This is a genomic window from Legionella gratiana, assembly GCF_001467695.1.
Classification (GTDB): Bacteria; Pseudomonadota; Gammaproteobacteria; order Legionellales; family Legionellaceae; genus Legionella; species Legionella gratiana.
Window position 1 is genome coordinate 1 of record NZ_LNYE01000007.1, and the last position, 49841, is coordinate 49841.

The following is a 49841-nucleotide window of genomic DNA, read 5'->3' on the forward strand; positions in this document are numbered from 1 at the left end:
AAATAAAACAGGATCCAATTATTTTTTTTGCAGAAGGAGACGGTATTGAGAGCATCGTCACCCTCTGCGTAAGCAGGGGGTCTCATACGCGTATGACTGCAAGGTGAAGTTTAGAGCAAAGCTTTGTTACTTTTAGACCTTCCGCTTTTGCGGAAGGTGACGGTATTGAGAAGTCCCTCCCCCGCTGCGCAAGCAGCTGTCTCTTGATGAGATAGGATCAAGAGACAGGACGTTTGAGAGAGCATCATCTTTTGCAACAACAGCAAATCTATTACAAGATAAGGTTTCTAGCAAGATTTGTTGCTTTTTTGCGCGGGAATATCCCTCCATAGAAACAATATGCATCTTATAAACCCGATAAATTGTTCAAAAAAACAATTTGACTCGAGCTCATTACGCAAATAATGAGACATTACTTTAAACAATAACATCAATCTGCTTGGGTGGTCGGCCATTGTATGAGGCAACCCGAGCCCCCCATTCCAAGAGGTTTTTATTACAATCATCTTTATCCAAAATAACTTCAATGAAACATAAGGTATTTGATTGCTTTGCTTCGTCGAGTGCATCAAGAAGGGCTTGATGAGTAGAGGCTTTAAATGTTCGAGCATTTTCTTGATCACCATTAAAAACCTTCACCAAATCCGCATAATTCCAATTATTAATCACATTATAAGGACCATCATGAATTTGTACTTCAATAGTATAAGAAGCATTATTCATTAAAAAGATGATTGGTTTAAAACCATAACGAATTATCGTAGAAAGTTCTTGAGCACTCATTTGAAATGAACCGTCTCCAATCAACGCAATAACGCGCTTTTTAAGATGAAGAGCCGCTTGCATTCCTAGAAGTGCTCCCACAGACCAACCAATGGAGCCGTATTGCATTTGAATTTCAAACGGACAATTTTCAGGTAAATTAAGACGCATGCCATTAAACCATGAGTCACCCGTTTCTGCGAGGATACCATAATCACTGCTTAAAAGTTTTTGAATTTGGCCAAACAAAAATCGGGTTGTTAGTGGTGAATTTAGATCACTCGGTTCATGATATAAAGGCGCTGAGCCCTCGATTCGTTTGTATGCTTTGAGCGAAGCATCATTAAATTTCAACTTATCTTGCAAACCTCGTAAAAACTCATTCATGTACACATCGGTATATACTTTTCCGGCGACAGAAACACTGCCATCGGCAATGACAATCAATTTCTTAGGCTGTATATTACATACATGCCCTACTGTTGTGTAATCATTAAAATTAGGTCCTACAAAGAAATACAAATCACTCGACTCTACAATTTCACCACAGCCTGGGGAACTAACAGGTCCCCAATAAATACCAATGTAATTAGGATGTTGCTCCGAGACAAACCCCTTAGCATCAGGCATTGCAGCTAGGGCATAGCCGCAGGATTGGCTTAATGCCTCAATCATTGCCGTAGCTTCGCAAGGACGTGATTTACTTCCTGCAATCAATACTGGCTTAACCGCAGCGTTAAGTTTTTCTGAGGCATCCTCAATCGCAGCAGCAAGAGATGATGTATCACTCAACCGTTTGACATTAAGAGCACGTTGGGTTGGCGGAGAAACACTAAGCCCTGCAATATTACAAGCAATTTCAATATATACTGGTTTTTTCTTTTCAAGTGCGATTGCTATAGCAGTATCTATTTGCATAGGCGCGTCACTGGGTCTATGGATAAATACTGTATGCGCGGTTATTTTTGCAAATATCTCTCGGACATAGCTGTAATTTTCAGTCGCAAGCGTATGATGTAAAATCTCAGCGTCCTGAACGGAGTTAGTATTAGGTCCACCTGAAATAACAATGATTGGCAAATTCTCCGCGTAAGCCCCTGCCACAGCATTTACGGCGCTTAACCCTCCGACACTAAAGGTAACCACTAAAGCAGAGACGCCTTTTATACGCGCATAACCATCTGCTGCATAACCTGCATTGAGCTCATTACAGCAATTGATCATTTTCAGTGAACTGTTCTTTAATAGTTCATCCAATAAACCTAAATTATAATCACCAGGAATAGCAAAATAATCATCTACGCCTAATTCTTGAAGACGTTGAGCAAGATAAGTACCAACAGTAGTCATGAGAAATCCTTTTTAGAAAGATTGAAAATTTATTATGGCAGTGGGTAATGCTTTCTTCAAGAAGTTCTTCTGACTCCAAGTCATTGCACCAAAGAAAAATAAACAAAGAAAAGATGCAATTAAAATGGAGGCGCAACAGATTTTTTCCCCTAATTAATAAGGGGTCGATACCATGGAGCATCTAATAAAGCATAAAAATATTGGGTTGTTGACCCCTAGAACCAGGGTGATAAAGTACACAAATAGATTCTCCCAACAAACATTAAAATTTGACCTTTTAGTTTATTTTTTGATATATTGAACCCTTTTTACAGAGAGCAGGGATCCTTTCTATGTTTCAATTTTTTTCTGGAGCCATTAAAGCAGGCCTTAATACAGCACAATCACTCCTCTTAGGCCCTTCCAAAACACGAGATGAGATGTATGCTGCTCAAAAAAGTCGTTATCATGCAGTCGCTGACTTCATTACAAATCTTCACTATAAACCCCATCAAAATTTAGCAAGAAAACAGTATTGGTGTAGTCAAACCTACTTTTTGGGGCAATTAATAAAAAACAATTCAGAAAAAATTCAAGAAATAACTCAACTTCCTGTTTCCGTTGCATCTGAGTCAGCTCTACTTGAAACAATCAATCACTTGATCTCCGCCCTAGATGCTCCCAACAATGTGAACAAATTTTTGAAGCTTCTGGAATATGACCTTAAAACCGTCGAAACAACCCCACTTCAACCAAGCATTCAACGAAACACATCCAATTTGCCTTTGCAATCTGGAATACAATTAGTTCATGGAGATGTCATTCAGTTAATCAAACAATTGAATGATCAAGGGGTCATTGTGATCACTGATAATGCTCCAAATTCGCATCGAGATGGAGCTGCAAAATATTCGAGTGGTTCTGTAGAGGAATTATTTTCTCGATATACCGATTCTGCTTTAAAAATGGCATTGCACTTTTGCGATGTCCATCAGCGTAATATCGAAAGCAATCAATATGCTTTTTCTGAGCAGCCCTATCCCATTGATGTTGTGGAATACCAAAAGCGGTATTTAAAAATGGTACTCACTATTTGTGCCAAATTGGTTGAAAAAAAAGAAACCTATCTTGAGTCAGAAGCGTTCTTCAATGATTTATTTAAATCATATCCCAATCCGCAAAATGGATTACCCATCTACTTTGATATGCAAAATAATGTCTATGAAGTACCCGTTGGTGGGGGCTCTATTTCGTCACATTGGTTTGCCGATACCAGCGAAATAACCACTGTAGAAAAAACAGTAGAACAGCTGCAAAAAAATGAAAAAACGCCAATGACCATTGTAAGCTATGCAGCTCCTGATTTACGGAAAGTGGAAACATCTCCTTTAGATACTCGCTCAACATCCAATAAAATCTTACAACATCCTGAAGCAGAAGGCACCCTGGGGCTCTTATTGACTACAGGTATCGCTGCTCAATGCCAAGCAGCAATTAATAGAGCAACGTACTTTAAGGAGCATGGAATCAACCAAGCTGTAGCTGCCGTTTTTGTTATGCCAGGTTGTGGTGCTTTTAATAATCCAGAAAAGCAAAGCGCAGCTCAATTTATCAGTGCTATCAAATATTATTATCCGGAATTAGAAAAACTGGGGATCCACTGCTACATTGCCGAATACAATCAAAAACTTTATAAAGTACTTGCAGAGGCAAATGATTCTTTTAATTCCGAATTAGGTCAACTTAATGAAACCATTATCAGAATGACTGATCCTGAGCTTCGTGCCAAAGCCATTACCGTTAAAGAAAAAATTCTTGAGCTTTATGCAAAAGGGGAACAATCCGAACTGTTGATCAAACATATCACCCAAACCACTCAATTATTAACGATGCCCCCAAGCCCCAAGCGTCACGCGCTTACTCTTGAATACCAAAAAAATGCCAATCTGCTTTCCAAAAATAATAATTCTGTTTTGCAATCTTTGGGTTTTGCAATGATGGTTTTGGGCTTAGCAGTTATGGTAGTAGGAGTTTCTTTTGCATTAACCGGAGTAGGTCTATTAACATCTGGAGCTATAACCGCTGGAGGTTTTGGGTTATTGGCAACTGGAATAGGTTTATTCTCTAACGAAAAAAAGAAAAATATTGCTACTCTATCTGAGAATTTAAGACTTTCTTGTATATAGTACATAATACGATCCACCTTTGCATTTTATATCGAGTTAGGCATGAACAGAAAACGCATTATCATTGGCATCACTGGTGCTTCTGGAATCATTTATGGGATACGATTGCTTGAGTTGTTGGCCAACACAGACTATGAAACTCATCTCATTGTTTCAAAAGCCGCGCAACAAACTCGTGCTTGTGAATCGAATCTTTCTGCAGCCGATCTTGCTCAACTTGCTGACAAACATTATCCAATTCATGATATCTCTGCGTGTATTTCCAGTGGATCGTACCTCACTGCAGGAATGATTATCGCACCTTGTTCCATGCGAACACTGGCAGAGATTGCTTGTGGCACGACATCCAACTTATTAACTCGTGCTGCAGATGTTATTTTAAAAGATCGAAGACGACTCGTATTGATGGTTCGCGAAACACCACTTCACCTTGGTCATATTGAAAATATGAAACGGGCAACAGAAATTGGTGCCATCATTGCACCACCTGTACCGGCATTTTACAATCATCCACAAACAATCGATGATATTGTCACTCATAGCATAGGGCGTGTTCTCGATTTATTTGATATTGAAATCGATAGCCTTAAACGCTGGTCTGGCACATAAGAAGAAATGATGGAATTACCCTTTCATATAAACCTCATGAATAAAGCACCTCTTATTAACGTGAGTTCGACATAAAAAGGCATTTCTCATTTCTATGCCTTTTATGTCGTTAACCTCTACTCAAAGGATTTCTAATTATAGAAAATAAGTCTTGGTTTTTATGTTCATGGAGCCGTGTAGTCAGTAAACATTTTTGTTGCCAAGGCTGTGTCAATAATTGCTGTCGATGCCAATGATGAATTCGCGGGTCAGATTCGCTCCTAAGCTCTTCTAAAAGTTGATCTAAAATTTGTCTTACTTTCTGCCAAAGGAAGGGCTTTGAAAGACGATAATCTATCACTAAACAATGAATCCCATAAGCTAAATTACTGAGCAAATTACTATCAATGAATTTATTGGTCAGCTCGGTAAGCTCAGGACGAATGATTGTTGAATCAGGATGAAGAGTTGGTTTACTAACCTTATCATAAAGTGAATGGCTGCAAATTTTTGTACCCCTTAAATCACGGATCACCAGCCCTGAAGGACGATTGGCTTGAAAAATCACCAAGGTATTTTGCTGATGAGCTTCTAAGACAATTCCATAACATAATGATAAATGCAGTTGACTTGCCAAAACACAGCGACAATAATCCATAAAATAATCTACGGGATTGCCATGACTAAGTGCTATAAGTTCACTCAATAACGATTTTTTGCTTAATGGTGAACGTTTAAAGAGTGCCGCCAGAGGAATAAGCTTTTGATTTAATCTTATCCATTGCAAAGGATTTTCACGGACAATAAGCGCCAAATGCTTCTTGTCATCGTCCTGAATTGAAGGATGGGAGGTATTAATACCCGCTAAATCACGTGCTAAAAATAATTGTCCTTTATAGTATTGATTTTGTGCAAGTAATTCATTGATCCATTGTGATAGTATGGAGGAATTACTTACTGAAGCAGGAGAAACAGTACATAAAGATGAAGTAGTATGCACACCAACTGCTAATTTAAGATGAGGGCCATGTTTTGTTAGCGGCATCATGGTACGAAATGACATAGAGGGTTTTGTGGGCTGATATACAGAATTAACCACAAACTGATGTGTATCAAGCAACGGTTTAGCAAGCATTTTTAATTTATTAGTCCATTGCCAAGGATGTATCGGAAATGGATAATAATCTTCTGGATTTAATTGTTTTAATCGAAGTGCATCACTCCATAAGCCATACTCTTTGGGAAAATGACTACTAAATATCCAATGAAAAGCAGTCTTTGTCGCAGAAGTAAATGCACGTGAACGGTGAACTGCTGCCCAACAAATATTCACTTCAGAATTAAATTCGGGAGAGTATTGCATAACCTCCTTCCGATTAAAACCTATTTTGGCACGAAAATTAGGATGAGAGGGATGTCCTAGGCAACCCCATTGCTCTAAAAAATGAAGTATCTGCTGTTGATTGAATTGCTCGATTAACCAAGACCATAAATTTGAATGTCTTTTCGCATGCTGCTTGATCATTGTGTCCCATTGATATTGGTAAGCAAGAGCTAGAGCTTGATTCGCAATACTTTCATTTAATTCTTCATGTAATGAATGCCAATATTTCGCATAATTTTTTGGATTTTTAGAATGAATCTGTAGAAAATCAAGATAAGTAGTTATAGATTGAGTTGTTATTTTTTTATCAATTAACCCTTCTAAAAGAGCCACTCGTTGTAACCGATTAAAACACTGTTGATAAGCGATGAGAAGGAAACGTCCCATTTGCTTGGACGACAAAGAAAAACCTATCTCCAATAATAATGAATGTAATTGGTAGTTTAACTCATTAAAGTTGGGATTAGCTAAAATCATAGATACACCATCCTTCCGTTTGTTTTCAGTTTATGTATTATTCATCATGATGACTGACTCATTGCATCATTCAGAACAATACAAATGAGAATCATTATCATTTAATATAATCGATAATGATTCTCATTTGCAATAAAAGGAGCGCTATTTTTATGAATGATTGATACGAACCGGGATGTGAATAGGCGTTCAACGGATACAGAGACCGAATTGAAATTTCATCGATTTATCGAGCATGCGGCATAAACACGATGCTTTACGCCACATTAAGGCGAAGGGATGGCCTCAGAGTTTCATGAAGCGTTCTTTTCAAAACGTTTCATTTTTGACCAATCTGGATAAGTAAGTTCCCAAACACGATAGAGTTTATTCTTTTTATATTCAGCAACTAAAATTACTTCGATTTCTCGTTCTGATTCATTAGGTTTTTTAGTTGAAATAAACAATCGTCCAGCAACTTTATTCCCTTGTTCTACGAACGTTTCCTCATCATATCGAATTTTGTATTGAATGGGTGTTTTATAGATTGCTTGATGTAACTGCAAAAACTCCTGATACTTCATCGTATTTCCATTGGAATATAATTCGAAGTCTTTGTCGTAATAGAAAGGAATTACCTTGGCATTTTTTTCTACAGTCACCTTAGCAAACATTTCTTTTAATAAAGGAATGTAATGCGATGATTGCTCCGCAAAAGTAATCTGGGGTAACAATTGAAATACAAAAAGACAAAGACCACTCAAAAATCGAACCAAAATGTTTTTTTTCATGTTCCAACTCCTATTATTCCTTGGGCTTTCGATTATCCTAGAAAAATGACCTAATCGCAAAATGAGCCATTTCTTGGGCTAAGATACGATGCATCATAGTAGTTATCTTATATAGCTAGAACCAGTTTCTTAACGGTAGATTAACAAACGCTTAACAATTCCTTAACAATTACTTAACAATTCCTTAACATTTGTCTGTCATAATGCCCGCGATTTCAAACTCAAAGTAACCATATAGGAGAATTCATCACTTATAGAACATGTACTCCGTATTCATAGGGCGATCACAAATCACCCGGATAATCGATTCATAAAATTAGTATTCCATTCGTTAATAATATAATTATTGAGGAGTCACGAGTCATGGCATTATCAGAAATCATTATCAATGATATAGTTCAATCTCAAACCAAAAAAGTCATTAGCGAATCAAATTACCACCTTCTTCGACAATACCTTCTAGAAAGAAAACCCTTATTAAGAGTACTTAATCCAATTAGTACCTTACTTTTCGAGCACTGTAATTCTGACAAACAAGCAATGATCAATTACTTAACTCAGCTAGCCTGTGAGTCCCAAAAAAATTATGATTCTCAAGAAGCCCTAAGCGATGAACAAGAGCGAGAAAATGAGAGCTCTCTGAGAAACGATTACGAGAGGGAATTATATGATTTAGAAAGTAGACTTCAGCAACTTGAAACAAAATGTGCACAACAAGAACAAAGCTATAACCAAATAAACAGACACTATAATGAGATTAAAATAAGCATTTCTCAGATTAACAGCAACTTAGATAGAATCCGTAATGAACGTCAAATACGATTCCCCGAAAGTAACATCCATACCCACACTACAACGATGACACACTCTCCTCGTATTTATCCTGAACTTTATCAACAAGATCAACACACATGGAATAGACTGTTACAGGAAGAAAATAGACTTGTGGAAGAGCGCCAAAGACTTACATATCTCCTTAATTCTAAAGAAACCGAACGAACCAAAGAAGAACAAAATTTAACTCTGTATCTTCAAGAGAAAAAGGAAGCAGAAAGACGTTATCAAGAAATAAAACATCAAATGGAGATTGTCTTCCCTGAAAACGAACATCAGCGTCAAATCAGAAATGAAGAGCGCTTTGCTAGAAACAGGGCACGAAATACCTATGATCACCATCTTCAGCAATTATCGTCTAAAAACCTTGAAGCACTGAAACAACAAATCGAAATCCAATCCCGAGAATTAGAAAATCAACGTACTCAATTAATGAGTGAAGCAACAGAAATGAGTTATAAGACTTATTTAACTCAACTGGAATTAGCACTCCAACACACTGAAAACAGCCCGCAAATAATGTTCAATGAAAAAACCGCTTTAAAGATGATTGTTGCTATGATGAAAAATCTCGTAGAAATGGCGGAAAAAGAAAAAGTATTGATGAACTCACTCAATGGGGAGCAAAATAATCTGCGCTCACTGCAAAAAAGTTTGCTAGAGTGTACCCGAAAATTACAAAATCATCTGACCTCTAAACCTCATCTGGTAAAACAGAACAAAGAACTTACTGAAGAAAATGTACGTTTACAGTTAAAAAGTGATTCCGCAGCAAGTTACAAAAAAAGTGCACTCTATGTCTCTCTTTTTGGCATTACCAGCAGTCTATTAAGTACAGGCATCATGGGTACGCTCATTATTAGTCCTGTATTTTTTACTATTCCAGGAGCTCTAGCGATGCTTTCGCTGGTTGCGTTAGTAGTTGCTCTAGGATTTCAGTATCAAAAATACGTAAGTAAAATTCAAATGGAGCACAACAGCCAAGTCATTGAGAAAAATGAGGTCATGCTCATGAGGGATTGGAAAAAAGCCAATGAATTATGTGTAACCACAATGTCTGAATTAAACACTAAAATAGAACAATCAGAAAAAGAAATAGTAGAGTTGGATCAAAAATTGAAAGAGCAGCAACATGTAATGAATCTTGTGTTAAATAAAGCACAGGGGGTCTCAACCGCTTACAATGGAAACAGTAACTTCTTTGGTAACACAAATACAGGAAATGTAGTTTATTTACCTTCTGCTCCTCTTCAAGATGAACCATTATATCCCTCAATTGAAGGAGAAACAGTAAATTACCATTACTAATTAAGGTGAGTTCGACATAAAAGGATAGAAATGCCCTTTATGTCGAACTGTTTTTTTTAGAACTCTCGTTATTTAATATAATCGTTGATCCAATCTTTAATTCGCTGCAAACGATCCATTTCGAAATCATACCTATCTAGTGAATGACATTGTTGAGGATAGATAACTAATTCGGTAGGTATATTTTGTGATTTTAAAGCCTGATATAACTGCTCAGATCCTATACAAGGCACATTAAAATCCATCCTAGCACACATGAATAAAGTGGGGGTTTTTATCCGATCTGCCTTCATAAAGGGATAACTGAGTTTCATATAAGTTTGAGGATTTGACCAAGGCTTTCCTAACTCTAATTCGTATTGAAGGGTATATTGATCCACACCATAGTTTCCCCAAATATTACCAGTACCAGCACCACTAATCGCTGCCTTAAAACGAGTTGTACTCGCAATAACATAATCAGTAAGCATGCCACCATAACTCCAGCCCGCTACTACTAATTTATTAGGATCAATGATGCCTTGGTTGATTCCATAATCCACTGCAGCCAAAACGTCTTTGACATCCAAATTTCCCCAATCTGCATAAATGGCTTTAGCAAAATTGAATCCTCTTCCAGAGCTTCCTCGTGGATTTGGAGCTATAATTACATATCCCTGAGCCGCCAACCATTGCCATTCAAAATTAAATTCATGACTGAATTGATCAACGGGTCCACCATGTAAATTTAAAATGCCAAGATAGCGATTTCCAGGCTTATAATTTGCAGGCTTTATCAATAAACCTTCTATGCGAGTACCGTCAAAACTATCAAATTCAATGTCCTCAACAGGTGAAAAACGTACTTCCTTTAAAAGCTTTTGGTTATGGTGTGTTAAGGGCCTTAAGCCATTTTTTTCAAGTGCAAATAATTCACTTGGATGTTGATCATCAGATGAAACTAGAACTATCCGTTGATGGGCTACTGAAAAATACTCATCCACTCGAGCACCTTGGGTTAACATTCTTACCGTACCTGTATTTACATCAATTGCGCTAAGATGAATATTCCTACTTGTTTCAACTAATGCATAAATTGTTTTACCGTCCTCGGACCATTGTGGGCCTGAAAGCCAACGATCTAAGGGTCCCACAACTCGCTCTTGACCATTAGTAACATCAACGACGGCTAATTGAGTCGGCGCATAGTCATAATACATTGCTTGAGAACTACTACTGCGAATGTATGCAATTTGCGAATTATCTAAACTCCAGGAAGGGCTAGACTCCCACTCCAAGTCCAGATCTGTACCAGGAAAATGAGTGAGTTGCATGGCTTTACTTCCAGGGGTTGGATTTATTAGATAGATATCTGAATTGAAATTTTTATCGAGCTCTTTTCCTCTTTTAGTAACAAACGCAATATACTTGCCGTTAGGAGCCCAGGCTGGGGCCCATTCATCATAAGGCCCCGAGGTTAACCGTTCTGCTTTTTTCGTTTGAATCGATATGCGATAAAGGTGGCTTCTATCTGAGCCCAAATAACCTTCCTCATCTTTTTTAAATACATATCGGGTAATAACCATAGGCTCATTTTCGGATTGATTTTCATCTTTTGTTTTATTTGCAATAAACACAATATTTTTAGAATCAGGAGCCCAAATAAAGTCACTGATTTCATATTGGGTATTGGTTAACCGAATAACTTTTCCACTTTGTTTGGAAAATAATTTCAGGATTGGGATTTTTGAATCACCACTTTCTGATAAAAAGGCAATCCATTGACCATCAGGACTCCATTTAGGAGCGTAATTGCTGCTTTTCTTACTGTGTGTGAGCTGTTTCGATACAATGCCGTCATAGGACACTAACCAAATGTTGTTAATCCCCTCACTCTTATTCCTGCCCTCTTCTACACTATAAACTACCCATTCTCCGTTTTTCGATAGGTCTGGCTCACGAACTGTTTTAATGCGCATAATATCACTTAAAATAGGCAGTCTTTGAGCAAAAACGTCACCTTCATAAAAAACCAAGGAAATTAATAATAGAATAACCTGAGTATAGAAATTGTATTTCTTCATATCGATTAGGTTATTTTAATTGTTGAAGGCAGTTAATGGTTATTGTAGCTGCCTTCTTGGAAAATACAAATCAAGGCTGTTAGTTCACTATCCTATTAATAGACCTACCCACTATAAGAAATTTCTTACATAAATTTGAGAAATAGAGTGATGACAATTTAGCTCAATTTGTTACGATTACTTTAACGAGGAATGACAGTGGATGTCTTAAAAGGAATTAATAGCATCATGGATGATGCTCTGCCACATGGATGTGGTTACTCTCCTCGTAGATGGATTTGTTTTTCCAAAGCCCTAACCCTATGAATTAATTTATTGATATTTAATTAAAAATTAAATAAGCTTAATGTCCTGATCTTTTATAACAGTCGCCATCGCTATGTTCACTTTAAGAAAAATAACTTTTTTTCTTTTATGCTTCATTTTAAATTCTTTTTCTTATGGCCAATCCCTAGAAAATGAGAAGCAAATCCTAGTTAGTTATGTTCCTATGGGAACATTCTCCAAAGAAGTAGCACAGAAGGCATTAAACAAAACTCCGCCACTTGATGCACTTACAGCAAATTATGAGGTGTCGCTTTATAAAATCAACTATAAAACTCCGGCACCAGATGGTCACATAACCATTGCCTCTGGCTTAGTTGCTGTACCTTCAACGACAGATAAGGCCGGAATTGTCAGCTATCAACATGGAACTCGTTTTAATCGCGAAGAGGTTCCCTCTAGAATGAACGAAGGAGATTATATCTATCCCGCTTTGTTTGCCAGTCATGGGGGTTATCTGACCGTCATGCCTGATTATCTTGGCTTAGGAGATAATGAATTAGAATTACACCCTTATGTGCACTATGAAACACTAGCAAGTAGTAGTGTGGATATGCTTTGGGCGGCGAAAGAGTTTGCAAAAAAAATAAACTTTCAACTCAATGATCAGCTTTATATTACCGGATATTCAGAAGGAGGATTTTCTTCTTTAGTCATGTTTGAACTACTCACCACACAATACTCAAAACATCCAATTACTGCTGTTGCATTAGGTTCCGCTCCTTACGACTGGGAAGAAACCATGAAATTTATTATGCTCAATCCCGGACCAAGAGCAACAGCATATTTAGCTTATTTTTTCTATTCGCTACAAACTTACAAAAATTATTGGACTGATTTAAATCAAATATTTGTTAGTCCTTATAATGCCATCATTCCTGAATTATTTGATGGACTCCATTCCAATAATGAAATACTTAATGCCCTACCTCAAAATCCAGCATTAATTTTTCAATCAGAATTTTTTTATGCCATCTTAAATCATACCGAAAGCAATTCTGAAAAGCTTAAGCACTATTTCAATCATTATGATTTTATTCCAACAGCACCTTTATTACTTATTGGCACAAAAGGAGATAAAGATGTGCCTTATTATGGAGCCGAAATAGCTTATAACCAATTTGTACAAAATAATAGCGAAGTCTTTATTAAATCGGTCAGTGACCATTTCGATCATAAAGAAGCAGCACCTTATGTCTTATCAGAAATAATCCATTTTTTTAAACAATACCCGAATCAAGAGACAGTATAAAACTGGATAAATAAAAAATACGGTTACAACTTAAAATGCACTATAAAATTGCTGCTCGTATTTAGAATACAGAAAAGAACTCTTTAACTTAATTGAACTTCACATTATTATTTCAACAATAATCTACTCTACAATAATAGGGTCACAACTAATATGAGCTCATTTCACTTAAATCGATTTTAAATAAAATCAGTTCGATATAAAAATCACTTTCATTTTTTATATCAAACTCACATTAATTCTAGGAATTTTAAATGAAAAAAATATTCTTCTCTTTAATTCTACTCATCCCCTTAAGCTTATTAACAGGATGCTGGACGGTGCAAAAAGGACAAAAATCTGGAATTATTGTTAAAGTAGCGAAAGAAGGTAAATTTTGGGGAACCTATGAAGGAGAAATGATCTTGGGTGGTTTAGAAAATGCCACCGGCGCAAGTGGTCGTGCTTTTCACTTTACACTTGGTCAATTCAACTCCGATCTGGTAAAACAAGCCGATTTTGCCATGGAAAATAATAAACACGTCATTATTAGTTATCATTGTGACGCTTATACCCTCCCTTGGAGTGGTGAGACCAAATGTTTTGTCAGTAAAATTGATATATTATCCGAAAAATAGATATCTATAATTGGATTAAAGTACGATCGTTTATTTTACAAATAATCTTTAATCCGTTCATAAATAGACACTTGTATCCCAATCTGGAAAAATTCCTCGAATGAATGCATTGGGATACCCATAACTTGAGAAAAAGTATGGTAAATTGAATTACTGTTGACTGTAGAGGACAAAGGAACTTTAAATCCACCACGAGGATAATCAAGATCCAAATTATTTATCACTTCTACCGCTGCTTTTATCCTTAGCCAGTGTTGTATGCAATCTTCATTTTTGTATACAGTGTAACAAGCATGTATAGGGAGTGCAAAAGACCCTAATTGCAGTCCATGTTGAGTGGCAAAATTGACATCATAAGTAATGCAATGGGCTTTTAAACTATGATCCCGACTATATCCAATAGGTACTATCCTCCCGGTCTTTCTCGAAGTAGCAAGTCCATGTAATTGTGCAACTACTGCATTACTTTTAACGTCTCTTAAAATCCAATAATTATGTACAAAACGATTAAAAAGCAAAACAGGTAACTGAAACATAGCAGCTTGGATACAATATTCTGGCATATAAGCTTCCTATCAACCTGATTAACTCATATTTTTTAAGTTTTATCATTTTTAGTATAGATTGAAATTGCTGTAACATTTATTTTACGGTGCAGGAAACGGAACCATTATCCAATTGCAGTTGATTGCCGCCAAAGTCCGTCATAAATTGCCCAATATAAGTTTGGTCATGTTGGTTGGCTTGCGCTGAAATAAAAATTCGCGGACGATCACTCTGGTCTTGGTCCATAGCAACTAAGAGTAAATTACCCGCTCTCATACTAAATCGTGTCACATTCACTGGATAGGCAAAATCAATTTTAGGAAAATCATCCATTTTGCTGGGTACGGTAAAAGATAGAGTATCGCCGATTCCTTTCATATGACATACAACAGATTTTTGCGATGCTTGTGCTGCTGCACAGCCAGTTAGAACCAGTATCAATGAACAAATAGAGCATTTCATAAAACAGTTCCTTATTCTATTTTTGTTAAAGAATAACTGAGTCTGAAAAAATCCACCACTAAATTTAAATCCTATCAAGAGCATAGAGACACAGTTTTAGTTATACTATTCAAATAAGGATTATTTATGAGGGATGAAAAAATGATTAAAGGTGCTGAGCTCCTAATTGCGGCCTTAGAAAATGAAGGTGTAGAACATATTTTTGGGATTCCTGGTGAGGAAAATCTTGACGTTGTCGAAGCACTTCGCAACTCCTCCATCAAACTGGTGTTAACACGACACGAACAAGCAGCAGCATTTATGGCAGCAACTTATGGGAGATTAACGGGGAAACCAGGCGTTTGTATCACCACACTTGGCCCTGGCGCACTTAATCTTACAACTGGCGCCGCCTATGCTCTGCTTGGTGGAATGCCAATGATTATGATTACAGGACAAAAAGGAGTTTTATCATCACATCAGGCGCGATTTCAGATGGTGAATACTGTAGCTACAATGCAACCACTCACCAAAATGTCGCGTCAAATTATTTCACCTTCCATGATTCCTACCCTAGTGCGAGAAGCGTTTCACCTCGCGCAAGAAGAAACCCCGGGGCCAGTCCATTTAGAACTCCCTGAAGATATTGCCGCTGAGAAAAGTAAAAAGATCGACCTTATTCCTCCCCATCCTATTGAGTATCCGATTGCAAGCGATCAAGCGCTGAATCGTGCTGCGGAAATGATTATTCTGGCTAAGCGTCCTTTAGTCATGCTTGGTGCCGTAGCCTCTAGACCAAGAGCAACCAATGCTCTTGCTGAATTTATTTTGCGCACCAAGATTCCGTATTTTACTACGCAAATGGGTAAAGGGACTGTTTCTGGAGCAACAGAATTTTACATGGGCACCACAGCACTATCAGCACGCGATTATGTTCATGAAGCAATAGAAAAAGCAGATCTCATTATCACGATTGGCCACAGTACTGTAGAAAAACCGCCTTTTATCATGGAAAAGTCACACCTTAAAGTAATCCATGTAGGATACCAATCGGCTACTGTGGAGCAAGTTTATTTTCCACAAGCAGAGGTTATTGGTGACATGGGCCCTTCATTAAAATTGCTCGCAGATAAAATAGAAGGCAAAATCCCTCATGCAAATGCACTTCTCCCTTTACGGGAAGGTATTTTGAGTAAAATTGCTGCTCGCTCTACCGAAGATCGATTTACCCCCCAACGACTGGTGCATGATGTCCGGCAAGTCATGCCTCATGATGGAATTCTCGCACTGGACAATGGCATGTATAAAATCTGGTTTGCACGAAACTATCGAACTCAAATGGCCAACACACTTTTACTCGATAACGCGCTTGCTACAATGGGAGCAGGTCTTCCTTCTGCAATTATGGCCTCCCTATTATATCCTAATCGTCGCGTAATGGCGGTGTGTGGTGATGGTGGTTTTATGATGAATAGCCAAGAATTAGAAACTGCAGTGCGACTTAAATTAAATCTGGTGGTGCTCATTATAGAAGATAATGCTTTTGGAATGATACGTTGGAAACAAGCTATTGATCACTTTCCAGACTTTGGTATGACTTTCAGTAACCCTGACTTAATCAAATACGCTGAAGCTTATGGAGCACGTGGTACTCGAGTTGAATCCATTGATAGTTTTCAGTCCATTCTCGAAAATGCATTCACTACTGGTGGAGTCCATCTTATTGTTTTTCCAATTGATTATTCAGAAAATAAACGTGTTCTTGTGGATGAGCTACAACAACGATTACCGCCGGTGAACAGAGGATAATGATGAATAAAACACTGCGAATAGTACATGCTTTTGACCGCTCATTAATTACCGAAATTCCTACTGATGATGCTCAAGCACTTGAAGCGAAACTTACTGCTGCGATGGGTGCGCTGAAAAATCGAGATGGCTGGCTTAAACCTCATGAACGTATCGCAATACTAAGAAATACGGCTCAATTACTCATAGATCAACAAGAACGATTCGCCAAACTTATCGCTCAAGAAGGTGGAAAACCATTTACTGATGCAGCAATTGAAGTGTCTCGTGCTATTGATGGAATACATAATGCTGCGGACGAATTACGTCACTTTGCCGGTAAAGAAATTCCTATGGGACTTACTCCTGCAAGTGATCATCGCTGGGCATTCACGATTAAAGAACCCATAGGCGTTATAGCTGCAATTTCGGCTTTTAATCATCCATTAAATCTCATTGTTCATCAGGTAGTTCCAGCAATTGCAGTAGGATGTCCTGTGATTATTAAACCTGCCGTGCCAACCCCCTTATCCTGTTTGGAGTTTGTGACGCTATTACGACAAGCTGGCCTTGCAGAACAGTGGTGTCAAACGTTTATTACCGACGACAATAGCTTGTCAGAGCAATTAGCAACAGACCAACGTATCGCATTCTTAAGTTTTATTGGCTCCGCTAAAGTAGGTTGGTACTTGCGTAGTAAACTTGCTCCGGGAACTCGCTGTGCTTTGGAGCATGGTGGGGCAGCACCAGTAATTGTTGATTGCAGTGCTCATTTGTCGAAAACGATTCAATCTCTAGTCAAAGGTGGATATTACCATGCTGGCCAAGTTTGTGTTTCAGTACAAAGAATTTTTGTTCACAAAGAAATTATCACTTCATTCATGGATGGATTTGTGAAGCAGATCAAGTTACTCCGTGTTGGCGATCCCCAATTCAAGGAAACCGAAGTTGGGCCTCTTATTCATCCGCGTGAAACAGATCGCGTCCTTTCCTGGATCGATGAAGCAGTAGCAAAAGGAGCAAAATTATTTGGTGGAAACCGTCTTTCCGAAACCACTTTAATGCCAGCAGTATTATTTAATCCACCTGCAGATACTAAAGTATCACAATTAGAAATTTTTGGCCCAGTAACGTGTGTTTATGAGTATGACCATATCGATCAAGCCATCCGTATTGCAAATTCGCTGCCCTTTGCTTTCCAAGCCAGTGTTTTTTCTGAGAACCTAGCACCAGCGCTTAGAGCAGCAGAATGTCTAAGTGCTTCTGCAGTACTCATTAATGATCATACTGCTTTCCGTACGGATTGGATGCCATTTTCAGGATTAAACCAATCAGGATATGGCATTGGAGGAATACCTTCAACAATGAAAGAGATGTCGCACGAAAAAATGATTATTTTAAAACGAAGTTGATCTTCAGGATAAGCGAATGGATAACATGAAATTCGAAAGCAATAAATTTCTTCTTGTTTTACAAGAAAATACTATGAGCTCTGTCGGAAAAAAATTTGAAAATAAATGAGATTTTATCTAATGTTTTCTTAACAATTGATCAGTATACTTGCGCTAAAAATAAAAAGTACTAGGAGATCAGGTATGTCAGCAACTAAATCATTAACTCAATTTTATGGTTCTTTCTTTTTGAAATGTGGAGAAATTGCCATATACCCCTATTTATTGACCATGGGCGCTTTCATTGATTCTAATCCACCGAAACAAGAAGATCTTATTTTAGGAATTGGTGTTTGCCTCTTTTTGTCCACAGTTGTTCCGATTTTACCAGCAGTTACTTCAATAACTTTTGCCATTGCTTCATTTGGCATATGCCTTGGACTCGCTTCAATGTTTATCGCTTATCCTACCGCTCTATTATTTGATGCATTGGATTCTACTCCTTCCACTCATCGCATGACATTTTAAGGATAATCCATTCAACAATTATGTTATGCGCTTCATTCGAAATGAACATCACTCACCGCAAAGCGGGGTGATGAGATACTTAGAAAAAGCAATTGGGTCCTACTGCTTTTTCTAGGTTTAAGGCAATGCAAAATGCCAATCCATTGCTTTAGATAAACCTTCTAACATAATTTCACCTCGTATGCTATTTCCTTTAGCATTAACTCTTGGACTTAATACCACAATGCCAGCTTTTCCAGGAACAACAGCAATCGTATACCCAGAAACACCGCTTTTAGCCGGCATCCCAGTCTTAACCATATGAGTACCAGTTTCATCATATAATCCGCAAGTTGCCATAATTGCTAACGCAACTTTACACGTTTCAGCTGAGATAATTCGCTCACCACTGTTAGAATCTATTCCTCGGTTTGCGAGTAACGTGGGCAAGAAAAGCATCTGCTCTAGCTTTGCCTCATAGGAACATAATGCAAAATACAAATCTAAGGTTTCCTGTATATCAGCTCCAAGATTATTGCGACTCTTCAATATATAGGCAAGTGCACGATTACGATCACCAGTTCGTTTTTCAGAAGCAAAAACCAAAGGATTAATACTGAGACGTTGATTAAATAATTTTTGTACCCAATGTTCTAACCATCGAAATTGTTGCTCACCTTTGCCAGGAATATGAGAACATAAAGTGATAGCACCCGCATTCAACATAGGATTTGACGGTTTAGGGCCAAATTGTTCTAAGCGTGTAATTGAGGCAAAATCATCACCTGAAGGTTCGACTTTAACCCAATCAAACAATTGTTGGTCACCAAATTCCTCAAGGAGTCCTATCAATGGAATCATCTTGGCGGTGCTTTGCAAGGTTACCGGGTGAAGAGTACTGTTACTGTGAGAAATAGGTTTCTCGCCAATGAGTTGTACGGCAATTGCTGTCAATTCATGATTCACATTAGCAAGTTCCGGAATATAATCCGCAGTTTTACCTTCTTGATTTAATTCAGCAACATGAACAAGATCTTCTAATAAACTGATTGTAAGTAATTTTAGTGCCATATAACTCTTAAAGCGAAAAATAATCCATTATGCTAAATTTAGCATAATGGAACAAAATGAATTTACAAAATGAATAAATATTTTATTTTGATACTATGCGCTTATCAATAGTCTCTAATAAAGTCATCCTAATTCTCTAAAAAACACTGAGCAAAAATAATTATTCTAAACTTTTAGTTTTTAGTGTAAAAAAGAAAAGATTTTTTTATTTTTTGAAAATTAGGACCGCTATGAAGCAATAAATTAAGGTGGGACAATGAAATTAATAATAAAAATTAGTGCGTTATTCTTAATAACCCGAGTTAACTGAATTGCGTGATTTCAATGCTCCAATTCCTACTTGGGCAGCATCAATGCCCGAAAAAAGAAAAGCTTTTTTACGTTATGGCAGTCCTAATGTATTTTTTGAATACAGTCCCCATTTTACGTTAATGGCGAAACATTTTCGTAATCCAAGCCAAGCAAAACAATTTCAAAATGAGATGTCTCAGCTCATTCAATCTTATAACTTTCCGAAAATTTTAACGCAATCATCTGTAATTGCCATGGGCTATGTTGATTCTTTTGGCCAAATTACTCAAGAAATTGAACGGATTAAGTTACCTAAATAAAGTAGTTAATCGCAATAGCTCCTGTTACGAATTTAGCTGCATGTGGACCTGTGACAGAAAACCAAACTCCGCCAATAATGCCTAAATTTGAAGTAAAGTTATATTCAAGAGCTGGAGCAAATGAAACCTGCTCATTCGAATTTCCTCCAACACCAGCCGCAGTAGTACCACCAGGAGTAAATCCAGGGTTGCCATCAAAGTGACTTTCCGGACTATGAGCATACAGAACTTCAAAAACAGGGACCCAATTTTGCGTTAATGTATATTCAAAAGCCAAATCAGCAGAATAAGCATTTTTAAGCCTTACTTTACCTTGGGTTTTAGTACCCCCTCCGAAAACATTCGGCCCATGTACAATAACATCACTGAACTTGACACCAACCAGACTCAATCGTGTACGAAAATAATGTTCATTTTTAAGCTGTACCAATTTTTGAAAATTGAATCCAAACAGTGTTTGAAAAGCACCTAGACCAGTCTGATCAGTACCCAGTTTCTTAGGATCTAAATTTTCATAACGACCCGTAGGAAAAACCTCTTGTATCACAAAACGCAAATCAGGCAGCCATGAATGCTCTTGTTGTCGCAAAACTTGCATCCCTAAAGCCAAACTATAATCACCAATACCATTCCCATGCTCTCCGTCAGCCCAACTATAATCATAAGGGATCGATGTTTGTAAATCTAAAAAACTAGCAATCCCTACACTGACAATTGGAACACCTTCAATGTTTCTATATCCACGTGGATAGCCAGTGAAAAAACCATAAGGCTCAATATTAACGTGCCCTGCAGGTATTGTTTTTCCTGCTGGTGCGAGCAAAGGTCCAGTAAACCATGGACCTGCAAATGCAATATTCACAAAAGATAATAAAAATATGAGTCTTATAAAGTACATAGTGAATAGTTCTCAATAAAAGTTAGCATTTATAGGGTCTGTTGATAATTAAACAATCTTGGCAAATTAGCAACAGTCCCCCTGTTAATTAAAGAAATTTATTTTCATAAGTTCTGCACAAGTTTTACTAGACGTAAATCATTTTTGCAGTGCTGTCAATATCTATTAATTATCCGTTTATCGACCCGGATTTAATAGACTCTATTTTACTCATTAAGAGATGTTTTATTTTGTACTTCATGTAAATAAGTTACTACATTCTCAAACTCTTTTCGATTGAACGAAAAACCAAAATAAGTTGAAACTTTAATTGCCAAATCATAAAACAGTTCACACATTTTGAATAATGCAGTCCACATATTTTTATAATCCGCATCAACGTAGGTCTGTAAAAATGCTTGCCATATTTTGGGCTCAAGATAGTGTTCAATATATTTGCCATAAGCTCCTATCGTTCTATTAAAACCCGTTTGGGTTCCTATATACCAAATTAATATCCGGATGAGCTGATCTTTTACTCCCTGTTCTGAAACGTATTTTGCGTACGTGAGCTGTTTTCTCCAAAGACCCTTAGCTACATAAGTGCTTACCCATAAAAACTCATTACAACAATCGAAAAAATCCTTTGCTGTAGGTGGTTTCGGTAAATAATCCTTATCTGAGGGTTGATCAAAAGGTTCAATAACCTGATCTTTATCAAGTAATAAAATACTTTGACTATCTCTTGGCATAGTTTTTAATTGATTAATACTTAATAAAGTAAGATCAATTCTATTCCAATCTTTAAATTGCATTAAATAGACATATTTGTCTTTAGATTTAGGCCAGTTTTCATCCATTTCATCAGGCATTTGCATGATGAGTAATTCACCAAATTGACTCACCCAGTTTTTATCATCAACAAATGATCCAACATCAGTGACTAAATACACGATATCATAATCCTGAAAAATATCTTTTTTGGCAGATGGACTTGCTCTTGAGCCGTTCATAATCACGGCTCTAATTCTTTTATCATTCTCTGCTACTTTGATAATGAGGTTAAGCATTGTTTTCTCATCACGTCTATTTTCATAGTTCTTGATCATATGATGCTTATTAAGAGGAAGTGCCTTTATTATTCTAACCCATTCTAAAAAGCTAATCTGCTTATCCTGCAGATATTTTTGTTATGCTAAGCGAAGCCTACGGAGCGCTACTATTCCATTCGCAATGACTCTTTTTCTTATCTTGAACTATTCGTTCAAATTTATGAAATTAAGCTTATCAGGCCATATTGTATTCTGAACTTAAATACATGATTATTTATAAAATCGTTCTCATTTGAATTATCAATGACTAAAGTCTATAGGAACAACAATGACTGCAATTAAATTATTTAAAAAAATTACTGTACTTATCTATCTTTTGGGAGCTGTATTATTTTTTAGTTCGTGTGCAAAGACTATAAATCCTAACGCACAAAATGTAGGTGTTGGTGAAGAGTATGGTACAAGCGATTCTGATTGGCGCTAGTTTTTAAATTTATGACATTACATCGTTGGGATCTAAATTGAGAAAAAAAGAGTTCAATACAAATGAGAAATATCTTAAAGCGACTTGTCGTGCTCTTGAAAAAATCGCGCAACCACTAAAAGGAAGATTTTTGGGGCTTAAACTTTAGAGTGTGTTGTCACACACTCTAATTTAATTAAATTCTTTTTCCAGTGCTTACATATAATTATTCGAGGTGGTATCTTATCCTTAACCTTAGAATACCCAATTTGAAATAGGACTTTGTCATGAGTATGATGACACGAGATAGGCTTATTGGTATCTGGCGGCTTAAAGAACCTAAGTAATAGAATTAGCGAAGCAAGATGATGGTATTTTTCTAGGATTACACACATGAATTAAGGAAAAAATATGGCATGGGTTTATTTATTTCTCGCGGGCCTTTTTGAAGTAGTATGGGCAGTAAAACTCAAAGATACACAAGGATTTACAAAGCTTTATCCTTCACTCATAACAATTTTTGCCATGGTATTAAGTTTTATATTACTCGCTCAATCTTTAAAAACATTACCTATTGGAACTGCTTATGCGATTTGGACAGGTATTGGCGCAGTTGGCGCAGTTATTTATGGCATTTACTTTCTTGGTGAACCCACCTCGCTTATACGAATTGGCTGCATTGCCTTAATTATTATTGCCATAATTGGTCTAAAACTATCTCATCAAACCTAATAAATGAACAACCTTTTAATAAACAATTTTACCCTTGACAATAGGCCATTTGATTGAGAATAATTGGGAACAATCAAGAAGATATAATATTTTAGCATCTTAAAAAATAATAGGGACGTTTAGAAGGTAATCAATTTAATCTATGAAAATTTTAATTACTGGTGGTGCAGGGTTTATTGGTTCAGCAATGGTGCGCTATCTTATTGAGCACACAACAGATACAGTAATCAATGTAGATAAGCTTACTTATGCTGGAAATTTAGAGTCACTTAATCACATTATCAACAATCCACGTCATATTTTTCAACAGGTAGACATCCGCTCTCACGATCAAATCAATCATATTTTTTCTACATTTCAGCCTGATGCAATCATGCATTTAGCCGCAGAAAGCCATGTGGATCGATCTATAGATGGGCCCGCTGAATTTATTCAAACAAATATAGTCGGGACTTATAACTTACTTGAAGCGGCTCGAGCTTATTGGCAATCATTACCGACAGAACGACGCCAATCATTTCGCTTTCATCACATTTCTACTGATGAAGTTTTTGGGGATCTAGAAGACACCACTAAATTCTTTACAGAGACAACCCCTTATGCCCCAAGCTCTCCTTATTCAGCAAGCAAAGCATGCTCCGATCATTTAGTTAGAGCATGGCATAGAACTTATGGATTACCCACAATAACCACAAATTGCTCTAATAATTATGGCCCCTACCAATATCCTGAAAAGCTGATTCCAGTTATCATTCTCAATGCTCTTGCTGGAAAAAATTTACCAGTGTATGGTAATGGAACGCAAATTCGAGATTGGTTGTATGTCAATGATCATGCTCATGCTCTTTATTTAGTTTTAAAAAATGGCATTGTCGGTTCTACCTATAATATTGGCGGCCATAATGAGAAACAAAATATCGAAGTAGTTTATACAGTTTGTTCATTATTAGAAGAATTAGTCCCCCAAAAACCAGCCAATATTTCATTTTATAAAGACTTAATCACACATATTAGAGACAGACCAGGCCATGATCTTCGTTATGCAATTGATGCAACAAAAATTCAGCGAGAGTTGGGATGGAAACCCAAAGAAACTTTTGAATCTGGAATGCGAAAAACAGTAGAATGGTATCTCAACCATCAAAATTGGTGCCAAATTATTACAAACAAACTGCAACAAAAGCAATTACACGTTATTGAAAAGGAATTATCAGCATGAAAGGAATTGTGCTCGCAGGAGGATCAGGAACACGGTTGTATCCAATAACTCAAGGCATCTCAAAACAACTAATTCCTATTTATGATAAACCCATGGTTTATTATCCCTTATCCGTTTTAATGTTAGCGGGTATTCAAGAAATTCTTGTGATTACCACTCCAGAAGATTGTCCAGCATATCAACGACTCTTAGGAAATGGGGAACAATTTGGCATACAATTACACTATGCATTACAGCCTAGTCCAGATGGTTTAGCTCAAGCTTTTATTATCGGTGAAGAATTTATAGGTCACGACAATGTATGTTTAGTACTCGGCGATAATATATTTTATGGCCATGGATTTACCAAACAATTACGAGAAGCTGCTACACGTCAAACAGGGGCTACGGTTTTTGGTTATCCAGTAAAAGATCCTGAGCGTTTTGGAGTCGTAGCGTTTGACGATCAAATGAAAGCTATATCCATTGAAGAAAAACCCTCTCAACCAAAATCACATTATGCAGTAACTGGACTTTATTTTTATGATAATCAAGTTATAGACATTGCCAAACAAGTACGTCCCTCCTATCGAGGAGAATTGGAAATATCCTGTATTAACCAGTTTTATCTTGAATGCGGCAATCTTCATGTAGAATTGCTTGGACGTGGATTTGCTTGGCTTGACACAGGAACTCACGAAAGTCTGCTAGAAGCGAGTTCTTTTGTACAAACTATTGAACATCGTCAAGGATTAAAAATTGCATGCTTAGAAGAAATTGCCTATAAAAACAATTGGATAAGCAAAGAAGCACTTAAAGAAATTGGCAAGAAACTCAGTAAAAATAGTTATGGAACTTATTTGCTGCAGTTAGTTGATCCAATTTGACAAAAACTTCAACCTAGAAAAAGCAATTGTGCCAGAAAAGAGCGAGTTAAGGACGCTGTATTTTTTAATTTTTTTTGTGGAAGCAGTAATCACCGCTATGGTGAACAAAAAAATACAGTATATTCAGTGCTTTTGGCTCGCACAGTAGGACTCAACTGCTTAGTTTAAAGTAATACCGTTAAATCCAGAAGGCATTTCATAAATTCGGATTAGATTTTATATTTAGAAATTTATTTAAGTTTATGATTTAAACATATTTAGGAATTAGAAAAATGCTAATAGCCGGATTTAAAAATACCGTAGCTGCTCAAAGCAATAGTTTTTCGCAGGGAATCTTAAATAAGAAAGTAGATTTTTTCTCGTTTTTTGCATTGTTGATACTTGTTATTGTTTTACTTATACCTAGGCTAGGTGGATTAGATATTCTCTCGGGAAAATATCTTTGGGCTGAAGATGGAACCATTTTTATTAATGAAGCCCAATTTATTGGCTTTGCTTCTTTATGGAAACCATACGCGGGATATTTACATGTATATCCACGTTTAGTTGCCATAATAGCAAATTATTTTTCTTTGGACATACGTCCAATCATCTATTTTATAGGGTGGATGCTATCCTATTTATTCCTGTTTTGGATTCTTAATAAGAAGGCAAAAATTTTTGAGACTAGTTTTTTATCATTAGTGTTTTTATTTATTTTAGTAAGCTTTCAACGCTATAACAGTCAAAATCTATTTAATATATCATATTCACAATGGATGTTAGGTGCGGCTCTTTCTTTATTAGTACTCACTAAGGATCCTTCCTTTAAAAGTTCTGCTTTAAATATCATATTGTTATTTCTTTTAGGATTAACTGGTCCATTCTCATTAATATTAATTCCTATCCTGATATTGAAAAGCTTTATAATAAAAGATTTTCGAAAAAACATTTGGATGTATTTAGTTGTGATAGGGAGTGGAATAGTTCAATTATGCATATTACTTCATTCAGAACGTTTAGGCTCTAAAACAATTGATCCTCATATATGGGATTGGTTAACTTCTTTCATCCAAATAGTTTTATTTGGTGCAAATACTGTATTAACAAAAATTTGCGCTTTGTTTTTCTATGTCATCTTAATGATAACAATGTTTAGTAAAACTAATCTCACTCTAAAACAATCTGAAATAAAAATTCAAGTAGCCTTGAATATGATGGGTGCAGTTTTATTTATTTTCGCGGCTCAATGGGCTTGCAAAGAAAATCCGATGGCTGTAGCCCTTGATGATGCAACAAGATACGTATGGATCCCTCAGACATTGATTTTTTTCAGCGCCATAATAATCTCAAATAATAATTTACTAACTCAGATTGCTTTATTTACTGTAGCATTTATAATTTGTTTTCAACAATTTCATCCTGTAACTTTCCAAAATTTACAATTTAAATCTTTTGCTAATTTCGCAAATTACACAAATATTACTATTCCTATAAGTCCGCAATGGGCAGAGTTTCCAGGTTGGCATATTAATGGAGTGCCTCGAAACAATGTTCCTGCGGAACAGGTAAATATAAAGTTCAGCACTATTTCTGTGGCTGGTGCTAAAACAAATTTATTGAAAAACAAGTTTGAAATCATTTCAATCTCAAATGATCCAATGTTGACATTTAATAATAAAATTATCTGTAAAAAAGCGTCCGATGTGGGACTAGAATTTAATATTTGGAGATCCCATGAAGGTTGGATGCAAGTTTTTTGGGATAACAATGGGATGTTTTCCGAACAAAAGTCATTAAGAAGGTGGTACCCTTCAGGATTAGTCAAAGCGCAATTTGCCCTACCTTACGCGCATGGTGGCGTTAATATTCGATTTGATCCTCTTGAAATGCCAGGAGAAATTAAGGTTAATAACATTAAAGTATATTGTCTTTCTTAAATTAAACTATTTTATTAAAACAAGAAGAACAGAAAGAGAAAATAATAGATCTGCATATAACTTACCGAATTCTTTAAAAATTCTATCTAAAATGCAAAGTAAAAAGAATATATTTGGGATTATACATTAATAATGTTACTATTTCTTTGTAACTAATTGTTTTTGTTAATATATAATAAAATGGATTTTTCATGAGTCAAATAATAAAAAAAATCATAATCCCTGGGGGAGCGGGACTTGTAGGTCAAAATTTGATCGTTCGTCTTAAAACAAAAAATTACAAAGAGATTGTTGTTTTAGATAAACATCAGACCAATTTGGCTATTTTAAAAAAGTTACATCCTGATATTACTGCTGAATATGCTGATGTATCAGTGCCTGGAGAATGGCAGAAACATTTTTCTGGTGCAGATGTAGTTGTGATGTTACAAGCTCAAATTGGTGGAAATGATTACCAAGAGTTTGTGCATAACAACGTAAGCTCCACAACGCTCATTCTTGAAACAATCAAAGACAATAAAATCCCTTATCTAGTTCACATAAGCTCTTCAGTTGTAGAATCGGTAGCCAATGATTTTTATACGAACACTAAAAAAGAGCAAGAAGATTTAGTACTAGCCAGTGGCATACCGTGTGTTATTTTACGCCCCACGCTGATGTTTGGTTGGTTTGATCGTAAACATTTAGGTTGGCTCTCTCGGTTTATGAAAAAAGTTCCTATTTTCCCAGTTCCTGGGCATGGACGATATATGCGTCAACCACTTTATGTGGGCGATTTTTGCAATATTATCATTAGTTGTATTGAAAAACAGTTTGTTGGCGGTGTTTATAATATTTCAGGCCATGAGCGCATAGATTACATCGATATTATACGTGAGATAAAGCGTTCAATCGGCGCCAAAACAATTATTACAAAAATTCCATACAGTTTATTTTATTTTCTCTTATGGGTATGGGGACGCTTAGATAAAAATCCTCCGTTTACCACCCAACAACTTTCTGCATTAAGTGCTAAAGATGAATTTGAAGTCATTGACTGGCCTCATATTTTTGGTGTGCCTTATACCTCCTTTGCTAAGGCGATTGATGAAACTTTTAATGAGCCTACTTATAAGAAAATAATTTTGGAGTTTTAAAAATGAGTCAAAGGATTGCTGTATTGGGAGCAGGCCCGATGGGTTTAGCAGTAGCATATCATTTGGTACGTGAGGGTTATCAACCTATTATTTTTGAAGCTGATGATCGTGTAGGAGGAATGAGTGCTTCTTTCGATTTTTCGGGTTTATCTATAGAGCGTTATTATCATTTTCATTGTACTTCTGACCATGCGTTTTTAACAACATTAGATGAATTGGGATTAACCGATAAACTGCGTTGGGTTGAAACTAAAATGGGCTATTGGTATCAAAATAGATTACAACCTTGGGGTAACCCGCTAGCCCTTCTCAAATTTCGTGGATTAAACCCAGTAGCTAAATTTCGTTATGGTTTTCACGCTTTTCTATCTACAAAGCGAGCTTCTTGGAGATCACTCGATAATGTAGAGGCAACTAAATGGATTAAACGATGGATTGGTAAAAAAGCATATGATGTTTTATGGCATCAGCTTTTTGAATATAAATTTTATGATTATGCAAATAACTTATCGGCTGCCTGGATATGGAGTAGGATAAAAAGAATTGGCATGTCTAGATATAATTTATTTCGAGAGAAATTAGGATATTTGGAGGGAGGCTCTGAAACTTTATTGCAAGCAATGAAATCAGAAATCGAAGTCAATGGCGGAGAAGTTAGGCTTAAATGCCCAGTCAACAAAGTGATAATTAAAGATGGTAGAGTACAAGGTGTAGAAGTAGCTGGAAAGATTGAATATTTTGATAAGGTGATTAGCACCATCCCCTTGCCTTTTGTTCCCAAAATTATGCCTGATCTTCCTAAACATATTATGGAACGTTATCAATCGATTAAGAATATTGCTGTTGCATGTGTTATTGTAAAACTTCAAAAACCTTTAACTGAAAACTTCTGGCTTAATATTAATGATCCTGAAATGGATATTCCTGGTTTGGTTGAGTATTCAAACTTAAGAGATTTAGGACAACACATTTTATATGTGCCTTTTTATATGCCAGGAGAACATCCCAAATTTGCTGAGTCCGATCAAGTGTTTATTGATAAGGTACGCAATTATTTAAAGAGGATTAACTCAGAGTTAGATGATGAACATATTATTGATATTAAAGTAAATAGATATCGTTATGCACAACCAATCTGTTCTCCTGGATTTTTAAATCAATTGCCTCCTGTAGGATTACCCATTAAAGGATTATGGGTAGCTGATACTTCATATTATTATCCTGAAGATAGAGGGATATCCGAAAGCATCGATTTTGGTAAAAAAATGGCACAAGAAGCAATCGCATGAAGAAACAATTTTTCTCTAGACAGTTTATTCTTTTTTTATTTACAGGAGGTATTGCTGCGGCTATTAATTTTAGTTCGCGCATCGTTTATAGTTTTTGGTTTAATTTTTCTTTATCCATATTCCTTGCCTACATTACAGGTATGATTAGCGCATTTATCCTTGCCAAAATAATAGTATTTAGAAGGGGAACTCAGAGTACACATCGTTCTGTTATGTGGTTTACTTTAGTTAATTTTATTGGAATAGTGCAAACTTGGATAATTAGTCTAGGTTTAGTTCATTACCTTTTGCCTTTGTTTGGAATAGAACGATTTATACAAGAAATTGCACATGCAATTGGATTGGTTGTTCCTGTATTTACTAGTTACATTGGTCATAAACGCTTATCTTTTCGCGAAGCATATTAAGAAACTCTATTAATTTATTAACTATTTTAAATTTCTAGAGTCTGTTTACAATTCGCTAGCTTGAAGTCAAATACTTTGCTTTTGTGCGCTTCGTAGCGCACAAAAGCAAAGTATTTTGGCCAAGAAACTAGAAGTATCAATAGACCCAGGATACTTCGAGCTAGGCAGCACAAATTAAAATAATCAATATTTAAAGAAAATATTAGCCGTAGTTCTATTGAATTGGTTTTTTGCCTTTATTTGTGATATTTTTAATTACTTAATGTTTTATAGGACAAGGCAGTTTCATGAATGTTTTAGAGACCCATATACATGAAGTTAAAATTATAGAACCTCATATTTTTGGTGATGGGCGTGGTTTTTTCTATGAAACATTTCAGATTCAACGATATGAGGAGTTGCTTGGCATACAAGATACTTTTGTTCAGGATAATTTATCGCGTTCACGAAAGGGGGTTTTACGAGGGTTACACTACCAAAGTCAACGGCCTCAGGGAAAACTGGTTTCCGTTTTCGCAGGTGAAGTCTTTGATGTGGCTGTTGACATTAGGTTAGGCTCCCCTACTTATGGTTCTTGGGTTGGTGTTATTCTTTCGGGAGAAAATAGGCGTCAAATTTGGATCCCGAAAGGTTTTGCTCATGGTTTTTATGTTTTAAGCGCCACTGCTGATTTTTTTTATAAATGCACTGATTATTATCACCCGGAAAGTGAACTATCGATTAATTATCGAGATCCCGAATTAGCCATAGATTGGCCTCTGACTGATGATGTTCAACTCTCTGCAAAAGATATTAAAGCGAGTCCTTTGAGCGGAATTGATTCTCAATTGTTACCGAGATATCGATGAAAATATTAGTTATAGGCGCTAATGGCCAAGTTGGCTCTGAAATTATCCGGCGATTTATACAAACAAAACATACGGCAATTGCTTTAACGAGAAAAGAACTGGATTGTGTTAATATTAATGAAGTAGGCCCAACTCTCTTTTCGATTCAACCCCAGCTGATAATCAATGCATCTGCATATACGTCTGTAGATAAAGCTGAAGATGAAGCCACATTGGCCCATATTATCAATGCAGAGTTTGTGCGACAGTTAGCATTATATTGCGATCGAAACAAAATACCCTTAATTCATTTGTCTACAGATTATGTATTTGATGGTACTAAGGATGGTCCATATAATGAAATAGATGTTACACATCCTCAAAATGCTTATGCTCAGTCCAAGTTATCAGGTGAACAGGCAATTATTTCACAACTTAAAGAACATATCATTTTACGTGTGAGTTGGGTCTTTGGGATTAGTGGGAATAATTTCGTAAAAACAATTTTAAAGTTGGCTACATGTAAAGAGGAACTGAAAGTCGTTACTGATCAATGGGGTAGACCAACGGCAGCTCGAGATATTGCAAGAGTTCTATTAGAGATCGTAACAAAAATAGATACTCCATCTTTTAACGATTGGGGAGTATATCATTATGCTGGATCGGGTGTAACCAACTGGTTTGAGTTCTCACAGCATTTTATCGATCTTGCTAAGAAAATGGGTATGAATTTACCACTTATTCGTTTAAGCCCTATAAAATCAGAAAATTATTTAACGAAAGCTTCAAGACCAAAGAATTCTGTTTTGGACACAACAAAAATCGAACATACATTAGGTATTCCGTGTCACAGTTGGAAAGATTATCTACCGGAAGTAGTGGACGATTTCATGGAAAAATGCAATCCTTTAAAATGTGATTAAAACTGCGGTCAACTCTAAATAGTCTTCATTGGAACACTAATGGAGTGCAGCTTTTTAAGGTAAAAGGTCACTGGCGATAGCCCTATACCAATCGCTTTTCTTCCTTCCAGCTCTTGGTAACATTCACGTAGCAAATCCAGGTCGACAACGTAACCAATATTGTTGAACACAGTGTCTTTCCTGTACTTTGCTCCTGTGTCCTATGCATTCGAGTTTTGTTTTCTTCTGTGGCCCGTATGCTGTATGTACGGGCATAAGTGGCCCTCGTTTGCTATTACTCTCTGCCTGCCCTTTGCTCCACAATCGTTACTCGCTTCATCACTACTACGGCTGACTCCGCCATCCCTAAAACCTTCTTTTCATCTCGCGACTTCTATACTGCTTTCCTTGCAGGGATCTATGGACTTCCCAAGTTCCTAGTCTTATCTCTATTGCCTCGCTGACGTTTACAACCCCGGTGAGAGAAGAATGCTGTGTTCCCGATTCAGTTACTACACTCTTCTGTTGTTTGCTGAGCTACAAACCTCATCTGCTCTCACGATCACGTGTTTTCGGAGCTAATTTCGTTCACCCTATGCGGTTCAGGTTTCGGCTCGACAATTTCTCTGTCTACGCTTCGTCAATTTCGTTACCTCCATTGACGCAAGACTCGATACGCAGTGGGATCGGTTCCCCTTCTGCGACAGGACTTTCACCTGCAAGATAAGCCAATCTTTGCTTGGCGCACTAATAGGTCACATTTAGCTTGTATAATCCTAAATTCGGCAGTTGAATTTACTACGAGTGCCGAATTTAGGATAATGTTTGAACTTGTTACTAATAGTTTAATTTCAAATAAATCCTTCTACTGAAATCGATGACCAATTACTAAGAAAAATATTTCTATTCTTTTTTATCTATCATTTTAAGAAGGATTTCTTTTAAAAAAACCAGCAATTTTAAATTGGGGGCAAATTTTAATATTTCTTTTCTCAGTATATGCTAATCCTAGAGTGTACTTACCTCTAATTGCTGATACATCTGCAATTGAAGTATAGCCTGAAGCATCTAATTTTGAATCTTTGAAACTTACTCCTATGTCTGGTCTTTGCATGGATTTTGTTTGAATAAAAATATTCTTCCCTTTGTTGTCGGTTAAGACTAAAAGTACTGATTCAGGTAACTCAGCTTTTGTCCTAGTTGATTTAACTAACCATCCTTGTACTTTAAGTAAATTATTATCAACAACAAATGATGTCGTAGAAGGAGCTCCATTTATCATATCAATATAACCAGCACAATACTTAGCAAATGAAACTCTTTCTTCACTAACTTCATTTAAAATCGTGTCAGTTTTAAATAGGTGAGAAATACTAGTGTTTCTTGTTCGGTCCAATTTTTTTTGTTGCGCAGATTGAGCCGAAGTAGCAGTACGAGGGTCTTTCAATCGATATATTGAAAAATCACTATCTACCATATATATATTACTCTCATAACCCCACTGTTTTAAGTTAAGACCTGGTTTTGTCTTAATCTCAGTGACAAGTGAATAATCTTTTGCCGTTTCAGGATGATACATTGAAAAGCTTATGAACTCCTTTGGTCGCAGAACAATAAAAGAAGGCTTTAAAAGCTGAATCAGATCACCGAAACCTTTATTAGGGCTTAAAGCAAGTGCATCCACAGAAACTTTAGAAGCTAGACCTGGATGATCATATATTGTTTTATTAAATGCTCCAAAACCCATGTACCCTAATGGTTCAAGTACAGCAGTATCACTTGGTCCCATCATTGAGCCCAAAAGCTCTCCAGTTTTCAAACGAACTCCACGCTCTATTTGATTTTGAACCCGTTTCTCTACTGGAAACGAGAAGGGAATATGAGATGCATATACTATAGCTATAAAACTCCCAAGGACAATTGCTCCAACTTGATAATAACGTGTTTGCTGAAAAGTTATTCCCGACAATCCATATCCAGCAAGCAAAAATAATAAAGCAACGAATGGAGGTAAATACCACATGAAGTAAGTGGGTAATGTTGCAGAAGATCGATAAGCTATAAAAGTTAAAAGTACTATTGCTACTCCTAATAATTTCCACTCTCGGATAAGACAAGCTTTCAAGATCCCTAAAATGGCTAGGATTATCACAGTCATAACGACGAACATAATTATGGAAGAAGAAAGAGGCTCCTGTGTGGTAAAAAACCATTCTTTAAATGGAGCAATACTCTTCCATGAGTTTAAAAAATAATCAATTACTGTCGGTAATGAATTCTTAAATGGACCAATATTTCCAGATAAACTCTTTGCAACAATCGTATTTGGGACTATAGAACCATAATAAAAATAGGCAAAAAACATCCATGGTAGTACGACACAAGAAAATGATATTAAGCTAAAATAAGCTTTTTTTGATGAAGAACAGATAATACCCACTCCCAATATTGGAAGCCAAAAAACAAATTCAGGACGAGTTAGCATACCTATTCCGGCCAAAAAACCAAGTATTACCCATTCCTCCTTAAAAAAGTAGAAAACAGTTGCTATAAAAATCATCGTAGCAACTTGAGTTTCCATCCCAGCCATCCCGAAAAATATTTGTAGTTGATCGGTTGCGAGATATCCAAGGACAAGTATCTGTCCGGCTCGATTAAAATTTAGGAGTTGGCCAATGCGATATGCATAGTAAATAGATCCGACAGCTGCTGCCAATGATGTTATTCGCAACAAAAATAATCCTTGATGAAAAGTTTCACCGATAAGAGCAATGAATACACCGACTGGCGATGTAAAACTTTGGATATAAGGCTCACTAATATGATGAGTTAAACCATATCCAAGCCATCCATTACGTGCAGATGTTAATGTTATGAGTGCATCTTCCCAGATACGTTCGGTATAAAACCAAAAAATTAATCGTACGAAAACTGCAATAATGATAAAAGTTACTGCAATAGGATGGTTTGTCATTAGATTTCGTAGTTGTAATCGTATACTCATATTAAATTCCTTTAAGTTTGATTTTGTCCAACAAAAACGTTCAAAATATCTTATATATTCCTATGTCGCATTTTTAATGATTCCAGGAATTTTAAATTGAGGACAAATTTTGATAGTATTTCCATCCTTGTATGCCAAACCAAGACTATAATTTCCACTTATATCTGCTACATCAGCAGTGGCTATATATCCTGTATTGTCTAATATTGGATTTTTGAAATGCTTACCCACATCAGGCCTAATCGCTGGCCGAGTTTTTATGAAAATATTTTTTCCCTTGCTATTAGTTAAAACTAAAAAAACGGAATCAGGTATTTCAACTTTTGGCTCCACAGACTTAGCTAACCAACCTCGAACATTAATCGACTGATTAGCAATAAATGATGTAGTAGCTGCTGCTCCATTAATTTCATCAATATAACCCACGCACTGTTTTGCAGCCGAAACTTTTTCAGTACTTATATTTATAGCCTTATCAGGCTTACCGAAAGTAGCGGGAATTTTAAACTGAGGACAAATTTTAATACTGTTTCCTTCTTTATATGCCAAACCAAGATTATAATTTCCACTTATATCTCCTACATCAGCAGTAGCTATATATCCTGAATTGTCTAATATTGGATTTTTGAAATGCTTACCTACATCAGGCCTAATTGCTGGCCGCGTTTTTATGAAAATATTTTTTCCCTTGCTATCAGTTAAAACTAAAAAAACGGAATCAGGTATTTCAACTTTTGGTTCTACAGACTTAGCTAGCCAACCTCGAACATTAATCAACTGATTAGCAATAAATGGTGTAGTAGCTGCTGCTCCATTAATTTCATCAATATAACCCACGCATTGTTTTGCAACAGCAACTTTTTCAGGGCTTAATATATCTTCAGTTTTATCAGAATTACTAAAGGTACCAGCAATCTTAAATTCTGGGCAAATTTTAATACTATCTCCTTCAGTATACGCTAAACCAAGAGTATAGTTACCACTAAGTGATGAAACATCTGTAAGAGCGGTATAACCAGAAGCATCTAATTTTAGATCTTTGAAGCTTGCGGCTACATCAGGCCTTTGCATAGAGTTTGTTTTAATAAAAAAATTCTTTCCTTTGCTATCCGTTAAGACTAAAAGAACTGATTCATGTAACTCAGCTTTCGATTCAGTTGATTTCACCAACCAACCTTGTACCTTAAGTAAATTATTATCAACAATAAATGAAGAAGTAGCAGGAGCATCGTTGATCAGATCAATATAACCAGAACAACTTTTAGCAAATGAAACATCATGATCATTCGAACTTTGTTCAATGTGGCCGAAATTATGAATTTTTGCTATATCTACTTTAGTAAAATTAGGCATTTCTTTAAAAACAACCTTAAATATATTTTTCCATTGCAATCCTCCTCCAAGTGGCACGATGGAAAATGACTCTACTTTTTTATTTCTTAAAAAATCGACTCCACCATATAATAAACTAAATTCTGCAGTGTACTCTACTAATGGGGAAATTAAGAACTCTGATTTAGCCATTTCAGGAATTATTCGATACGACTTTGTTGTTCCATTCTTAAGATGCAATACAATTTGCAACTGACTTGGCTTATATAATACGTTCATTAACTTTCCAAATATACTTTGCTCCATATAGATTTCAGCAAGAACCGGAGCAGAAATATCAGGAACAAAGACTGTCTCACCTAATGAGTAAACAGACTCATGTATGTTTTTCGCTTTAGGGATTTCAACTTGTGAAGATCTTCTATGTAAATATAAATAATCATTTTTTAAAGTACTTGGTTGATAATAACTTAAGAATATGGGCCAACTAGGACCATTCTCTAGCGAAGGGATTCTGCTATCTATAGTTTCTAATTTGAAAATAAGATGATCAGGTGATTTTTTACTCAGTAAATGCATTTTGTCTATTTGTGCTAGAGAAGGAGTATAAGCAGAATAGCTTTGAAGAACCGGTCTAGGATTCCAATTATTCTTAGATGCAATTAGATAAGCTTGACTATATGAATAAATATCAGTTGTCCCTTTAAATTTTGGAAATTTTACTTTTTCTTGTATCTGCACAAGTGCTTTATCAAACTCTTTATTACGCCATTGATTGTCAGCAAAACTTTTTATAATTCCATTCCAAGTCGATAGATAAAAAGATTTTATGTCATAAATAAAAAACTGCATTCCTATATAATGGATGTTAATACCGATACACGCTAAGGAAGCAAAGAACAAAACTACGGATGCTTTCTTTAAGTTGACTACAAAAAAGACAGATACCGCAGCAATCAAAAGGGCTGAGGCTGCTATCATCGCATGACCATCATGTCGAACAAAACCACCCTTAAAAGCTAAAAATAGATAGATAAAAAATGATAATCCAATAAATAATTTTAATTTATTAGAGCCCCCATTTTTTTCAATCAATAGTAAACTTAACAAAATAAATGCAGCTAGAAGATAGAAAACTATCTCAGATAAATTTCCATTAATTCCCATTGCTTCTCCATACCCGGAAATAATCGCTGAACTGGATATGAAATAGTGGTATAAATTTAAAATCGGTTGGCCAGATATAGCCCAGAAAAAAAGAATGGATACAAGAAATGAACTTACTATAGTAATAGCTTGAATCCACTTTCTATCTGATATAAACAAGAGAAAAGATAAAGCTAGTATACCTAAACAAACAACTAAGAAGCTTCCTTTTATTAAAGGTAACAATCCAAACGGGAAAAATAATAATGCTAAAATAATAGGAGACAATTTATAGACATGATTTGGCTTTATTTCTGTATTTAGCGAATTAAAACAATATATCGCGACAAGTAATGGATATGTATAAAACAATGAATCCCTCACCAATAAAGTGGTCATCAAAGCTATCCAAACAAAAATCAAAAAATACCAAGGTTTATTTTTTAGTAGAAAAGCAAGAAGTCCTCCATATGTGATACTCAAATACAATGCCACAATCATCATCGAGGAAGCGACTGCAGGATGGTATAATTTTGTATACAAAAATACAAATGGCCCATAAGTAAAAATCATATCTCGGCCAAAAAGTAACCCCTGTGATATTGCTTGGTTTAGTCCAAAAGCCCAGGACGGATCAAGTCCTTCTTTTGGCATTTCAGGTGAAAAAGGAACAAAAATACAAATTACTGTAATGAATATGAGTATCTCTAAACTCCAGTGAAGTATTTTATTAATTACTTGTTGATCTTCACTCCATGAAAACAATTTTTTGAGCATAATAAAATCCTATTGTTAAAAACAATTTTAAATCCACACCAAGTATAGGCCTCAACAGATAATTCTTTTAAATAACTATAGAATTATGCTCCTATTTTAGGCGCTTAAATATTTAACCGATTAAAAACAAAACTTGGCAGATGCCTAATTACGATCATAATTAATGCCCATTTAGTTGGGGCATATATCACCGATTTACCTTTTTCTAGACCTTTAGTAATAGTTTTTGCCACATCTTCAGGTTCTGCTAAAGCACCTACTTGTTGCTTCAAAGATGCGGTCATAGGTGTATTTGTTGGTCCAGGTTTAATCAAAATAACTTTAACGTTGGTTTGAGCGAGTCGATGTTGAAGACCTTCTGCATATCGTGTAATCAGTCCTTTAGCTGCACCATACACATAATTGGATTTACGGCCTCTATCTCCCGCTACAGAACCAATAATTGCCAAAGTGCCTTGATTTGCTTTTTGCATGTGTCCTACAAAAGCTTCAGCAAATAATACAGGTGAAAGGGCGTTTATCGCTAATGCATCGTGGCAATCGATAATATCTTGCTGACAAACTGATTGATCAGGTAAAGAGCCATGAGCGATTAATACTAAATGCAAAGGTCCTTCTGCAACAATTGAATCTACAACCTGCCTGATCGCAATCGGATCAAGAAAATGTGTTTCTATGATTTGAATCACAGTTTGTGGGTTGCGTGTCTTTAAGTCTGCAGCTATAGGCTCTGTTTTTGCCTTATCACGACTTACTAATGTTAAAATAACAGGTTCCTTGTCAATCCAAAAGCGTGCACAGTGCATAGCAATGGTTGAAGTAGCACCAATAATTACAATTCTCTTTTTATCATCTACCACCAACTAATCCCCTATTAATCGACGCGACATCGCTGAGCTTATTCCTGGATCACGATATGGCAACAGTTCATGAAAGCGAGGATAACCACTCACAAATAAATCTTTTGGCATGCGTGCATCCTTAGCAAGATAATTTCGTCCTCCTGCCGCTCGAACAATTGCATCTAAGCGTTCGAAAAGCTTGTGTGTATGTAATCCTTTATTGGGAAAATCCAATGCTAAGGTCACACCAGGCATGGGGAAACTTAATATACCCACTGATTTTTTATGACCAAAAGTTTTTAATACAGTTAGAAAAGATCCTTGTTTGGATAAAGAAATTTCATCTAACATCGCTTGTATCGCATCAATGCTGTTTTCGGGAGGAATGACTGTTTGATACTGAAAAAATCCTTTAGGTCCATACATTTTATTCCAATGAGTCACATGATCTAAAGGATAAAAAAAGGGTTCATAATAAACTTTTTGAAACTCTTTAGAACTTTTCTTTACATTAAAATAAAGCCAATTAAATGCTCGTAACGATAAAGGATTTACCAACGATACTGGTGGAACAATAGGCATCGTCCATTTTTTCCCTCGATGAACTATATTTTTATCTTGTTCATAAGAATTTGCACGCATAAAAAGGCCACGTACTCTACCCTTAGCCACACAATCTATCCAAGAAACGGTATACGACCAGTTTGCCTCTGATTCACTAGCAAGTTGAAAAAATTCATCAAGACTCTCATAAGGTAATGTTTCAGTAACTAACCACGGCCCAACAATGGGAGCAAGCTGAATTTCTACCTCAAGAATTACTCCGGTTAAACCTATTCCTCCTACTGTGGCTGCGAACCATTCTGGCAGGAGATTCGGTCCACACTCAATAACACTCCCATCCGTACGAGCCAATTTAATTCGTTGAACATGGTTTCCAAAAGATCCAGAAATATGATGATTCTTACCATGGACATCGTTTGCAATTGCTCCTCCAACCGTAACCATTTGGGTACCAGGGGTCACAGGTACAATCCAACCTCGTGGAATAAACAAACGTTGGATGTCGCGTAATAATACTCCAGCTTCACATGTAAGAAGACCCGTTACTTCATCAAATAAGATAAAACGATCAAGCCCTGTTGTTTTCCATAAAAGACCTTTGGGGTTTAAACAAACATCTCCATAACTACGTCCCATGCCATAGGCAACCCCTTTGCAATCACTTTGTAATTGTCCAGGAGTTTGATATTTGCAATACAACGATCGAACTTCATGTTCCCAACTACCTAATCGTCCCCAAGAAGTAACGGCTACCATAATCCTACAGCACCTAAAACTAATATAAAAGAAAAGGCTAAACCAGCCAACAAGCTAACTTTATCTTTTACCGCAAACACTAATGGATCATCATGCATTTTTCCTCTATGAGCTTGCAACCACATCCAATTAATCCAAAACAATAAAATAGGTACTTCTACCCAAAGTAGCTCTGGAATTTTATAGAGTTTCATAATGGCATCACTATGAATATAAAGAGTTAACACCAAGACAGCGGCAAAACCAGAGGTAATTCCTTGCATCTGAATTAATTCACCATCTGAAGTATAATAACCACGTCCATGAGCACTTTTTGAACCATGTTGTAATTGGACTTTTAATTCAGAATAACGTTTCACTAATGCAAGTGATAAAAATAAAAAAATAGAAAAAGTAAGTAACCAAAATGACATGGGTGTATCGATCGCTGAATTACCCGCGATAATTCGCAAAGTATAAAGAATCGATAACACAAGACAATCTACTAAAACAATACGTTTAAGTTTCCAAGAGTACAAACAAGTTAAGATAAAATAAGAGGCCAGCCAAAATATGAAAGTGCCTTCTACATGTCTTGCCAATAAAAGGCTGCAAAATAGCAATAATGGTGCAAGAACAACACCTATCCAAGCTGGAATTTGACCCGACGCAAAAGGTCGCTTGCATTTTCGTGGATGTAAGCGATCACTTTCCAAGTCCATTAAATCATTAATAATATAAACTGAAGAGGCACATAAACTAAATGCAAAAAAAGCAAGAATGAGCATAAACCAATGATCAAAAGAATTAATTTGATGTGCTGCCAAAAGAGGAATAAATAAAAGGACGTTCTTTAACCATTGATGAACTCGTAATACACGACACCATGTTCCAAAATTTGACTTTAATGAAGGAAACACACGCTCAATTTCGCAACTTTCCTCTGCTTTTTCAGCTACTTTTGCAGAAGCATTGACTACAACTGCTTTTCGAGCACATTGCCATACAGGAATATCCACTTTAGAATTACCAGCATAATCAAAACCTGCATGCCCATAACGCGCTACAAGAGCCTGTGCTTTTTTCTCCCCTGCCAAATTGATGGAACCGTCGCTTGCGATTACTTCATCAAAAATCCCCAGATGCTCTGACACAGCATCTGCAATAGAACGATCGGAGGCAGTGCACAAAATAAGCTTGCGTCCCTCTGTTTTTTGTTGCTTTAACCACTGTAATAAATCGTTGTTATAAGGCAAAGAACTGAGATGTAACTGTGTATGTTTCGCTAAATACTCTTTGAGGGCTGCTTTTCCTCTTGATAACCAATAAGGGATACGCAATAGAGCAAAAGGGTTAGTGCGCAAAAGCCTTAAAGCTGATTCATGAAGAATATCTGTATGAATTAGTGTCCCATCAAGATCAACAATTAATGGAAGTAAGCTCAAGATGAATTCCTTATCATAATTATCCAATAGCAATTAATCCTAATGTATTTCTTATTGATTTCCAAGAGTTATTTAGATTGGTATGCTATGTGACACCCCTGCACTTCAATTATTTTCCAACTCTCTTGTGTTGATACCCATTGGCTTAAATAGTCGACTGTTGGTATTTGCACTGAAGGACATACCACTACTGCACCCAGTTGTGAATTCTTAGTATATTTTTCTGGATGTAAAGCAATCTTATTGTAATATTTAAAAAACTCAGGCACAGTAAAAGATTTTCTCTCCGATAAATAAGCAAGCGTTGAGCTCCAATCGTTACCAAAGGCAATAAAATACTTGTTTTCTGGTATTTCCTTTTTTAATACACTTGCTACAGCATAATCACGTGAATTTTCAGTATTAAAATCGGCTTTAATTGTGCCCAGATAATCTTGAGAGAAATAGTAATAATTTGAAATAAGCATACACGTTACGATCAAAAGTGATAAGGCAATATTTTTACAATATTCAGTTAACACGTAATTTGTAGACAACGCTATCGCATAGATGAGGAATATTATATTTGCGGTTTGGTAATAATAATGAACAATGTGGAGATTTGTAAACAAAAATAGCGGCATCAGCCCTAATAATAAACATACCAGAATAGTAAATTTCGTCACTTTATCGATTTTAGAGCCTAATGCAATAAGGACTATTCCAATACCAAATATCCCTGATAGATTCTGTTGAAAAATTCTTTTCCAAAGAACATCGATGTAAAAAGTAGATGAAAATCTCTGATGCAAGTCACCCCAGTTCCAAGAGTGCAGTGACTTTGAAGTTAGTTGACCACCAAAAAGATTCAATTCTTTAATATGATCAGTATATACTGTCCATAATGTGCCTATACTGATAGGCAAACCAAAACAGAGAATTAGGGTAAAGAACATTTTTTTATTACAAAGTAATTTTAATGAATGGTGATTCTTGTTTACCTCTAACAAAAAATAACAAATGAATAATAATATAAGAATAGGCAATGTTGTTGTCGCTTTCTGCAATATACCTAAACTCATAAACAATGCAAAAAGAATCTGATCTTTATAAGATTTATCGGATTGAATCAGAACAACAAAATATTTTATTCCCACAAGAGAAAAAAATAATGCTGCTGTTTCGATCATAAAAGTGCGTCCCCAATAGAGATATATTGGACTGGAGAGAAAAAAAGCAATAAATAAATAAAATGCTGCTTTGGGGAAATGCAGGCTTTTAGTTATTGAGCGAACCGGAAATAAACAAAGAACCAAGAAAAGATAACTTATAAGCCGAGCAATAGTATTTATATTTCCACCCGTAAACTTTGTTATAATGGCAACAATGTATTGATAAATCGGAAATTCAAAAGGAATACTCCAGGGCGGTCCTCCAACTGGGGTTTCATAAGCAAGATGAAACCCGTTTTTCATGAGCCAATATGCAGTCAGAGCAGTTTGAGTTTGCCTGAACGCATAGAAATCAAGAGGAACTTGATTAGCATAGTTTATTGCAATATAAGATGCATATGAAAAACAAGCAATTGCAAAAAAATAAAAAAAGTTCTGCGTTGTTATCTGTTTCTTTAACAGCTGTACTAACATTATAACCCTCCTGAATTGAATTCCAACCCAATTTCTGGCTCATCTCTTTCAATTTCTGTATATTTTTTAGAGAATTCCTGTTGCTGTGTATTATCCTTTTTGCCACTTAGTTATGAGCAAAATTCGATTGCATTAATCCAATCCATCATGCGTGTAAGTCCTTCTGTAAAAGAAACTTTCGGAGCCCATTTTAATTCTTTTATTGCTCGTTCTATTGAGAGAATGCTAGTTGATATATCAAATACCCTACCTTCTGTATATCTTCGTTTTACTTCAAATTGAGTAACTCGTTCAATTTCATCCAGTACTTCATTCAAGCTAATACCTTGCCCTGATCCTATATTAAAAATATGCTCAGCACCTACATAGGTAATGGATTGAAGCATTGCACTGATTACATCTGATATATGTATATAGTCTCTCACAACGGTACCATTTCCCCAAATTTCTATTGGCTCGTTACTCAAAGCTTTTCCCAAAAAAACAGCTACGGCACCTTGCATTGAGTTAATGCGCTGTCGTTCCCCAAATGGATTGGATAATCTCAATATCGTATAATCAAGCCCATAAAGCTGATTATATAGTGCCAGATACTTTTCAATCGCAAGCTTAGTAATCCCATAAGAGCAGATTGGATTTGTCGGGTGATTTTCATCAATCGGAAGATATAATGGAGTACCATAAATAGTTCCACCTGATGAAAGAAAAATAATTTTTTTTATTCCTGATTTCACCGCATGATTTAATAATTTAACCGACCCTACTAGATTTGTTTCTAAATCAAAAATAGGATCTAAATTAGAGGTTTTGGGCAAGACAGTAGAAATCAGATGAAAGCAAATATCACAACCCTGCATTGCATTAGCAATATCTAATTCTTTAACAAAATCACCTCTAATATACTGAACATGTTTAGAGTGGATATTGGTTGAATGAGTAGAGGTTGTGCGTGCCAATACTCTGACTGAACAGCCTTGCTCCACAAGCGAATCCACTAAATGAGAGCCGATAAAGCCATTAGCACCTAATACTAAAATATTAAGATCAGATATCTTCATGAATTAAGATCAACTTATAAATTTAACGCGTTAGTCCAGGTATGTGAGTTAATGCCTGCGTAAAGCCTTGATTGGATACAATAATCGGAATAAGTCTTTCCATAGCATGCAAGATCGATCCATCATACGGCAATGGCTCTTCAGGATACATATCCCACGAATATTTTAATTCAAACAAAGGTTTAATAGCTTCAGGTCTTGCCCAAAACATAGTTCCTACAGGAAAATTAAAGTGATGCTCAGGTATACTTGAAAGTTTCATTTTCTCCGCGAGTTCATCAGCAAAAACTTTATTTTTTCCCCAATCTAATAAATACGGATCATCAGCAAAAACTAAACCAATTTTTATATCCTTTTTAAATTCATTTATAATTTGATCAGCCATTAGATGCTTACCACCTAATAAATTTTCTATAAGAAAAAGATACCAATCGCGAGCAAATTGAGCATTTTTAATGTCTAAGCTTTTTTTAGTATGAAAATGACCTATCACTTCGTATTTTTGTAATTCATCAGCAAACGCACTTATCAATGGCCCTATATCTCTACCTCTATTGGGAACAGCTTTGATTTTAGTATTTATTTGCTCATAGTCTGATAAAATTTCCGATACTTGTTTGAATAAGACCTCATTAGTACTAACATAGACATCGAAATCTGATTCATTAATTTGAATACGATCCATGAGGTCTTTTAAAAGGTCAGAATAAAAAACATGGATATGAATAGCACATCGTAATTTTTTCTCATTACCAAAAAAACTATCACTCGGAATAATTATTTGCTCTTGCCAGGGACCTTTTGGTTTTCCCGATCGGATATAATCAGCAAATGGTTCTACAGTATCATCCTTATTTTTATTATAAATATGGTAAATTGTTTGATTAAATCCAGGTGCTGGTTTCCTAAGCAAGTTAACTTTACTGTGCCAAGACCTAACATACTTTCGGATAGCATCTTGCCGGCTAACATCCGATTGTAAATAGAAATCTACTTTAAAATCATCTGAATTTTCTAAAGTAATACAATCAAGCTCTTCTTGCCTAACAAGTTTCATTTGATTCTTTGAAAGAAATAATAAGTTAGAAACATAATTGTTCATATCAAAATAGTTTTGAGCTAATTTTTTAATTTTTGATGAAATTAAAGAATAGTATTCGGGCGACTGATAAAATCGAATAATTTTCTGCATTGATTCAATAATACTTAAATGAGATATAATGCATTCGGTAGTATCCGAATCCTGCTGTAAAATTTCAGCTATTCCAGTTCCTTGATCAAAGCAAATCAGTGGTTTTCCAAGCACCATTACATCAATAGCCACATTCGGCAGAGGGTCTAAACGTGAAGATAAATAAAATAAATCTGCCTGTTGATACAATTCATCTAAGTTAGAAACTTCATCAATCAATTCAAAGTAACCTGTTAAATTAGAACGTTCAATTTGTGCTTCAAGATAACAAGAATAAGAAATATCATGCTCCGGATCATATCCTGAACCAACCCACAACATTTTAATATTATATTCTGGATAAGATCGTTTCAGTTCTGCCGCAGTTGCAATAAATAGATCAACTCCCTTTCGATAATGTACTGAACCTACACCTAAAACTAAAAAAGGTTTAGACTGCAATTGATTGTCATAGGTTTTATGACTTTTAATATTTATTTCATGATTCTTTCTCATTATCCCAGCTTCCACAGGTATATTTGATTTACCTTGAGAAAGTACTTGGGTCGAATGAATCGCCTTTTCAGTATAATTACTAATCGCATTATCTTGAACAATTTTAGCAGGGAAAACTATTTTACCAGCCCATAGAAAAGCATCCATAAACTTACAATGAGGACGTGTATATGTTGCAAATTCATGAATTAAGAGAATACTTGGGATAAAACGTCTCGCTAAAGGCTCCAACACATAAAAGGACTCAATTGAATTAACAATTGAGAATTTAACATTATATTGCTCAACCGCTTGATGCACCAAATTATCTATAAAAAACCTATTAGAATGAATTGACCTATCGATGCTTATTATCGCATTACAGGTTTGCTCAAAAAATAAAGTTATACCACCAGAATTTAACAGTAGAATAACTACATTGAATTGCTTTTTTAATTCTTCCGCAATATTAAGTGCAAGTATTGGTGCTCCTGTTCTAGAGGCATCATGGCTTACTAAAAGTACAGTTTCATTTGCATCATTAAAAGGAGTTACATCTTTATATAGATTAAAAGGACTTCCTCTTCTTCCTTCCGATTTTCCATAATTTATAAAATGAAAATAAGGATCTATATCCGCATTTGCGATATCAGGATAAAGTGTTAAATAATAATCCTTATCAAACTCGTATGGGGAAATTAAATTCTCGTTAAGTGTAACTTGAGGACTAGTGGGTAAATCTACCTCTTTAGATTTAACACTTGTAGAGAGTGTACTTTTATTCCAAAAGCATCTAGGAGGGAATGCTAAAGAATAATGACTACCTGTTAGACTTAAATTAGGATTATAAAATGGATCGTTTTGCAGTAAATCACTCCAATATTTTACCATATAAATAACTTCTTTCTTTTCTTGGGCTTTTTCTTCTTCAGTTTGGGCACTACCTCTAGTTAATGATTCATGATGATATAATTCTGCATAAGGAGTCCAAAGAATTCGATAACCTTTACTATAGGCACGTAAACAAAGATCGACATCGTTGAAAGCCACTTTCAACGTATTTTCTTCAAATCCATCTAATTCTTCAAATACCGAACGTCGCATAGCCATACATGCAGCCGTAACTGCTAAAAAATTTTGTGACAATGAATCTTTTCCCATATAACCATGTATTTTTCTAGGCCATCTGGAAAATATATGTCCAGCTACTAAACCATAACCACCAATAACACCAGCATGTTGGATAGTATCATCAGGATAATAAAGTTTGGCACCAACCACCCCAATTTCAGTCCTCATAACTTGGCTAACCATCTCCGTTAGCCAACAAGAAGAAATAACTTCCGTATCATTATTAAGAAATAATACTATTTCTCCCTGTGCTTGTGTTACAGCAAAATTATTGATTTTTGAGTAATTAAAGGGTTTATAGTAAGGAATAATTTTAATTTTTTGATTCTGTTTTAATTGTTCAAAATAATCATATGTTTTTTGTTGCTGACTTTGATTATCAACAATTATTAATTCAAAATTGGAATATTCAGTTTTTTTAAGAATGCTTTCAATGCAACATTTAAGCACATCTACTTTATCTTTTGTTGGAATAATAATACTTACTAAAGGTTCAACCTTAGGTAAAGGATAAATAACACGATGAAAATTAGGTAAAAAAGGATTTTGTCCTACTTGTGCGCCAATTATATTTTGACGTTCTAAATGGGCTTGAATTGCGTTTCGTGCTGTATCTTCACATGTATATGCTTTTGAATTTGACACAGACTCGGAAAGAATACGCCAGTGATATAAAACATGTGGAATATGACGAATTTGATCTGGTGTAATCACTTCAATAACTCGAAGCGCCAAATCATAATCTTGACTCCCTTCATAGCCTTTACGAAACCCACCCACGTTGTTAACTACTGAACGCTTATAAACACCCAAATGACTGATAAAGTTATGGCTGTAAAATAAGTCTGGATTCCAATCTGACTTAAAGTAAGGTTCGTAACGTGTTCCGTAGCTATCGATTTTATCTTCATCGCTATAAATTAATACAGCATTAGGATAATAATTCAATTCTTCAGCGATTTTATATAATGCATGCTCCGTTAATTCATCATCATGATCTAATAAAGCGATGAATTCACCTGTCGCCAATTGCAATGCACTATTACTTGACTCCGAAATATGGCCATTCGTTTCACGATAAATGACTTTAATTCGTGAATCTCTTTTAACATAATCACTTAAAACTTGTTTTACATGAGCAGCAGTAGAAGCATCATCAGCAATACAAAGTTCCCAATAAGGATAGAGTTGTTTTAGAACAGAATCAATTGCTAGCTTTAACCATTTTTCAGATGAGTTATAAACTGGCATAACTATAGAAATAGTAGGGGTATATTCCAGATTAGCTATTTTATCTTTAATATTTTGCCTATCACTCTCAGTAATAGTGTCATATAAACTAACCCAATCTTTATAATTTCTTTTGGTATTCGTAAATTTCTTACGTGTTTTTTCAAGATGTACTAAAGGATTGATACCTTCTTTTTCTACCTCAGGATACTCTGATAAATAATCGGCGGTTGAAAAATTAGGACCAGGATCACGTCTTTCAACAGCACCATATTGTACGAAATGAAATACTGGATCTAAACCGGAGGCTTTTACATCAGGATAACGATTTAAATACCAATTAGCATCAAAATAAACACTATTCTTACAAATTCTAATCGTTTTTTTATTTGATACCTTACTTCTTCGCCAAATTTCCATTAATCGAAACATTTTTTCCCTAAGTTTTAAGTAAATCTAAATTAATACTTTTAAAAATTCAGAGCTTTTCGTCTGGTTAATCGTGTAATACTTTAGTGCATTAAATTGAAGAATACAACTATGATTTTTTAATACATTTTTCCTTAGATTGAGACTATTCTAGTGCATTGATATCAAATTTTAACAGATCGATGTTTGCGGCTATCTATAATTGAAAGGACCAAAAGGCTAATATTAGTTTGAAACTAAGAATATATTTAAAACAAAGCTGTCATAGTTGCTAATGTGCATATAACTTGAGTTTAGATACATAAATTTAATTCATTCGACACTCTAGTTATTTATTCAGAAAACCTTTTGAGTTTCATAATGCACTAAAGGATTCATACCCATTTGTTCTACTTCTGGATTTTCTTCCAAATAACATAAGGTTGAAAAATTAGGACCTGGATCTCGTTTTTCAGCTGCACCATATTTTAAATAATGCATTACCGGATCTAGTCCTGAGACTTTTACATCAGGATAAGAATCCAGGTACCATTTCTTATCAAAAAAAACACTTTTTTTACAAATTTTCATAGGGTTTTTTAATGTTTTCTTCCTAATAAATAGAGTAAATTGATTTTTCCTTTTAAAAGATTTAATAACTTGTTCTAAAAACAATATCTTTTTGTCTTTATATTCATCAATATTTTCTAAATTCTCAACATACTTTTCTTTATCTTTAATCATATACTCCAAATTTCTTATATGATTGTTTTTCTCTTCAAACATCTGCTCTAGATTTTCGATATGTTCTTCTTTATCTTTAACCATACACTCCAAATTTCTTATATGATTATCGTTCTCTTCAAACATCTGTTCTAGATTTTCGATATGCTCTTCTTTATCTTTAACCATATGCTCTAAATTTATTATATGGTTGTCT

General features: G+C 35.6%; 37 protein-coding genes. 19 read left to right on the forward strand and 18 right to left on the reverse strand.

The features are described from left to right. Positions 1–417 precede the first annotated feature (417 nt). Positions 418–2112: a thiamine pyrophosphate-binding protein gene (locus Lgra_RS03670; protein ID WP_058497938.1), complete on the reverse strand. Its 1695-nt coding sequence runs from the start codon at positions 2110–2112 to the stop codon at positions 418–420. Positions 2113–2444: 332 nt separating this feature from the next. On the opposite strand from Lgra_RS03670, the gene Lgra_RS03675 reads away from it, so the two are divergent. Beyond that, positions 2445–4277 carry an MntP/YtaF family protein gene (locus Lgra_RS03675; protein WP_058497939.1) on the forward strand — a complete coding sequence of 611 codons (1833 nt, stop codon included), beginning with the start codon at positions 2445–2447 and terminating at the stop codon, positions 4275–4277. A 42-nt stretch (positions 4278–4319) separates the two neighbouring features. Then, entirely contained in the window at positions 4320–4886 is a 567-nt protein-coding gene (locus Lgra_RS03680) for a UbiX family flavin prenyltransferase (RefSeq protein ID WP_058497940.1), read from the forward strand. 109 nt (positions 4887–4995) lie between these two features. Here Lgra_RS03680 and Lgra_RS03685 read toward each other — a convergent pair whose 3' ends face one another. Continuing rightward, positions 4996–6726, reverse strand: coding sequence for an IucA/IucC family protein (locus tag Lgra_RS03685; protein ID WP_058497941.1), 1731 nt, complete (start codon positions 6724–6726; stop codon positions 4996–4998). A gap of 293 nt (positions 6727–7019) precedes the next feature. Beyond that, on the reverse strand, positions 7020–7496 hold the full coding sequence (locus Lgra_RS03690; protein ID WP_058497942.1) for a hypothetical protein: 477 nt from the start codon (positions 7494–7496) through the stop codon (positions 7020–7022). 363 nt (positions 7497–7859) lie between these two features. Between Lgra_RS03690 and Lgra_RS03695 the strand changes: the two genes are divergently transcribed. Beyond that, positions 7860–9638, forward strand: a complete 1779-nt coding sequence (locus Lgra_RS03695) for a hypothetical protein (protein WP_058497943.1) — start codon at positions 7860–7862, stop codon at positions 9636–9638. A 68-nt stretch (positions 9639–9706) separates the two neighbouring features. Here the strand turns inward: Lgra_RS03695 and Lgra_RS03700 are convergent, their stop codons facing one another. After that, entirely contained in the window at positions 9707–11701 is a 1995-nt protein-coding gene (locus Lgra_RS03700) for a S9 family peptidase (protein ID WP_058497944.1), read from the reverse strand. Positions 11702–12080: 379 nt separating this feature from the next. On the opposite strand from Lgra_RS03700, the gene Lgra_RS03705 reads away from it, so the two are divergent. Together Lgra_RS03705 and Lgra_RS03710 are read left to right on the forward strand one after the other, a co-directional pair. Next, complete coding sequence (locus Lgra_RS03705) at positions 12081–13277, forward strand: alpha/beta hydrolase family protein (protein ID WP_058497945.1); 1197 nt, start codon at positions 12081–12083, stop codon at positions 13275–13277. A gap of 254 nt (positions 13278–13531) precedes the next feature. After that, positions 13532–13894, forward strand: coding sequence for a hypothetical protein (locus tag Lgra_RS03710; RefSeq protein ID WP_058497946.1), 363 nt, complete (start codon positions 13532–13534; stop codon positions 13892–13894). A 35-nt stretch (positions 13895–13929) separates the two neighbouring features. On the opposite strand, the gene Lgra_RS03715 is transcribed toward Lgra_RS03710, so the two are convergent. Both Lgra_RS03715 and Lgra_RS03720 read right to left on the reverse strand, forming a co-directional pair. Next, complete coding sequence (locus tag Lgra_RS03715; RefSeq protein WP_058497947.1) at positions 13930–14457, reverse strand: hypothetical protein; 528 nt, start codon at positions 14455–14457, stop codon at positions 13930–13932. A 79-nt stretch (positions 14458–14536) separates the two neighbouring features. Continuing rightward, positions 14537–14902: a hypothetical protein gene (locus tag Lgra_RS03720; RefSeq protein ID WP_058497948.1), complete on the reverse strand. Its 366-nt coding sequence runs from the start codon at positions 14900–14902 to the stop codon at positions 14537–14539. A gap of 126 nt (positions 14903–15028) precedes the next feature. Between Lgra_RS03720 and Lgra_RS03725 the strand changes: the two genes are divergently transcribed. From Lgra_RS03725 to Lgra_RS03735, 3 genes are all read left to right on the forward strand, one after another. After that, positions 15029–16690 (forward strand): acetolactate synthase large subunit, encoded by a 1662-nt coding sequence (locus Lgra_RS03725; protein ID WP_238584342.1) that lies wholly within the window; start codon positions 15029–15031, stop codon positions 16688–16690. Between the two features lie 2 nt (positions 16691–16692). After that, complete coding sequence (locus Lgra_RS03730) at positions 16693–18081, forward strand: aldehyde dehydrogenase family protein (RefSeq protein ID WP_058497949.1); 1389 nt, start codon at positions 16693–16695, stop codon at positions 18079–18081. A 183-nt stretch (positions 18082–18264) separates the two neighbouring features. Next, positions 18265–18588, forward strand: a complete 324-nt coding sequence (locus tag Lgra_RS03735) for a hypothetical protein (RefSeq protein WP_058497950.1) — start codon at positions 18265–18267, stop codon at positions 18586–18588. A gap of 117 nt (positions 18589–18705) precedes the next feature. On the opposite strand, the gene glsA is transcribed toward Lgra_RS03735, so the two are convergent. Next, the gene (gene glsA / locus Lgra_RS03740) at positions 18706–19638 is read right to left on the reverse strand and encodes a glutaminase A (RefSeq protein WP_058497951.1); all 933 of its coding nucleotides are present in this window, start codon (positions 19636–19638) and stop codon (positions 18706–18708) included. Between the two features lie 353 nt (positions 19639–19991). On the opposite strand from glsA, the gene Lgra_RS03745 reads away from it, so the two are divergent. Next, positions 19992–20249 (forward strand): hypothetical protein, encoded by a 258-nt coding sequence (locus tag Lgra_RS03745; RefSeq protein WP_174905294.1) that lies wholly within the window; start codon positions 19992–19994, stop codon positions 20247–20249. On the opposite strand, the gene Lgra_RS03750 is transcribed toward Lgra_RS03745, so the two are convergent. Next, positions 20242–21147: a hypothetical protein gene (locus Lgra_RS03750; protein ID WP_058497952.1), complete on the reverse strand. Its 906-nt coding sequence runs from the start codon at positions 21145–21147 to the stop codon at positions 20242–20244. The two genes, Lgra_RS03745 and Lgra_RS03750, sit on opposite strands and share 8 nt — an antisense overlap. Positions 21148–21353: 206 nt before the next feature. After that, a complete protein-coding gene (locus tag Lgra_RS03755) occupies positions 21354–22235 on the reverse strand; it encodes an aminoglycoside 6-adenylyltransferase (RefSeq protein WP_083502846.1) in 882 nt (293 codons plus the stop codon). A 271-nt stretch (positions 22236–22506) separates the two neighbouring features. On the opposite strand from Lgra_RS03755, the gene Lgra_RS17720 reads away from it, so the two are divergent. From Lgra_RS17720 to rfbD, 10 genes are all read left to right on the forward strand, one after another. Further along, positions 22507–22662: a hypothetical protein gene (locus tag Lgra_RS17720; protein WP_157068248.1), complete on the forward strand. Its 156-nt coding sequence runs from the start codon at positions 22507–22509 to the stop codon at positions 22660–22662. Between the two features lie 390 nt (positions 22663–23052). Next, positions 23053–23373, forward strand: a complete 321-nt coding sequence (gene sugE, locus Lgra_RS03760) for a quaternary ammonium compound efflux SMR transporter SugE (RefSeq protein ID WP_058497954.1) — start codon at positions 23053–23055, stop codon at positions 23371–23373. 142 nt (positions 23374–23515) lie between these two features. Next, positions 23516–24592: a dTDP-glucose 4,6-dehydratase gene (gene rfbB / locus Lgra_RS03765; RefSeq protein ID WP_058497955.1), complete on the forward strand. Its 1077-nt coding sequence runs from the start codon at positions 23516–23518 to the stop codon at positions 24590–24592. Next, entirely contained in the window at positions 24589–25458 is an 870-nt protein-coding gene (gene rfbA / locus Lgra_RS03770; protein WP_058497956.1) for a glucose-1-phosphate thymidylyltransferase RfbA, read from the forward strand. The genes rfbB and rfbA overlap by 4 nt, the downstream gene beginning before the upstream one ends. 272 nt (positions 25459–25730) lie before the next feature. Continuing rightward, positions 25731–27377, forward strand: coding sequence for a hypothetical protein (locus tag Lgra_RS03775; RefSeq protein WP_058497957.1), 1647 nt, complete (start codon positions 25731–25733; stop codon positions 27375–27377). 191 nt (positions 27378–27568) lie between these two features. After that, positions 27569–28513 carry an NAD-dependent epimerase/dehydratase family protein gene (locus Lgra_RS03780; RefSeq protein ID WP_058497958.1) on the forward strand — a complete coding sequence of 315 codons (945 nt, stop codon included), beginning with the start codon at positions 27569–27571 and terminating at the stop codon, positions 28511–28513. 2 nt (positions 28514–28515) lie between these two features. Next, entirely contained in the window at positions 28516–29802 is a 1287-nt protein-coding gene (locus Lgra_RS03785) for an NAD(P)/FAD-dependent oxidoreductase (protein WP_058497959.1), read from the forward strand. After that, positions 29799–30209 (forward strand): GtrA family protein, encoded by a 411-nt coding sequence (locus Lgra_RS03790; RefSeq protein WP_058497960.1) that lies wholly within the window; start codon positions 29799–29801, stop codon positions 30207–30209. Before Lgra_RS03785 ends, Lgra_RS03790 begins: the two co-directional genes overlap by 4 nt. Positions 30210–30496: 287 nt before the next feature. Beyond that, positions 30497–31057, forward strand: a complete 561-nt coding sequence (gene rfbC, locus Lgra_RS03795; RefSeq protein ID WP_058497961.1) for a dTDP-4-dehydrorhamnose 3,5-epimerase — start codon at positions 30497–30499, stop codon at positions 31055–31057. Next, a complete protein-coding gene (rfbD, locus tag Lgra_RS03800; RefSeq protein ID WP_058497962.1) occupies positions 31054–31959 on the forward strand; it encodes a dTDP-4-dehydrorhamnose reductase in 906 nt (301 codons plus the stop codon). Before rfbC ends, rfbD begins: the two co-directional genes overlap by 4 nt. Before the next feature lie 904 nt (positions 31960–32863). Here the strand turns inward: rfbD and Lgra_RS03805 are convergent. The 9 genes from Lgra_RS03805 to Lgra_RS03845 form a co-directional block, all read right to left on the reverse strand. Beyond that, positions 32864–34942 (reverse strand): ArnT family glycosyltransferase, encoded by a 2079-nt coding sequence (locus tag Lgra_RS03805; protein WP_058497963.1) that lies wholly within the window; start codon positions 34940–34942, stop codon positions 32864–32866. A gap of 60 nt (positions 34943–35002) precedes the next feature. Next, positions 35003–37993, reverse strand: a complete 2991-nt coding sequence (locus tag Lgra_RS03810; protein WP_131743537.1) for an MFS transporter — start codon at positions 37991–37993, stop codon at positions 35003–35005. A 308-nt stretch (positions 37994–38301) separates the two neighbouring features. Beyond that, positions 38302–39057 (reverse strand): SDR family NAD(P)-dependent oxidoreductase, encoded by a 756-nt coding sequence (locus tag Lgra_RS03815; protein WP_083502848.1) that lies wholly within the window; start codon positions 39055–39057, stop codon positions 38302–38304. Positions 39058–39060: 3 nt separating this feature from the next. Further along, complete coding sequence (locus Lgra_RS03820) at positions 39061–40359, reverse strand: FAD-binding oxidoreductase (protein WP_058497965.1); 1299 nt, start codon at positions 40357–40359, stop codon at positions 39061–39063. Beyond that, a complete protein-coding gene (locus tag Lgra_RS03825) occupies positions 40353–41783 on the reverse strand; it encodes a UbiA family prenyltransferase (protein ID WP_058497966.1) in 1431 nt (476 codons plus the stop codon). The genes Lgra_RS03820 and Lgra_RS03825 overlap by 7 nt, the downstream gene beginning before the upstream one ends. 68 nt (positions 41784–41851) lie before the next feature. Continuing rightward, positions 41852–43408, reverse strand: coding sequence for a glycosyltransferase family protein (locus Lgra_RS03830; protein WP_058497967.1), 1557 nt, complete (start codon positions 43406–43408; stop codon positions 41852–41854). Between the two features lie 110 nt (positions 43409–43518). Continuing rightward, positions 43519–44466, reverse strand: coding sequence for an NAD-dependent epimerase/dehydratase family protein (locus Lgra_RS03835; protein ID WP_058497968.1), 948 nt, complete (start codon positions 44464–44466; stop codon positions 43519–43521). Between the two features lie 22 nt (positions 44467–44488). Further along, the gene (locus Lgra_RS17200; protein ID WP_065231751.1) at positions 44489–48925 is read right to left on the reverse strand and encodes a glycosyltransferase; all 4437 of its coding nucleotides are present in this window, start codon (positions 48923–48925) and stop codon (positions 44489–44491) included. 333 nt (positions 48926–49258) lie between these two features. Beyond that, positions 49259–49841 (reverse strand): hypothetical protein (locus Lgra_RS03845; RefSeq protein WP_238584343.1); only part of this gene is annotated, 583 nt, incomplete at its 5' end.

Excerpts from the sequence above, each read along its gene's own strand:
- Lgra_RS03670 (WP_058497938.1), bottom strand. The coding sequence starts at position 2,112 with ATGACTACTGTTGGTACTTATCTTGCTCAACGTCTTCAAGAATTAGGC.
- Lgra_RS03675 (WP_058497939.1), top strand. The coding sequence starts at position 2,445 with ATGTTTCAATTTTTTTCTGGAGCCATTAAAGCAGGCCTTAATACAGCA.
- Lgra_RS03680 (WP_058497940.1), top strand. The coding sequence starts at position 4,320 with ATGAACAGAAAACGCATTATCATTGGCATCACTGGTGCTTCTGGAATC.
- Lgra_RS03685 (WP_058497941.1), bottom strand. The coding sequence starts at position 6,726 with ATGATTTTAGCTAATCCCAACTTTAATGAGTTAAACTACCAATTACAT.
- Lgra_RS03690 (WP_058497942.1), bottom strand. The coding sequence starts at position 7,496 with ATGAAAAAAAACATTTTGGTTCGATTTTTGAGTGGTCTTTGTCTTTTT.
- Lgra_RS03695 (WP_058497943.1), top strand. The coding sequence starts at position 7,860 with ATGGCATTATCAGAAATCATTATCAATGATATAGTTCAATCTCAAACC.
- Lgra_RS03700 (WP_058497944.1), bottom strand. The coding sequence starts at position 11,701 with ATGAAGAAATACAATTTCTATACTCAGGTTATTCTATTATTAATTTCC.
- Lgra_RS03705 (WP_058497945.1), top strand. The coding sequence starts at position 12,081 with ATGTTCACTTTAAGAAAAATAACTTTTTTTCTTTTATGCTTCATTTTA.
- Lgra_RS03710 (WP_058497946.1), top strand. The coding sequence starts at position 13,532 with ATGAAAAAAATATTCTTCTCTTTAATTCTACTCATCCCCTTAAGCTTA.
- Lgra_RS03715 (WP_058497947.1), bottom strand. The coding sequence starts at position 14,457 with ATGCCAGAATATTGTATCCAAGCTGCTATGTTTCAGTTACCTGTTTTG.
- Lgra_RS03720 (WP_058497948.1), bottom strand. The coding sequence starts at position 14,902 with ATGAAATGCTCTATTTGTTCATTGATACTGGTTCTAACTGGCTGTGCA.
- Lgra_RS03725 (WP_238584342.1), top strand. The coding sequence starts at position 15,029 with ATGAGGGATGAAAAAATGATTAAAGGTGCTGAGCTCCTAATTGCGGCC.
- Lgra_RS03730 (WP_058497949.1), top strand. The coding sequence starts at position 16,693 with ATGAATAAAACACTGCGAATAGTACATGCTTTTGACCGCTCATTAATT.
- Lgra_RS03735 (WP_058497950.1), top strand. The coding sequence starts at position 18,265 with ATGTCAGCAACTAAATCATTAACTCAATTTTATGGTTCTTTCTTTTTG.
- glsA (WP_058497951.1), bottom strand. The coding sequence starts at position 19,638 with ATGGCACTAAAATTACTTACAATCAGTTTATTAGAAGATCTTGTTCAT.
- Lgra_RS03745 (WP_174905294.1), top strand. The coding sequence starts at position 19,992 with ATGCCCGAAAAAAGAAAAGCTTTTTTACGTTATGGCAGTCCTAATGTA.
- Lgra_RS03750 (WP_058497952.1), bottom strand. The coding sequence starts at position 21,147 with ATGTACTTTATAAGACTCATATTTTTATTATCTTTTGTGAATATTGCA.
- Lgra_RS03755 (WP_083502846.1), bottom strand. The coding sequence starts at position 22,235 with ATGATCAAGAACTATGAAAATAGACGTGATGAGAAAACAATGCTTAAC.
- Lgra_RS17720 (WP_157068248.1), top strand. The coding sequence starts at position 22,507 with ATGACTGCAATTAAATTATTTAAAAAAATTACTGTACTTATCTATCTT.
- sugE (WP_058497954.1), top strand. The coding sequence starts at position 23,053 with ATGGCATGGGTTTATTTATTTCTCGCGGGCCTTTTTGAAGTAGTATGG.
- rfbB (WP_058497955.1), top strand. The coding sequence starts at position 23,516 with ATGAAAATTTTAATTACTGGTGGTGCAGGGTTTATTGGTTCAGCAATG.
- rfbA (WP_058497956.1), top strand. The coding sequence starts at position 24,589 with ATGAAAGGAATTGTGCTCGCAGGAGGATCAGGAACACGGTTGTATCCA.
- Lgra_RS03775 (WP_058497957.1), top strand. The coding sequence starts at position 25,731 with ATGCTAATAGCCGGATTTAAAAATACCGTAGCTGCTCAAAGCAATAGT.
- Lgra_RS03780 (WP_058497958.1), top strand. The coding sequence starts at position 27,569 with ATGAGTCAAATAATAAAAAAAATCATAATCCCTGGGGGAGCGGGACTT.
- Lgra_RS03785 (WP_058497959.1), top strand. The coding sequence starts at position 28,516 with ATGAGTCAAAGGATTGCTGTATTGGGAGCAGGCCCGATGGGTTTAGCA.
- Lgra_RS03790 (WP_058497960.1), top strand. The coding sequence starts at position 29,799 with ATGAAGAAACAATTTTTCTCTAGACAGTTTATTCTTTTTTTATTTACA.
- rfbC (WP_058497961.1), top strand. The coding sequence starts at position 30,497 with ATGAATGTTTTAGAGACCCATATACATGAAGTTAAAATTATAGAACCT.
- rfbD (WP_058497962.1), top strand. The coding sequence starts at position 31,054 with ATGAAAATATTAGTTATAGGCGCTAATGGCCAAGTTGGCTCTGAAATT.
- Lgra_RS03805 (WP_058497963.1), bottom strand. The coding sequence starts at position 34,942 with ATGAGTATACGATTACAACTACGAAATCTAATGACAAACCATCCTATT.
- Lgra_RS03810 (WP_131743537.1), bottom strand. The coding sequence starts at position 37,993 with ATGATTTTTACTTATGGGCCATTTGTATTTTTGTATACAAAATTATAC.
- Lgra_RS03820 (WP_058497965.1), bottom strand. The coding sequence starts at position 40,359 with ATGGTAGCCGTTACTTCTTGGGGACGATTAGGTAGTTGGGAACATGAA.
- Lgra_RS03830 (WP_058497967.1), bottom strand. The coding sequence starts at position 43,408 with ATGTTAGTACAGCTGTTAAAGAAACAGATAACAACGCAGAACTTTTTT.
- Lgra_RS03835 (WP_058497968.1), bottom strand. The coding sequence starts at position 44,466 with ATGAAGATATCTGATCTTAATATTTTAGTATTAGGTGCTAATGGCTTT.
- Lgra_RS17200 (WP_065231751.1), bottom strand. The coding sequence starts at position 48,925 with ATGTTTCGATTAATGGAAATTTGGCGAAGAAGTAAGGTATCAAATAAA.